Genomic DNA, 57,282 nt, shown 5'->3' on the forward strand with positions numbered 1-57,282 from the left:
AGTTCAGCAGTGCCGGCTGACTCTGCTCGGGGAAGTGCCAGCGCTGCGCGGCGGCCGCATCGTCCTCGAGCGTGCCGCCGTGCCCCTGTCCCTGCCGGGAAAGCGCGCCGGGAATATCGCTGTTGAGCTGGTGCGCGGGATCATGCCGGGTGAGATAGTCGGCCGATTCCTGGCGGGGGGCCTGGCTGTCGGCGCCATAATGCAGGGGCATCAGCGGCCGCTGATCGGTGGCGCTCGGATAGCGCAGCGTGATGTCGGTCATGACATCGGATACGATGCCGCCGCCCTCGGGGCCCGGGCGGGCGATCACGATGGCAAGCGCGCACAGCACGATGGTCAGTGTCAAAAGATCGAAGGGGCGCATCACGACTCTTCCGGCGTTTCGGCGGCAATGGAATGATTCCCATCCCTGATTGTAACAACGCCGGCAGAATTCGGCGAAACTTTACTGTGGCCGTTGGCTCACTGTCTTCAGTTTCGTGCAATCGGTGCCGTTCAGGCGGCGAGCCGCCGGGGGCCGCGCTGCATGCGCCTACTGCCGATCGAGACGTGCCAGCAGGGCCGGCAGCTCGCGCACATGGTCGAGGCGATGGACGTGTGGCGGGCAGTCATGGCGCTCGTTTCTGGCATCGATCCAGGCCACCGGCATGCCGAGATGATGCGCCGGCAGCACGTCCTCGCGCCACGAGTCGCCGACATGCATGGCCCGATGCGGGGCGCCGACGCCGAGATACGCCAGCGCGGCCAGAAAGCAGCGCGCATCGGGCTTGGGTGCCAGCCACTCGCCGGCGGGGATGATGATGTCGAAGTGCTCGGCCAGTCCCAGCCGGTGGATATCGGCATTGCCATTGGTGATGGCGGCCAGCCCCAGCCCCTGCTCGCGCAATGCTTCGAGCAGCCCCGGTACTTCATGGTAGATCTCGACCTCGTGACGCAGGCGCAGCATCTCCTCGATGGTGCTGTCGGTCCAGTGGCGGGCACGCTCGGCGCCGAGACCGAAATCGAGCAGCATGGTGTACAGGGATTCACGGCGCAGCCAGGTGAAATCGCCGCGCCGCAGCGGATAGCGTCGGGCCAGCTCGGCCCGGCGGCGCTGGTACTCCTCGAGCGGGAAGTCTCCGGCATGGCCGATGCGCGCATCCAGCCACTCGTAGTGGCGCTGCTCGACCCGGGCCATGACCGGGCGGTTGTCCCAGAAGGTGTCATCCAGATCGAAGGTGAGCGCCTCAATCATGTTCGCTCTCCTCGCGGCGCCGGCGCGCCCGGGGATGGGCGCTGTCGTAGCTGGTGGCCAGATGCTGCCAGTCGAGTCGGGTATAGACCTGGGTGGTGGACAGGTGGGCGTGACCAAGCAACTCCTGCACGGCGCGCAGATCCTGGCTGGATTCCAGCAGGTGACTGGCAAAGCTGTGACGCAGGCGGTGCGGGTGCAGATGCTCGGGCAGGCCGCGCTGGCGCGCCAGCTGCACCAGGCGTAGCTGGATCGCCCGATGGCCGGGGCGGCTGCCGCGCCGGGTGACGAACAGTGCCGGTTCGCCGGGTGCGGCCAGGCTTGCGCGCACCGTCAGCCACTCATCGAGCGCCTGCCGGGCGCGCTGCCCCACCGGCAGCTGGCGCGGCTTGTCGCCCTTGCCGCGGACCCGCAGCCGGCTGCCGTTGAGATCGGCAAGGTCGATGCCGGCAAGCTCGGCCAGTCGCAGGCCACAGGAGTAGCAGAGCTCCAGCATTGCCTGGTCGCGACGGGCCAGCGGTGAGTCGTCATGCGGAGTATCGAGAAACTGCCCCAGCAGATCGACATCCACCGGGCGCGGCAGGTGGCGCGGTGTCCTGGGCGTCTCCAGCAGTCGGGCGGGATTGTTGGCGAGATGACCGAGGTGTACCAGTTCGTCGCAGAAGCGCCGCAGGGCTGCCTGGCGCCGGGCCAGCGAACGGGCGCTCAGCCCGCGTGAGCGTTCGCTGCCCATGAAGCGGCGCAGCAGGGCCGGGGTCACTGCCGCCCAGCACGTCGGCGGCTCCTGCTGACGCTCGAGAAAGGTGGCAAAGCTCTCGAGATCGCGGCGATAGGCGTCCACGGTGGCCGGGCTGTGCGAGCGTGCCAGACGGGTGGTGAAGGCCGCAGCGAGCGTGCGCCACGCCTGGGTCGGGTCATGACTCATGCGCTCCGCCTCGGCAGCAGCCGGGTCATGATCTCACCGAGGTGCCCGGTCAGCTGGCGCAGCGGGCCGCGCCGCAGACGTTCGGGATCGGCATCGGCAATGATCAGGTAACCGTAGTGCTCGCCCAGCGCCAGCCGCACCGGCAGGGCCGCGCCTCCCTGTCCGGACCTGCGGGCATCGGGCAGCCACAGGTGCCATGCGGCTTCACTCAGCTGGACGGGGGCATCGTCGTGGCGGGCCAGAGCGCTCTCCAGCTGATCGCGGCGCATGTCGTCGAGCGGATAGAGCGGCGGATGCAGCGGTGCCGTGATCGTGGCAGGCAGCCAGAGGGCAATGGCATCGATGGCGAAGCGCTCCCCGAGCTGGATCGCCAGGGTCTGGGCGAGCGCATCGAGGCCATCGGCTTCCAGCAGGGCCAGCATCAGCGCGTGCCAGTCGCGCTCACGGCGCTGCAGCTGCTGGTGGTCGCGCTGCAGGTGGGTCAGGCGCTGTTCGTTGCGTTCGCAGCGGTGGCGCAGGGCGAGCACCTGTCGCTCGATCAGTGAAACCGTCCCCGGCGCATGCGGGTGCGGCAGGCGCAGCTGTTCCAGCAGGGCCTCCCGACCCATGAAGAAATCGGGATGGGCCGTCAGCCAGTGCGCAACCTGCGCGGCATCCAGTGATTCGAATTCGGCCTCGTCACTCATGGCTACTCCCGTTGGGCCCTGTCTGAAAAGCGCCTAGAGTTCGATCCGGCCCTCGAAGACCCGTTCGGCCGGGCCGGTCATGATGACCGGCGCCGTCCGGTGGGCGTCCGCGCCGGCCCACTCGATGGTCAGCACCCCGCCCGGCAGTGCGATATCCACCGGACTTGCAAGCAGCCCGCGCCGGATGCCGCTGACGGCTGCCGCGCAGGCGCCGGTGCCACAGGCCAGGGTCTCCCCGACGCCGCGCTCGAACACGCGCAGCCGGGCCCGGTGGCGATCGGTGACCTGCAAAAAGCCGACATTGACCCGGTTGGGAAAGCGGGGATGGGCTTCAATGGCCGGCCCGAGGGTCGCCACCGGAGCGGTCTCGACGTCCTCGACATCGAGCACGGCGTGGGGATTGCCCAGCGACAGGGCATCCAGGCTGGCCGATTGTCCGTCGAGCTCGAGTGTGTAGGCCGTAGCGGAACGTTCGGCCGTCAGCGGAATGGCGGCGGGCTCGAAGCGGGGCTGACCCATGTCGACCCGGACCCGGCCGTCGTCGGCCAGCGTCAGGGTGAGCGGGCCGGCGGCGGTCTCCACCCGGATCTCGCGCTTGCGGGTCAGCTGCTGGTCGATCACGAAGCGGGCAAAGCAGCGTGCGCCGTTGCCGCAGTTCTCCACCTCGCCGCCATCGGCGTTGTAGATGCGATAGCGGAAGTCCATCTCCGGGCCGCGGGGCGGTTCGACCGTCAGCAGCTGATCGAAGCCGATGCCGAAGCGACGATCCGCCCAGCGGCGGATCAGTTCGGGCGCAGGGCGGGCACGCTGGGTCACCAGATCGACCACCATGAAGTCGTTGCCCAGCCCGTGCATCTTGACGAAGCGCAGCATCATGAAGGTGCGGCTCCCGGCAGCAGCGACTCCCCGGCCCACAGCGCATCGAGGGGCTCGCGCTGGCGCACCACGTGAATGTCGCTGCCATCGACCATGACCTCCGGCGGCCGTGGCCGGGTGTTGTAGTTCGAGGCCATCACGAAGCCGTAGGCGCCGGCCGAGTGCACCGCCAGCAGATCGCCGGCGGCAATCGCCAGTTCCCGGTCATGACCGAGGTAGTCGCCCGATTCGCAGACCGGTCCGACGATCTCCCAGCGGTGGGGGTCGACATCATGGCGCTGCTGCACGGCCGTGATGCGCTGCCAGGCCTGGTAGAGCGAGGGCCGGATGAGATCGTTCATGGCGCCATCGACGATCGCGAAGCTGCGATGCTCGCCGGGCTTGAGATACGCCACCCGGGTCAGCATCACGCCGGCATTGGCGGCAATCGAACGGCCCGGTTCGAGGATCAGCTCGAGGGGGCGATCACCGATCCGCTGGCGCAGTGCCGCGATGTAGTCACCCGGCGAGGGCGGCGTTTCGCCCTGGTAGTCGACGCCCAGACCGCCACCGAGATCGAGATGGCGAATGGTGATGCCGTCAGTCGTCAGCCGGTCGTACAGTGCAAGCAGCCGATCGAGGGCGTCGATGAAGGGGGCGAGCTCGGTCAGCTGCGAGCCGATGTGACAGTCGATGCCGACCGGCTCGACGCCGGCCAGCTCGCGGGCATGGTGGTAGACCCGCTCGGCCTCGGCGATGGCAATGCCGAACTTGTTCTCCTTGAGCCCGGTGGAGATGTAGGGGTGCGTGCCGGCGTCGACATCGGGATTGACCCGGATCGAGACCCGGGCGACGCGGCCCATGGCGCGGGCGGTGCGGGCGAGCTGTTCGAGCTCGGCCTCGGATTCGACGTTGAAGCACTTGATATCGACGGCCAGCGCGCGGCGCATCTCGTCCTCGCGCTTGCCGACGCCGGAGAAGACCACCTGCGCAGGGTCGCCGCCGGCAGCGAGCACGCGCTCGAGTTCGCCAACGGAGACGATGTCGAAGCCGGCCCCGAGCGAGGCCAGCAGTCCCAGCACGGCAAGGTTGGAGTTCGCCTTGAGGGCGTAGCAGACCAGGTGAGGGCCGTCTGCCAGCGCCTCGGCATAGGCCTGGTAGTGTGCGGTGAATGCGGCCTTCGAATAGACATAGCAGGGCGTATCGACCTGTTCGGCGATACGGCTCAGCGCCACGTCTTCGGCGTGCAGCTCATCCCGACGATAGCTGAAATGCGATGACGCCATCAGTTCGCGCCTCCCGGTCCGCCGACCGGATTGGTGGTGGTGCCGGTGCCGCTGCCGATGTTGGGGACGCTCGACTGTTCGCCGGTATCGCGGGCACCCGGAGCGTTGCCCTCGGGCATGGTGTCACCCTCCTGCGCACGCCGGCTCCCGGAAGTGTCGGCATCGCTTGGCGGGGCCTCCTGCGGCGTTGCGGCGCCGCTGCTGCGCGGCTGTCCGCTGTCGCTATCCGACCCCTCATCATAGGCATCCTGCGGGTCGTACCTCTCCTGCGCCTGCTGATCGGAGGGCATGTAGAGCGGGCCCTTCTGACCGCAGCCGGCCAGCACCAGGGGCAGGGCGAGGGCGCACAGGGCGAGACGGTAGTACATCAGGGAGCGTCCTCTGCGGTGGGGTTCCAGTGAGCATGGGCCGGCAGTGCGGCCAGGCTGTCGCGCGCGCGCTGGGCCGCGGCGCGGACCTGATCGGGCGCCGTGCCGCCGATGTGATTGCGCGCGGCCACCGAGCCCTCCAGGGTCAGCACCTCGAAGACATCCTCGTCGATCGCCGCGGAGAACCTGCCGAGCTCCTCGAGGCTCATCTCCGCAAGATCGCGACCCTGCTCGATGCCGAAGGCCACCGCCTGGCCGACCACTTCGTGGGCATCACGAAAGGCCAGCCCGCGCCGCACCAGGTAGTCCGCCAGATCGGTGGCGGTGGCAAAGCCGCGGCGGGCGGCCTCGCGCATGTGATCGCGCCGGGCCTCGATCGCCGGCACCATGTCGGCAAAGGCGCGCAGGCAGCCGCATACCGTCTCGACGGTGTCGAACAGCGGCTCCTTGTCCTCCTGGTTGTCCTTGTTGTAGGCCAGCGGCTGCGACTTCATCAGCGTCAGCAGGCTCATCAGATGACCATAGACCCGGCCGCTCTTGCCGCGCACCAGCTCGGGAACGTCGGGGTTCTTCTTCTGCGGCATGATCGACGAGCCGGTACAGAAGCGATCGGGCAGCTCGATGAAGTCGAACTGGGCGCTGGTCCACAGCACCAGCTCCTCGCTCATGCGCGACAGGTGCATCAGCAGCAGGCTGGCAAAGGCGGTGAACTCGATGGCGAAGTCGCGATCGCTGACCGCATCCAGCGAGTTCTCCGCCGGCCGGTCAAAGCCCAGCAGCTCGGCAGTGACATGGCGGTCGATGGGGTAGCTGGTGCCGGCCAGCGCGGCGGCGCCGAGCGGCAGCACGTTGACCCGGCTGCGGCAGTCCAGCAGCCGTTGCTGATCGCGGGCGATCATCTCCTGCCAGGCGAGCAGGTGATGGCCGAAGGTGACCGGCTGGGCGCTCTGCAGGTGGGTGAAGCCGGGCATGATGGTATCGGCTTCACGATCGGCCAGCTCGATCAGGCCCTCGCGCAGCCGGGTCAGCTCGGCGGCGATGGTGTCGATGGCATCGCGCAGGTAGAGCCGGATATCGGTGGCAATCTGATCGTTGCGCGAGCGGCCGGTGTGCAGCTTCTTGCCGACCGGGCCGATGCGCTCGGTCAGGCGCGCCTCGATATTCATGTGAATGTCTTCCAGCGCCACCGACCACTCGATGTCACCGCGCTCGATGTCGGCCTCGATGGCGCGCAGACCGTCGATGATGGCATCGCGCTCGTGGGTCTCGAGCACGCCTACCCGGGCCAGCATGGTGGCGTGGGCGATCGAGCCACGAATGTCGTGGTGATAGAGCCGGTGATCAAAGCCGATCGAGGCCGTGAACTCGGCGACGAAGGCGTCGGTGGGCTCGCTGAAGCGTCCGCCCCAGGATTGGTTGGTCTGCTGCGTCATCGGGCCTGGTCGTCCTGACATCGGATCGGAGCGGGCATGGCAGTCGCGTCATGCCTGTCGGGAGTTCGAGTGTATCAGACTCCGGTGGCGGAAGGTCGAGGCCGGCAGCGGTTTTGCCGGGCGCGGCACTGCTTTATCATGCTGCACAGACCGAATATGCGTGCAGCGCCCGGCAGCGGGCGGCTGCACGCCCCCGTTTTGATCCGGCTGGAGCCCCCGTGAGCCAACGTACCCGGTTGAGAATCGCTACCCGCAAGAGTCCGCTGGCGCTGTGGCAGGCGGAGCATGTCAGGGCGCGTCTGGCAGCGCTCTATCCCGAGCTGACCGTTGAGCTGGTGGGACTCTCCACCCGTGGCGACAGGATCCTCGATACGCCGCTGGCCAAGGTCGGCGGCAAGGGCCTGTTCGTCAAGGAACTGGAAGAGGCGATGCTGGCCGATATCGCCGACATTGCCGTGCATTCGATGAAGGATGTGCCGATGGGCTTCCCCGAGGGTCTGGGGCTGGAGGTCATCCTCGATCGCGGCGCACCCACCGATGCGTTCGTCTCCAATCATCACGCAGGGGTCGATGCGCTGCCCGAGGGGGCCACCGTGGGCACCTCGAGCCTGCGCCGGGCGCTGCAACTGCGGGCGCATCGGCCCGATCTGGTGGTGGTCAACCTGCGCGGCAGTGTGCAGACCCGGCTGGGCAAGCTCGATGACGGCCAGTTCGATGCCATCATTCTGGCAACCTCCGGACTCGAGCGGCTCGACATGAGCGAGCGCATCACCCAGCGCATTCCGGTGGAGATCATGCTGCCGGCCTGCGGCCAGGGGGCACTGGGCATCGAGTGCCGGGTCGAGGACGATGAGGTGCGCGCACTGATGGCGCCGCTGGCCGATCACGAGACCACGCTGCGGGTACTGGCCGAGCGGGCCATGAACACCCGTCTCGAGGGCGGCTGTCAGGTGCCGATCGGCGGCCATGCGGTACTCGAGAACAACAATCAGACACTGTGGCTGCGGGGGCTGGTTGGCGAACCGGATGGCTCGGAGGTGCTGCGTGCCGAAGCGCGTGGCCCTGCCGAGGACCCGCAGGCACTGGGGGTACGGGTCGCCGAGGACCTGCTCTCCCGCGGTGCCGGTCGCATTCTCGAGGCGGTCTATGGCGACGAGCGACCCCCGCGCTGAGCCGCAGGTGAGCGATGCCCCGGTGCTGATCGCCCGTCCCGGAGCGCGGGCGCAGGCACTGGTCGAGGCGCTCGAGCAGCGCGCCTGCCGGGTGCGCTCGCTGGATATCATGCAGCTCGAACCCTGTACGCCGACCCCTGCCGAACGCACCCTGCTGTATGATCTCGATCAGTTTGCGGTGGTCATCTGCACCAGCCCGTTTGCGGCCGATTGTCTGAGCGAGGCGATCGAGGCCCGCTGGCCACAGCTGCCAACGGGCGTACGCTTTCTGGCGACAGGGGCGAGTACCGCCGAGGTGCTGGGCGAGCGGCTCGGGGTGGATGTGGCCGCACCGTCACGCGGCAGTGGCAGTGCCAGCGAAGCACTGCTGGCCATGCCCGAGCTTGAGGAGCTGACCCATCAGCGGGTGCTGATCGCGGCCGGCGAGGGCGGCCGCGAGCTGCTCGAGCGGACGCTCGGTGAACGCGGTGGCCGGGTGGCCCGGCTGGCGCTCTATCGCCGCACCCTGCACCCACCACGGGATGAGGATCGCCGCTGTCTGGCAGCTGGCGCCTATCGGGCGCTGCTGGTCACCAGTGCCGAGCAGCTCGAGCATCTGCAGCAGTGGTGCAGTGATGCCAGCCGCGCCCGACCGCTGGTCGTTTCCAGTGCGCGTTTGGCTACACTGGCGCATACATACCGATTCAGCTGTGTCAGCATTGCCGGTGATGCGACACCGGCGAGCCTCGCTGCCACGGTGGCCGGCGCCCAGGGCGGGACGCCCGCTTCTCATCATGACAAAAGGGCTAGCGATACATGAGCAGTCAGGAACACGACAACGACGGGAACAGGGCCCCGAACGGCGGGCATGATGCGCAGGGCGGCGGCACGTCGGGCAGCAGCGGTGCGACCGGCAGTGCGGCTTCCCGCCATCCCGGTGCCGCACCGGAGAGTAACGCCACGCAGGCTGCCGCGGGCACTTCCGGTACCGACAGCAGCAGTACGGAGCGCGCCGGTGCCGCCGCGGACCGGGGAGCCGGAGCGAAGCAGGGCGCGGGCACGCAGCGTACCGCTGCCGGTGGCGGCGGCTCGGGTGGCTCCGGCTCGGGTCGCCAGCGCCCGAACGGCGGCCGGCCGGTGATGATCGGACTGCTGGTGGTGATCCTGATCGTGCTGATCGGCGCGATCGTCTGGGGCGTGTCGGCGATGAACAGCCAGCGCAAGACCGTCAGTCAGCTGCAGGATCGGGTGGCAACGCTGGCACAGACCGCCCAGCAGGCGCAGCAGCAGGTGGACAGCCGTCAGCAGCGCATCGGTCAGCTGCAGAGTCGGCTGTCGGAGACCGATGACACCCTGCAGCGGGTGCTCAGGGAGCTCTCCAGCCGACAGCAACAGCAGCAGGACAGTCGCCAGTGGGTCTATGCCGAGATCGAATATCTGCTGCGCATGGCCAATCAGCGGCTGCAGCTGGAGCGTGACGTGGCCGGGGCGACCTCGCTGCTGTCGACCGCCGACGAGCGCCTGCGCGAGATCGACAACCCGGCCCTGACCCCGGTGCGGCGCGCCCTCAGCAGCGAGCTCTCGGCGCTCGACGGGGTGCCCGATATCGACCGCACCGGCCTCTTTCTGCGCTTCGGTGCGCTGCAGGAGCGGCTGGCCGGAATGCCACTGTCGCAGGAAGTGCAGGCGCTCTCGGCCGAGCCTGCCGACGAGTCCACCTTCAGCGGCGACTGGCGCAGTCAGCTGGCGCGGCTGGGCAGTCAGCTCAAGGATCTGGTAACGGTACGCCGCCACGACGAGCCGCTGCAGGCGCTGATCACGCCTGATCAGGAAGGCTATCTGCGCGAAAACATCCGGCTGCTGCTGGAGCAGGCCCAGCTCGGGTTGCTCAAGCAGAACGAGGAGGTCTACCGGCAGAGCATCGCACGCGCCGAGGAGCTGATCCGCGGCTACTTCAAGACCGATGACAGCACGACCCGCAGCGTGCTGGATCAGCTTGACCGGTTCAGTGAGCGCAATATCCGCCCGCAGCTGCCGGACATCAGCGGCTCGCTCAATGCCCTGCGTCAGTTCCGTCAGCAGCGCGGGGGCGGTGAACAGGGGGATTCGGCATGAGAAAGCTGATCCTGTTCATCATCATCGGGCTGGCGCTCGGCGCCCTGATGGGGCAGCTGATGCTGTCGGTGCCGGGGTACTGGCTGATCCGGGTGGGGGATACCTCGGTACAGACCTCGTTCTGGTTCGGCCTGCTGCTGCTGCTGGCGATGTTCCTGGTGTTTCATTTCGTGCTGCGGGCCGTCTGGCGGTTGCGTCGGCCGATCACCCGGATGCGGCGCTGGAATGCCCAGACGCGCAACAGCCAGGCCATGCGGCGTACCGTGCAGGGGCTGGTGGCGCTGGCCGAGGGTCGCTGGAAGCGTGCCGAACGCTCGCTGACCCGCTCCGCCAGGGACTCCTCGACGCCGCTGGTGAACTACCTCTCCGCTGCGCTGGCGGCCCACTACCAGGGCCGCTTCGAACAGTCCGAGGCGCTGCTGCGCCAGGCGCACGGCAGTACCGAGAACGCCGACAGCGCCGTGAGCCTGGTACAGGCCCAGCTGATGCTCGATCGCCAGCAGTACGAGCAGGCGCTGGCGACCCTGACCCGGCTCGAGCAGCAGATGCCCGAACACCCCCAGCTGCTCAAGCTGCTCAAGCAGGCCTATCTGGGCGTGGGTGACTGGGAGGGCATCCGCCGGCTGCTGCCGCGGCTCGAACGCCACCGGCTGATCGGTGAGGATGAGCGTGCCGATCTCGAGCGGCGCACCTACCGCACCCTGATGCGTCAGGCCAGCCAGAGCGACAATGAGCTCGAACGGGTGCGTTCGCTGTGGAGCGACATGCCCGATCACCTGAGCAGTGACGTCGAGCTGATCCTGCTCCATGTGGGGGCGCTGCAGCGCGCCGGCGACAGTGCCCAGGCCGAACGCCAGCTGCGCCAGGCGCTGAAATCGCACTGGGATACCCGGCTGATTCGTCACTACGGCACTCTCGAAGTCGATCCCAACCGGCAGCTGGTGACGGCCGAGAAGTGGCTGCAGGAGCGGCCCAACGACCCCGAGCTGCTGATGACGCTGGGTCGGCTGTCGCTGCGCAACGCTTACTGGGGCAAGGCTCAGGAGTACTTCGAGGCGAGCCACCGGCAGCGTCCCAGCGGCGAGGTCTGTGCCGAGCTGGCGCGCCTTTACGCCAATCTCGGCGAGCACAGCAAGAGCCAGTTCTACTATCGCAAGAGCGTGGAACTGCTCGACCGTTCGCTGCCGACCCTGCCGCAGCCCAGCGAACACACCCGCTGATGACGGCGCCGGCCCCGCGCCGGCGTCCGCCTTTACGCATGATTCTTGCGCCTGCGGGCGCTTCGGTTAACGGAAGAGTGGCATGACACGTTCGGGACGCGCCGTGTTCGGCGCCTGGCTGGTGGGCCTGGGTCTGACGCTGGCGGTGCCGGCGATGGCCGGCGACAGCCGTGATGTAGTGCGCGATACGCTGGACAACGGACTGCAGGTAGTGGTGGTCCACAGCGATCTGGCGCCGGTGGTGACCACCCAGATGAACTACCGGGTCGGCTCCAGCGAGGCGCCGGAGGGCTTTCCCGGCATGGCGCACGCCACCGAGCACATGATGTTCCGGGGCAGCCCGGGCCTGTCGAAGGATCAGCTGTCGGCCATCTCGGCCAGCATGGGTGGCGACATGAACGCCTTCACCGCCCAGGACCTGACCCAGTACCACTTCACCGTGCCGCGCAATGACCTGGATGTCGCCCTGCATATCGAGGCCGCCCGCATGAAGGGGCTGGATCTGGATGCCGACGACTGGCAGCAGGAGCGCGGCGCGATCGAGCAGGAAGTCTCCGGTGATCTCTCCAATCCGGCGTTCCGGTTCTACACTCAGCTGGTCGATGAACTCTTCCGGGGGACGCCCTACGCCCATACCCCGCTGGGTACCCGCGATTCGTTCGACAGGACCACGGTGGCGCAGCTGCGGGAGTTCTACAGCAGCTGGTATGTACCCAACAACGCCGTGCTGGTGATTGCCGGCGATGTCGATCCCGGGCAGACACTGTCGAAAGTGCGGTCACTGTTCGGCGATATTCCGCGCCAGCCGCTGCCCGAGCGCCCCGAATTCGAGTTCTCGCCGGTCAGGGGGCAGTCGCTCGAGCTCTCCACCAACAATCCCTATGGCTCGATCTACATGGCCTGGCGGCTGCCGGGGCTGCGTGATGACGATTTTGCCACGGCGAAGATCATGCTGGATGCGCTCGGCTCGCAGCGCGGTGAGCTGGCGGCCATGGGCTTCAACGGTACGGCGCTGGCCGGTGGCATGGGGGGCCGGCTGATGCCGCATGCCGGGCTGGCGATGGCCTACGGGGCTTTCCCGGCCGACGGCGATCCGGCCCCGATCCGGGCGCGCATGCGCGAGATCATCCGCCATGTGGCTCACGAGGGCGTCGATCCCGCGCTGGTGGAAGCCGCCAAGCGACGGGCGATCGCGGCCATCGAATCGCGGCGCAATTCGATCTCCGGGCTGGCCGGGGCGTGGTCGGAGGCGCTGGTCGAACAGGGGGTCGACTCGCCCGACAGGCTGGTGGCGCGCATCGAGGCCGTGACACCCGAGCAGGTCAATGCGCTCGCCGAACGCGTACTCGACCCCGATCAGGCGATCATGGCGACGCTGACCCCCAAACAGTCCGGGGAGCCGGTGTCGAAGGAGGGCTATGGTCAGCCGGAAGAGTTCGGCACTACCCCGGAGAGCTCGGTGGAGCTGCCGCAGTGGGCGCAGCAGGCCTTTGCAAAGCTGGATATTCCGGTCTCCTCGCTCGAGCCGGCCGACATGCAGCTGGCCAACGGCATCCGCCTGATCGTGCAGCCCGAGCAGGCCAGCCAGCGGCTGACCCTGATCGGCGGCATCGACACCAATCCCGATCTGCAGGTGCCGGCAGAGCACACGGGTGTCGCCGAGCTGCTCGAGGGGCTCTATCAGTACGGCAGCGCGCAGCATGACCGACTTGAACTGCAGCGCCGGCTGGATGCCATCGGCGCCGACGAGAGTGCCGGTTCGCGCTTCTCGCTGTCGGTGGCAAAGGAACACTTCGAGCAGGGCGTACAGCTGCTCGCCGAACACGAGCAGCATCCGAACTTCTCGAAGCGGGCGTTCTCGATCCTCAAGCGCCAGCACGCCTCGTCGCTGCCGGGCTATCTCAACAGCCCCGACTTTCTCGATCAGCAGGCGATGCAGCAGGCCCTGCTGCCCGACGGGGACCCGGCGCTGCGGCACATGACGCCCGAGTCGGTGCAGGGACTGACGCTGGATGACGTGCGAAACTACTTCCAGCAGGCGTATCGGCCCGACATGACCACCATCGTGGTGGTGGGCGATATCACGCCCGAGCGGGCCCGCCGGGTGGTCGAGCAGGCCTTCGGCGACTGGCAGGCCAGCGGACCGAAACCCGAGACCCGCTATCCCTCGGTGCCGCTCAACGAGGCATCGCGCTTTCACACGCCGGACAGCTCGGCCCAACAGGCCAGCGTGAGTCTGGCGGAGATGGTGGATGTCGATCGTGACAGCCCCGATCGCTTTGCGCTCTATCTGGGCAACCAGATCCTCAGCGGCGACTTCTCCTCGCGGCTGCACCGGGCGCTGCGCGAGGATCGCGGGCTGGTCTATGGCGTCGGCTCGAACTTCTCCCTGCAGGCCCGGCGCGGCCGTTTCGAGGTGAGTTACGGCAGCGATCCGGAGAAGATCGAAACGGCTCGTTCGCTGATCCTGCAGAACCTGCAGCGCATGCGAAACGAACCGGTGTCGGGGGAGGAGCTGCACCGTGCCAAGGGCACCCTGCTGCGCCAGATGCCGCTGAACGAGTCGAGCTATGGGGCGATCGGCGGCCAGCTTTTGTCGCTGTCGCTCAACGGCAAGCCGCTCGATGCCAGTACCCGCGCCGCGCAGCACTATCTCGAGCTGACGCCGCAGGCGGTGCAGGCGGCCTGGCAGGCGCATGTGCGCCCGGATGACCTGGTGACCGGCGTGCGCGGCCCGGATTCCGGGCAGTAGCCTCGGCCCGCGCGCACTTCAGGAGGTGGCATGAACCCGAGCGTCCTGCCCGTTTTCGACGGTCACAACGATCTGCTGCTGCGACTCTACCAGGGCACGGTCGATGCCGAGGCGATCCGTGATGGCTGTCCCGGGGGCCACATCGACCTGCCGCGCGCCCGCCGCGGCGGCTGGGGCGGCGGGCTGTTCGCGATCTTCGCACCCCCGGTGGGCGAATCCGGTGTCGCGGGCATGGGAGCGTTCGACGGGACGGGCTACGATCTGCCGCTGCCGCCGGCACTGCCTGCCGACCAGGCACTGCCGATGGCACTGGCGCAGGTCGAACAGTTCGAGCGGCTGGCGGCACTGGGGGTCATCACGCCCTGCACCACGGCAGGCGGGATTCGCGCGGCCCTGGGCAGTGAACGGCTGGCGGCGGTGTTGCACATGGAGGGCGCCGAGGCGATCGATGCCGACTGCGAGGCGCTGGAACGCTTTCACGGCCTGGGGCTGCGCTCGCTGGGGCCGGTGTGGAGCCGTCCCACCGTGTTCGGCCATGGTGTGCCGTTTCGCTTTCCTGCCACCGGCGATACCGGTCCGGGGCTGACCGACGCCGGCCGGCGGCTGGTGCGCGAGTGCAACCGGCTCGGCATCATGCTGGATCTCTCCCATCTCAACGAAGCCGGCTTCAATGACGTGGCGGCCCTCTCCGAGGCCCCGCTGGTGGCCAGCCACTCCAACGCCCACGCCCTCTGCCCCCATGCGCGCAACCTGACCGACTACCAGCTTGACCGGATCGCCGAGCGCGGCGGACTGGTAGGCCTCAACTTCGCCGCGGCCTTCCTGCGCCCCGACGGCCGCATGAACGGCGACTTCGGGGTGGACCTCATGCTGCGCCATCTCGACCACCTGCTGGCGCATCTGGGGGAGCAGGGCGTGGGCCTGGGCTCCGACTTCGATGGCGCCACGGTCTCCCGCGAGATCGGTGACTGCAGCGGACTGCCGGTGCTGCGCGAGGCGCTGCAGCGTCACGGCGTCGATGCGCCGCTCATGACCCGGCTCTGTCACGCCAACTGGCTGCGCGTGCTGGAGCAGACCTGGGGCGAGTGAGCCTGCACTAGCTCTTCAACAGCGCAGTCAGCACCCGACCATCGAGTGAGCCGCGCTCGGCCAGCCCGAGCCAGTGCGCAAGTGTTGCGCCGAGATCACTCATGCGTGGCAGTCCTTCACTGATCGCCAGGCCGGAGCGTTCGTCGGTGCGCACTCCCGGGCCGTGTAGCACGGCCAGCCCGTGATTGGAGGCAAAATCGGTGCGCGCGCTGGGGATCTGCGGGCCATGATTGGCCCCCGGGCTCTGCACCGGGGCAAGGGTATCGCCGTGCTGGTTGGTCCCCCAGACGAATCCCGGGCTGTAGGCAAAGAGGACATCGCCGGCATGTTCACCCCAGTAGCCCAGTACCTGGGCATCGCATTTTTTCAGCGCCACGGCGATCACGTTCTGCTCACCGTCGGGGGTGACGCAGTACCAGCTGGTGAGGGCGCGCAGAATACGGGTCTGCACTTGATCGAAATCGGCCGGCGCGACCACGCCTTCGGGGTCGCGTCCGGCCAGGTTGACGAAGATCTCCAGTCCGCCGCGCTCATCCTTGAGCAACGCTCGGCTTTGATGGCGGATTGGCTGTCCGTAGTCATCGAGCGTGCAGAGATCGAATGTTGCCAGCCGACGGTAAATATCGCAGAGATAGCGGTTGGGCACGTCGCCATGATCGGACGCCAGCACGATCAGGGTATCGTCACGGCGCTGCTGCAATAGGCGTCCTACGCCCTCGTCGAGCACCCGATAGGCACGGCGGATCACGTCCAGATAGCGTTCGCGCTGCTCGGGGCGGTAAAACGGCGAGGCGGGATCGCACTGGGCGAGACAGGTATGGTGAGTTTCGTCGTTGAGCCGGAATACCGTGGCGAACAGGTTGAAGTCGTGCTCGTTGAGCAGGGTCATGGCCGCATTGGTGAGCCAGTCGAGCTGATAGCGTCCCTCCTCGAAGCTGGTCTCGAACCAGCGCTCGTCGGGCGAAGCCGTGACCGTCCACTTCGAGATGAAGGGGCCATGCCGATCGATCAGGACACGTGCCAGCTCGGGCTGGCTGCTGTGCTCGGCCGGTACGGTAATCTGGGACTGCAGCAGCTCGACATGGTGATGGATCGGGTCGAAGGCCAGCAGTTTGAAACGTACTCGTCCCGAGTATTCATCGTCACCGATCGGCAACCACTCGCTCCACTCGCCACTGCTCAGAGTGATGGGTCGATCGTGGCAATGCAGGGTCAGGCGCTCATCATCGGCTTGCATACGCAGTGACCGGGTGGTGCCATCGTTGAGCTGAAGGGTGGCGGTGAAGCCTTCGTCATGCACTTCGATCGCCCGACGATTGTGCTTCTGGTGATGGGCGAGCGTGGCACCGGCAGGCGGCCAACCCAGCGACTCCGAGGGCTGCGCTGTCACCGGTAGATCGTCCGTGGTGTGCAGGGCGGCAGCCGCCATTTCCATGGGGGCCGGGCCGGCACCGCTCCAGAAGGGCGCCAGGCAGAAATCCTGCGCGCCACTCGGCTGGAGACTTTCGGGAAAGTGCACCAGGGCACTCCTGTATCCCTGCTCGCTCATCAGCTCCAGCAGATGCCGAGTACCGACAGGCGGCATGCGCTGGCCGATCCAGCTGGTACCCGGTGCCTGGCCGGTCAGCATGGTCACGAAGTTGGTGTCACCCCAGGTCGAGATCCAGGGCATCAGTCGGGTCGCACCGCCCTCGTCGAGCAGGCGCCGGATGTTGGGCAGCACGCCTTCATCGCAGAAGCGCTCGAGTAGTTCCGGGATCAGCCCGTCCACGCCCAGTACCACGACCTTTCTCTGTGAATCCTGCATGTTTGTCATCCTGATGAAGTGGTGCGATCAGTCGTCGAGCCGGTAGTGGTCGATGACACTGCGATCGATGTCGATTCCCAGCCCCGGGCGCTCAAGCACCTCAACACAGCCGTTGGCATTGAGTGCGAATTCGCCGCTGATCAGCTCGCGCCGGAAGGGGTGACTCGACTGGTCGTATTCGAGCATCGGCGCCTCCGGGGTCAGGGAGAGTGGCTGGGGCGGCAGAGTGGCGATGAACTGCACGGCGGCGGCCAGACCGATGCCGGTGCCCCATACGTGTGGCATGACCGGGATGTGCCAGGCCTGCGCCAGTGCGGCGATGCGGCGACATTCGGTGATCCCGCCGGCGGCGCCGATATCGGGCTGAATCACATCAAGCGCGCCCTCGCTGATGAAGTCGCGATAGCCGATGCGGGAGTATTCGTTCTCACCGGCAGCGATCCAGGTGCGTGACACGCCCTTGAGTTCGCGGTAACCGTGTCGGTTCTCCGGGCTCAACGGCTCCTCGAAGAGATGCACCCGGGTCTCTTCCAGCTCCATCAGGATTCGACGTGCGGCGGGCACGCTATAGGCGCAGTTGGCATCCATCATCAGGGCAATATCGTCCCCCACGGCTTCGCGTACGGCGCGCATGTCACGCAGGTCGGCCTCGATACCAAAGCCGGTCTTGAGTTTCATGGCCCGATAGCCATTGGCCTGGTGGCGCAGCGCCTCTTCCACCACTTCCTCGGGGTAACGACCCCCTTCACGGCGATAGAACCCGGTGGCATAGGGTCTGATTTCGCGACGAAAGGCGCCGCCCAGCAGACGATGAATCGGCTGGCCGAGTGCCTTGCCGGCGAGGTCCCAGAGCGCGATATCGATTGCCGCAATGCCGAACAGGGCGATGCCCTTCTGACCATAGGGGCGGGTATGGTTGTACATCTCTTCCCAGAGCACTTCGCGCTCGAAGATCGAGCGCCCGATGATCAGCGGTTTCAGGGCGTGCTCGACCATGGCGCGCGCCACTTGTGGTGGCTGCAGGCCGTGGTTGACGCACTCGCCCCAGCCGGTGAGACCTTCGTCGGTGACAATCTCGACCAGCATGGCGGTGCGGCGCTGTACCCAGCCCTGGGAGAAAGCGAACGGTTGCTCGAGTGGGGCGGCGAGCACATGGGTTTTCAGCTCGGTGATGATCATTTCCGGCTCCTGGGTGATAGCGAAAGCGCGGGGTGGGTCAGTCGAAACGGATGCGTTCGATCCGGCCGACGATGAAGAGATAACTGAAGACGGCTGTCAGGGCGTGGGCGATCACGAAAATCAGCGCACCATTGAAGGAGCCGGTGTCGTTGACGATGTAGCCGATCGCGATCGGCGTCACGATGCCCGAACAGTTACCGAACATGTTGAACAGACCGCCGCTCAGGCCGCTGGCCTCTTTCGGCGCGACGTCGGACATGATTGCCCAGCCCAGGCCGCCAAAGCCCTTGCCGAAGAAGGCCAGTGCCATGATGGCCACGATCAGCCAGTCGATATCGATGTAGTTGCAGATCAGCATGCTGGTCGACAGCGTCATGCCCAGCACGATGGGGGTCTTTCGAGCCGCCGTCAGCGAATGCCCGCGGCGCAGCATCATGTCGGAAAAGACCCCGCTGAGAATGCCGCCGGCAAAGCCGCACACGGCCGGGATCGAGGCCACGAAACCGGCCTCGAGGATATTCATGCCGCGGGCATCGACGAGATAGACCGGAAACCAGGTGAGGAAGAACCAGGTCAGCGCATTGAAGCAGTACTGGCTGATATAGATGCCCACCAGCATGCGCGAGGAGAGCAGGCGCCGCAGGGTGCGCCCGGTATGACCACGCTGACTGGTCTGCGTCCGGCTGTCGTGATCCATGTCGACCAGCGCACCGCCCTCGGCGATATAGGCCACTTCGGCCTCGTTGGCGCGTTGATGATCGCGCGGGGCGTGCACCACGACCAGCCAGATAAAGAAACACACCACGCCCAGCGCGCCCATGACGAAGAAGGTGGCCTCCCAGCCGAAATGGTAGGTCAGTGCCCCCATGATCGGTGCGAACAGCACGGTGGCGAAATACTGTGCGGAATTGAAGATGGTGGCGGCCCGGCCGCGCTCCTGCAGCGGAAACCAGCTGGCGACAATGCGACTGTTGCCCGGAAAGGAGGGAGACTCCGCCAGCCCCACCAGAAAGCGCAGGACGAACAGCACGATCACGGCAGCCCCGGCGGTAAAGGCGCCCGCGGTGCCCTGAAAGAAGGTAAAGGTCGACCACAGCAGAATGCCGGCGGCATAAACCCGACGGGAGCCGAAGCGATCCAGCAGCCAGCCGCCGGGGAGCTGGGCAATGACATAGGCCCATGAGAAAGCGGAGAAGATATACCCCATGGTGACGCTGTTGATCCCCAGGTCGTCGCGCAGTGCCGGTCCGACAATCGAAATCGCGGAGCGGTCGGCGTAATTGATCAGGGTAATGCCGAACAGCATGGCAAGAATCAGATAGCGCACATGGGTCTGGCGTGGCTGGTCGGTCGTGGCGCTGGCACGGCTGCGGAACATCTCATTCATGAGTCGTCTCTTTCGTAGCGCTGCAAAAAAGGTTGTGTGGCTCGAGACGAAAGGTGTTTCTCGGAATGCGTTTGATGAAACGCTGCACCCGTCGCCATGGGACACGATTTCGACATCTATTTCGTAGCGCTACGATAGCGGTACGATTATTACGATCCCATCCCACCTTGGTCGCAGCTGACAGCCGGTCCGGCAGCCCCTCACGCGCCGGCAAGGTTGCGCTGTCTTCGGCCAGCAGAGAAGATGACTCGCCCGTCCGGAACTGCTTCGCAGCTCGGCATCATCGCTTGCAGAGGAAGTCGAACAGCCTTGGCCACATCCAGACAGCGACGAGGTTCCCAGCGTGTCACCATGGGTGATGTGGCACGTATTGCAGGTGTCTCCCCCAGTACCGTATCCCTCTATCTGCGCCGGCCCGATGAGGTCTCCGAACAGCGCGGCCAGCGTATTCGGGCGGCGGTGGATCGGCTGGGCTATCTGCCCAACACCATGGCCGGTGGGCTGGCGTCGTCCCGCTCCCGCATCATCGGCGTGCTGGTGCCCACCATCAGCAACTCCTTCTTTGCGGCGACGCTCGATACGCTGGAGAAACGGCTGCGGGAGGCGGGTTATCAACTGCTGATCGGCAACACCGAATTCGACGAGGCGCGCGAGGAAGAGCTGGTCCGCTCGATGATGAGCTGGTCACCCGCGGGGCTGGTAATGACAGGTTTCCGTCACGGCCGTCGCACGGTATCGATGCTGCTCGACAGTGATATTCCGCTGGTGGAGATGTGGGACTACGGGCAACCGGCGCTGGATATGGTGGCAGGCTTTTCGCACTATGCGACCGGTCAGCTGATCGCCCGCCATCTGCTCGAGCGCGGCTACCGTGATACCGCCTTCATCAGCCCTCGCTTCAGCCGGGATGTGCGAGCCGGTGAGCGTTATCGGGGGTTCCGGGAGGGCATCGAGCAGGGCCGTGGTCGGGTCACCATGCGTGAACTGAGCGGAGCAACCGATACCGCGGAAGCCGGGACGCTGCTGAGCGAACTGATGGCCGAGCGGCCATCGATCAGTGCCGTTTTCTGTGCCAACGACATGGTGGCGCTGGGCGTGATGTTCGAGTGCCAGCGTCGTGGCTGGGAGATTCCGGAGCGGCTGGCGGTGGCCGGGTTCGGCAATCTGGAATTCACCCCCAATACGGTGCCGCCGCTGACGACTGTCGAGCCGCCCAAATATGAGATCGGCCAGCAGGTCGCCGAACTGCTGCTCGCCCGACTCGGCAAGTCGGGGGAAGCAGAGGCTCATCAGGTAGATCTCGGCGTGCACCTGATCACCCGTGAGAGTACCTGAGCAGATTCAGCGCTGCCGCCACGGTTCGCGCGCCACGCAGTGCAGCCGGGCGTGGCGATCGGCCAGTGCGGCCAGGTCACGGTCGTAGCCGCCGCCGATGACCGCGGCGGTCGGGATGCCCGCTGCCCGACACTGCCCGAGCACGAACGCATCGCGCCGGGTCAGGCCGTCATGGCTGAGCTCGAAGTGCCCCAGCCGGTCGCCGGCATGCACGTCGGCACCGGCGTCATACAGCACCAGTTCCGGCTGCAGTCGTTCGAGCAGCGCCGGCACGTGGCGCTCGAGCACCGCCAGATAGTCGTCATCAGCGGTGCCCCGCGGCAGTGCCACGTCAAGATCGCTCTCGCGCTTGGTAAAGGGGAAGTTGCGCTCGCCGTGGATGGAGAAGGTGAACACCCTGGGATCGTGGCGGAAGGTCCAGGCGGTGCCATCGCCCTGGTGGACATCGCAGTCGATGATCAGGATCTTCCGCAGACCGTGGACCGCCATGGCCTCGCAGGCGGTCACCGCCAGATCGTTGAGCAGACAGTAGCCGCTGGCGGCATCGGGATAGGCGTGGTGGGTGCCGCCGGCGGTATTGCAGGCCAGCCCGGTGCGCAGCGCCGCCTCCAGCGTGGCGAGCGTGCCGCCGACTTCCAGCAGGGTGCGCCGTACCAGCGCGGGCGACCAGGGGAAGCCGCTGCGCTTGCGGGCGAGCGGATCGGCATCGCCGAGATGGAAGGTCTGCAGATAGGCCGGGGTATGCACCCGCAGCAGCTGGCGATCGCTGGCCGGTTGCGGCGTGAGCCACTCGATGGCGGGGTCGTCATCGAAGCCGAGCTCGCCCAGGCGCGCACGCAGGGCGCGGAACTTGGCCATCGGGAAGGGATGGCGCGCCGGCCACTCGAAGCTGTAGCCGGGGTGATGAATCAGCGGCAGGCGGGGCTCAGTCATGTTCGGCCGACTGCCGGGCGACCCAGCGGTAAACATCGCCGTAGGGATACTGCTCGAGCCGGGCAAACCCGGTCAGCTGGCGGGCCTTCAGCGGCGTGAAGATCGGCATCGACAGCCCGCAGAGAAAGCGCGTGATGCGCATCACCCCGGGGGCGGTGGCGAACTGCTCGCGGTGGCGCTCGATGAAGGGGCGGGCGAGGTGGTCGAAGTCCGCCGGCGTCAGCGCCGGCCGGGGCGCCGGTGCCGGCAGGCGGGCGACCCGGCCGTGGCAGACCGAGCAGTGGCCGCAGCGATCCGCTGTATCGGCGCGGGCGAAGTAGTCATCACCGAAGTACTCGGTCAGCCGCCGCGTCAGGCAGTACTCGCTCTCCAGCAGCGCGACCATGGCGTTCAGCCGCTCGATCTCGGCGCGCTCCTTCGCCTGAAAGTGCTCGCTCAGCGCCGCGGTCCGGGCCTCGATATCGAAATCGGGTGCCTGCACCTCGAACACATCGGTCAGACGCTTGCCCTCCAGCAGCAGCCAGCCCTGCTGCTGGAAGTACTCCAGCGCGCTGATCACCCGTGCGCGCGAGGCGTCGATGCCGGCCTGCTGTCCGGCCCGGTAGAGGCGCTCGAAATCCACCGTGCCCCAGCGCCGTGCCACCGGAATCTCTTCCACCAGCAGGGCCACGAAGCGCGCGCGCTCGCCTTCGAAACGGGCGATCAGCTCGCCGGGGTCGATCAGATACTGCAGCCGGTACTCGGCCAGATAGGCCAGCTGCGGCGTGATCAGTCCGCGCATCTCCAGCTGTACCAGCAGCGTCTTGAGCGGCAGCGGCCGGATGTTGCTCTCCCGCGAGAGCGTGTTGAGCACCACCGGCCACTGACGCGTCTCGCTTTGTCCGGCCTGCCGGATCGCCTCGAGCACCTGCCGGATGCCCTCGGGCTCCGGGGTATCGCCGTAGACGAAGTTCTCCAGCACGCCGAGCGCATCGCGCCCGGCCAGCACCAGACAGCGCGACGGGGCACCATCGCGGCCGGCGCGGCCGATCTCCTGACTGTAGTTCTCGATCGACTTGGGCAGATCGAAGTGCACCACGTTGCGGATGTCGCGCTTGTCGATACCCATGCCGAAGGCGATGGTGGCGACGATGCAGGGCACCTCGCCGCTCATGAACTGCTGCTGGAGGGCGTCGCGGGTCTCGCCGTCGAGCCCGGCGTGATAGGCACGCACCCGCAGCCCCTGCTGCGTCAGCCGGCGGGCGAGTGTTTCGGCGGTCTGCTGCAGGGTGACATAGATGATGGTGGGCTCTTCCGCCCCCGGCGGCTGGCGGGGGGCGAGCCAGCGGGCGAGGGCGTCCGGCCGCTCGTCGCCGGCCACCGGCTCGACCAGCAGTTCGAGATTGCGGCGGTAAAAGCCGGTCGTCACCACGTCGTCGGAGGCGATGGCAAAACGCTCCTGCATGTCCCGGATGACCGCCGGCGTGGCGGTGGCGGTCAGCAGCAGCGCCTGGGGGATGCCGAATTCGCGCTGATAATCCGGCAGACGCAGATAGTCGGGGCGGAAGTTGTGCCCCCACTCGGAGATGCAGTGCGCCTCGTCGATCACCAGCAGCGAGATGGCTACCTGTTCGAGAAAGCGGCGAAAGCGCTCGTTGCGCAGCCGCTCCACCGACACCATCAGGATTTTCAGCTCGCCCGAGCGGGCGCGTTGCATGACCTCGCGCACCTCATCGCGTGTCAGGGTGGAGTCGATGGTGGCCGCCGCCACGCCGTGGCGCTCGAGAAACGCCAGCTGGTCCTGCATCAGCGCCAGCAGCGGCGAGACCACCAGCGTCAGGTGGGGCAGGTGCAGCGCCGGCAGCTGATAGCAGAGCGACTTGCCGGCGCCGGTGGCGAAGATCGCCGCCGTCGAACGCCCGCCGACCACCCGCTCGACCACGGCCTGCTGGCCGCCGCGAAAGTCATCGAAGCCGAAGACGCGCTTGAGCGTGTGGTGCAGTTCGGGGCTGGCGGCGGGAGAGGATGACATGGTGGCGGTCCGACAGGGTGGCAATGGTATCGCGCCAGCGTAATCCCTTGCCGGGTGTCCTGTCAGGCGCCGGGATCGTCCCGGTCGCGCTGCGGGGAGGCCTGGAGTACCGGATCGCCCGGCGCCAGTGCCGGGGCCTCGGTGGCCTGGCGTGCCGAACGATAGCTGACGCCATGGCGCACCCGCGGAGGCTCGCCGCCGGCGTGCAGGGTCATGACGCGCTCGATGATGGCGCGATCGGCGACCGTCAGCCGGTCGAGCATGCGCAGATGCTGCAGCCAGTTGGGCACCAGGAAGACCTCCTGCCAGAGCTCGCGATCCGCGATGTCGCGATAGAGCGACCAGCGCCGGGCGCCGTTGCGCAGCCGCAGCCGGCGCAGGGGCCGCACCGCGCGGGCGAATTCGCGGGTGGCCTCGCCGGGAATGCGGTACTCGATGGTCACCATCACCGAGCCGCGCCGGGGGTTGAAGGCAAACCCGGGGCGCGCGGTAAAGGGCGCCGGCGCCCCGGTCAGCTCATCGGCATTGAGCTCGGGCAGGCGCGAAGGCAGCGCCAGCAGCGCCGAGCCGGCCAGGGCCAGCCCGGCGATCAGCAGCGTGCCCGGGACGGTGAGGCCGTCCGCCAGCTGCCCCCACAGCAGGGAGCCCAGACTCAGGCCGGCGTAGAGCGCAGTCTGATAGAGCGCCAGGGCCCGCGCCTTGACCCAGTCCGGCACCAGCACCTGCACCGAGGCGTTGTAGGAGGCCACCGCCGCGATCCAGCAGCTGCCGCCGACCACCAGCACCGGCAGCAGTACCCAGAGTGTCTCGACGCTGCCCAGGGTCACCATCACGCCGCCGAGCAGCAGGGCCGCGAGGCTGATCAGCCGGCTGCTGCCGAGGGCCCGGCGGGCACGGGTAACCAGGGTGCTGCCGGCGATGGCGCCCAGCCCCAGTGCGCCCAGCAGGTAGCCGTAGAGCAAGGCACTGCCGTTCGGATGCTGGTGCGCCAGCAGCGGCAGCAGCGCCCAGATGGCGCTGGCCGAGAGCCCGAAGATGAACGAGCGCAGCATGATCAGTCGGGTGACGCTGGAGTACTGGGTAAAGTGCAGCGCCGCCTTGATGCCCTCGACGATCCGCTCCGGCGGCAGGCTTTTCTCCGGTACCGCCCGGTGCCAGCGCCACAGCGTCCACAGCAGGCCAGCGAAGCAGAGGCAGTTGAGCAGGAAGATCCACGCCGGCTGTACCAGCGCCAGCAGCGCACCGCCCAGTGCCGGGCCGACGGCGCGCGCGGCGTTGAAGTTGACGCTGTTGAGCAGCACCGCGCTGCTGACCAGGTTGCGCGGCACCTGCTCGCTGACGGCCGCCTGCCACGCCGGCGAGGTGATCGCCGCACCGATCGACACGCAGAGGATGGCGACCAGCAGCAGGTTCGGGGCCAGCCAGCCGAGAAAGGCCAGTGCGGTCAGCCCCAGCCCGCCGAGGATCTCGATCGACATCCCGAACAGCATGATGCGCCGGCGATCGTAGTTGTCGGCCACCACGCCGGTGACGATCGCCAGCAGCACCAGCGGCAGGGCGGTGACGACCTGGATCATCGCCACCTGCAGCGCACTGCCGTGCGCAGCGGTGACCACCCAGGCGGCGGCGACCGACTGCGCCCAGACGCCCAGATTGGCGAACAGGTTGGCGATCCAGATGGCGCGAAAGGCGGGAATGGTCAGCGGCGTGAAGGTTCCCACATCGGCCGGGCGGGGCGGTGGGGTAGCCGACTCGACGGTCAGATCGCTCTGGCGGGAAACAGGCTGCAGCATGAGACCATCCGAAAACCATGAAAACCGGCAACCTGTACTACTACAGCGGCCGCGCCGGGAAAGCAAGACGGCGGGCACTGCCGCCCGGCGGCCGGGGCGGTGACAATCCGTCGCTTCCGGCGCCTCGTGCGTCATGGCAGGCTGAAGGCTACTTACCCGTTGGAGTCAGCCATGCGTGTCACGGTCTTCAGTGCCCAGTCCTTCGATCAGCGCTTTCTGGATGCGGCGCTGGCCGAGACGCCCTTCGAGCCGGTCTATCACCCGGTGGCGCTGTCGCTGCAGACCGTGGCGCTCGCCGAGCATGCCCGGGCGGTCTGCGTGTTCGTCAACGATGTGCTCGACGCGCCGGTGCTGGAAGCGCTGCATGGCTTCGGGGTGCAGATCGTGGTGCTGCGCTGTGCCGGCTACAACCAGGTCGATCTCGACGCCGCCCGCCGCCTCGGGCTGGCCGTGGCGCGGGTGCCGGGCTATTCGCCGCAGGCGGTGGCCGAGCACACCCTGGCGCTGGTGATGACCCTCAACCGCCATACCCACCGCGCCTTCAACCGGGTGCGCGAAGGCAACTTCAACCTCGATGGCCTGCTGGGTGTCACCCTGCACGGGCGCACCGTGGGGGTGGTGGGCACCGGCCGGATCGGGCTGGCCACGGCGCGGATATTCGCCGGCATGGGCTGCCGGGTACTCGGCTACGATCCCGCTCCGGCACCGGCGTTCGAGGCGGTCGGCGAGCTGGTCGACTTCGATACCCTGCTGGCCCGCGCCGACATCGTCTCGCTGCACTGTCCGCTGGCGGATGCCACCCACCACCTGATCAATGCCGCCACGCTGGCCCGCATGAAGCCCGGCGCGATGCTGGTGAATACCTCACGCGGCGGGCTGATCGATACCCGCGCGGTGATCGAGGCGCTGCGCACCCACCGGCTGGGGGCGCTGGCGATCGATGTCTACGAGCAGGAGAGCGAGCTGTTCTTTCGCGACCACTCTCAGGAGATCATCAACGATGACATGTTCGCTCGGCTGGCGATGTTCCCCAACGTGCTGATGACCGGCCATCAGGGCTTTTTCACCGAGGAGGCGCTGGACGAGATCGCCCGCACCACCCGCGACAATCTGCTGGCGCTGAGCCAGGGCCATGACTGCGCCAATGCGCTGGTCCGGCCCGGCGACCGGGCGTGACGGCATCAGGCTTCATCGCGGCGCTGGCGCCGAATCAGCAGCCCCCGTGCGGTCAGCGCCAGTGCCGCGACGATGAGGGCGAAGGCGATGCCTGCGGCGGTCAGCCCGATCAGCGCCGAGGTGACGCCCAGCCCCACCACCGGCAGCGAGATGGCGATGTAGATGATCACGAAGTAGGTCGAGGTGACCTCGCTCCTGCGCTGCTGTGGTGAGTGGGCCACCACTTCTCCCAGCCCGGCCCGCAGCGTGATCCCCTGGCCCAGCCCGGAGACGGTGGCGCCCAGCAGCATCAGCCAGAGCGAGGCCAGGCCGATACTGCCGCCCACCAGCAGCACGCCCAGCGCCAGCACCAGACAGCCGCCGGTCAGTCGCATGGCTTCCGGAATCCGGCTCAGCAGCGCCTGGCCGATGGCCGAAGCGATGAAGAGCGTGATCACCACCACGCCGATCATGGCGAGATTGTCGATTTTCAGGATCTGCTGCACGAACGAGGGGGCGGCGGCGGTAAACAGTCCCAGCACGGCGGTACCGGCAAAGCCGGCGATGCCGGCAGGGATAAATACGCCGCGCACCTCTTCGGGGACCGACAGGCGCTGGCGGTGCAGGCGGACCCGTTCGGGTGGCGTGACGGTTTCCGGCGCCCGGGCGACCCCCGCCATGGCGACCAGCGACAAAAGCAGATGCAGCAGATAGGGCAGGGTCAGCGGCCAGCCGGCGTACTGGGCGAGCACGCCGCCCACCAGCGGTCCCAGCCCCAGCCCCAGCACATTGGTGGCGGTGGCCACCAGCGTGGCATTGCGCTGCCACTGTGGTGGCGCCTGCTCGATGATTGCCACCGTGGCGGTGCCGGTGAAGATGCCGGCCGAGAGTCCCGAGAACAGCCGGGCGATCAGCAGCGGCGTCAGGCTCGCGCTGAACAAAAAGATGACATCGCTGATCAGGGCCAGAACCAGCCCGCCCAGCAGCAGCCGCTTGCGGCCCAGCTGATCCGACCAGCTGCCGAAGCCGATCAGCGCGGCGATCACCCCCACGGCATAGGCGGCAAAGATCACCGTGATCATGATCTGCGAAAAGCCCATCCGCGCCTGATAGAGGGGATAGAGCGGGGTGGGCAGGCTGGTCCCCAGCATGGTCACCAGAAACGCGAAGGTGACCAGGCAGAAGGAGAGGCGGCCGGGCCGGTCGGACATGGGAACCTCGAAGAGCGATGAACGGTGGGCCCAGCCTGGTAGATTGTGAGCGGCTTGACCCGGCGCAAAGCGAAACCGAGGCGCCGGATACCGTTGGTAACTGCAGGAACCGGGGCGGCGTGGCACTGTCCGACACGCTGTGCATGCAGCTTCAACACGCGCAACCGGAGGTTCGATGAAAAAGCGGATTGTAGCAGTCGCGACCGCGCTCACTGCGCTGGGCACTACGCCGACGATGGCCTTTACGCTCAACGATGTCGGCAACGCCATGCAGGCGCTCGACCAGCCGTCGTCGAATCAGCAGCAGGCCCGCTCGACTGCGCGCGATTCCAGCGGCAGCGGTCTGTCGCAGCAGGTGCTGGATGCCTTCGGCAGTCGCCAGGCCGATCAGTCGCTGTCGAACCGGCAGCAGGCCACGGTTGCGGGGACCACACCGAACAATCTCGACCAGGCCTCGGAGCTGATCTCGACCCTGACCAGCCAGCTGGGCGTGACCCGTCAGCAGGCCATCGGCGGCTCGGCGGCCCTGCTGGCCTCGGCGAAGAATCAGCTCGGCAGCGATCAGTTCAATCAGCTGAGCAATCAGGCGCCGGGCATCGACGGCCTGCTCTCCAGTGCCCGCGCGGCGACCTCGGCCTCCGGCGGCTCGGGATCGCTGCTGTCGACCCTTTCCGGGCTCGGCGGGGGCGGTAACGAGGCCGGTAGCGGCTCGCTGACCGGGGCGGCCTTCAGTGCGCTGGGTATCGACTCCTCGGTGGCAAGCCGGTTCGCGCCGACCATGCTGCAGTACTTCAGCGGCCAGGGCGTGGGCAGCAGCCTGCTGGGTCAGCTGGCCGGCATCTGGGGCACCTCCCTGCCGGGCAGCGGCTAGATCCGGACGCGACGGCCGGGCTCCTGCCGGTCGGCATCGACCGGCAGGGGCGGGCCAGGGTAGGCTGAAGCCTTTCATCGGCCTGCCGGACTGCCGTCATGACCACTGCCGCGACTCCTGCCGAGACCACCCCTGCCGCCCCCGTTACCGAGACCCTGAGCTGGCAGTGGCAGGGCCGGCAGCTCGATGTCGGCCTGACCCGCCAGGGCAGCGGGCCGACCCTGCTGATGCTGCCGGCGCTCTCCACCATCTCCACCCGCGCCGAGTTCGCAGCCCTTCAGGCGGCGCTGGCCGATCGCTTCACCACCGTTGCCATCGACTGGCCGGGCTTCGGCGATCGCCCGCGACCCTTCATCGACTGGAGTGTCGAGACGCTGCTGGCGTTCGTCGATCATTTGTTCACGGCAATCGATCCACGCCCGGCCGGGGTGGTCGCAGCGGGCCATGCCGGGGGGCTGATGATGCGCTATCTGCGCGATCATCCCGGCGCCGTCGAGCGCCTGATCCTAGTCGCGCCGACCTGGCGCGGGCCGCTGCCGACCATGACCCGGGGCGACTACCGGCCCTGGTTTGCGCGCCTGCGGCGCTGGTTCGATCAACCCTTCGGACGCACCCTCTACTGGCTCAATACCCGCGAGTGGTGCATTCACCGGATGGCCGATGAGCACGTCTATGAGACGCCGCGCTATCTGAATGCCGAGCGCATGGCGATCAAGCGGCGGGTGCCGGCCTCGCCCGGTGCCCGTCACGCCTCGATCCGCTTCGTGACCGGCGCGCTGGACGCCTTTCGCACCCGGGATGCCGCGCTGGCGGCGATGCGCGGTATCACTTCACGCACCCTGATGATGACCACGCCCCACATGCCGCGCCGGTCGGGCGAGAACATGGAGGCGCTGGCGACGCTGGAGGGCGTCGAGACCCACCGGCTGCCGCACGGCCGGCTGCTGGTGCACGAGGAGTATCCCGCCGACGTGGCCGAGGCGATCCGCCGCTGGTGGCCCTGAACGGGCCCCGGCGGCGCCGCGACCGACCCCCTCATCCTGCTTTCCCCCGATCGCCCGCCCGGCTGATGCCGTGATTCTGCAGGGCATCCGATGCCCGCATGAGCTGTGCCCATGCTTAACGATGGTTCACAGCGTTGCTGCCCGGTGCTATTGATATAACCATGTTAATCTCAGTTAACCGGGGTGAAAATGCGTGCCGCTGTCTTCCTGCTGCTGGCCGGACTGATGCTGGCCAGCACTGCCCGCGCCGAGGCGCCCTCGCCGCCGCTCAGGGTGGTTGCCACCATCGGCATGATCGGTGATATCGCCGAACGGGTGGGCGGCGAGTGTGTCGAGGTCACCACCCTGATGGGGCCGGGCGTCGATCCGCATCTCTATCAGGCGAGTGCCGGGGATGTGCGCACCTTCCGTCAGGCGGACACGATCCTCCATGCCGGCTATTCGCTGGAGGGCCGGCTGGGCGAGGTGCTGACGCGCTTCGGGCGCATGAAGCCGACGCTGGCGGTGGCGCCCGAGTCGATTGCCCGCGAGCGGCTGATCACGGTGCAGGATCGCTATGGCGTCGACCCGCACCTGTGGATGGATGTGGGGCTCTGGTCGAACATCGTACCGACGCTGGTGACGCACTTCAGCGAGCAGCGCCCCGGGTGCGCCGGGACCTTCCGGGCCAACGGCGCGGCGTACCGCCGCGAGCTCCAGGCGCTGGATGGCTGGATCAGCGCGAGTATCGCAACCATTCCCGCACGCCAGCGCATTCTGGTCACCGCCCATGATGCCTTCGGTTACTACGGCCGCGCCTACGCCATCGAGGTGGTCGGCATCCAGGGCATCAGTACCGAGACCGAAACCGGTGTGGCCGACATTCGCCGCATGGCGCGCATCGTCAGCGAGTGGAACGTGCCAGCGCTCTTCATCGAGAGCACCATCAATCCGCGCACGGTGCAGGCCGTCATCAATGCCGTCCGCCAGCAGGGGCACGAGGTCGGCATCGGCGGCGAGCTCTACTCCGATGCGATGGGCGAGGCCGGCACCCCGGGCGGCACCTATATCGGCATGCTCCATGCCAATACCACACGCATCGTGAGCGCCCTGGGAGGCGAGGTGCCGGCGCTGCCCGCGGCGCTCGAGGGGTGGGCACGCCGGTGGCTGCCCGCCAGCGAACAGGAGGGAGAGTGATGTCGAACAGGCTCCACGAACCCGGGCTGGCACTGCATGTCGAGGACCTGACCGTCAGCTATCACGGCAAGCCGGTGCTGTGGGATATCGACTTCGATATTCCGCCCGGCGTGATGGCGGCGATCGTCGGCCCCAACGGCGCCGGCAAGAGCACGCTGATCAAGAGCGTGCTGGGGCTGATCCCGCCGATGGCCGGTCACGTGACGCTGTTCGGCCGTCCCTACCGGGCGCAGCGCAAGCGGGTGGGCTATGTGCCGCAGCGCTCCAGCGTCGACTGGGATTTTCCCACCACCGCGCTGGATGTGGTCACCATGGGGCTCTATGGCCAGCTCGGCTGGCTGCGCTGGCCGGGGCGCCGCGAACGCCGCCGCGCCATGGAGGCGCTGGCGATGGTGGGCATGCAGGATTTTGCCGGCCGCCAGATCAGCCAGCTCTCCGGCGGTCAGCAGCAGCGTGTCTTCCTCGCCCGGGCGCTGGTGCAGCAGGCCGACATCTACCTGCTCGATGAGCCGATGGCGGGCGTGGATGCCACCACCGAACGCGCCATCGTCGAGCTGCTGCAGCGCCTGCGCGACGAGGGCCGGACCGTGATCGTGGTCCACCACGATCTGCAGACGGTACGCTGCTGGTTCGACTGGCTGCTGATGCTCAATGTGCGCGTGGTGGCCCAGGGGCCGGTCGAGCAGGTCTGGACTGCCGAAAACCTGCGCCGCACCTACGGCGGTCAGATCGCCCTGCTGGATGGCGATACGTCGATTACCGCTCCGGCCGGACCCGCGGCGCGAGCGTCGGGCGCATCATGAGCGCGGCGGCGATGCTCGGCGACTACACCCTGCAGAACGTGGTCATGGGCGCGCTGCTGCTCGGCGCCATCAGCGGGGTGCTGGGCAGCTTCGCGATGCTGCGCCGGCAGAGTCTGCTCGGCGATACCCTCTCGCATGCCGCGCTGCCGGGCGTCTGTCTCGGGTTCATCATGGCCGGGTCGCGGGAGATGGGCAGCCTCATGGCGGGGGCGCTGGGCACCGGCGCGGTGGCGGCACTGATGGTGGTGCTGCTGACCCGCTACAGCCGGCTCAAGACCGATGCGGCACTGGGGATCGTGCTGAGTACCAGCTTTGCCCTCGGGGTGGTCCTGCTGACCTTTATTCAGGGCATGAACAATGCCGCCCAGGGGGGGCTGAATGCCTTCCTGTTCGGCCAGGCGGCGGCCACCCTGCGCAGCGATCTGCTGCTCATGGCCGGGATCACGGCGCTGGCGCTGATACTGGTGCTGGGGCTGTGGAAGGAGTTCAAGCTGATCTGCTTCGATCCCGGCTTTGCCCGGGCACAGGGGCTGCCGGTGCTGCTGCTGGAGGTCGTGCTCACCGTGATGATTGCGCTGGCGGTGGTGGTCGGTCTGCAGATGGTGGGCGTGGTCCTGATGGCGGCGATGGTGATCGCGCCGGCAGTGGCGGCGCGCCAGTGGAGCCCGCGGCTGGAGGTGATGGTGCCGCTGGCGGCGCTGTTCGGCATGGCGGCCGGGGTCAGCGGCGCGCTGATCAGTACGCTCGGACGGGGGCTGGCCACCGGCCCTCTGATCATCATCTGTGTCTCCGGGTTCGTGCTGGTCTCGCTGCTGCTGGCCCCGCGCCGGGGCCTGCTGTGGGAGGCGGCATTCCGCCTGCGTCAGCGCCGCCGGCTGCGTCAGCAGCAGTTGCTGACCCGGCTGTATCGGCAGGCGTCGTGGCATGGCGAGCCCCGCCGGGGCAGCGGCCGAAAGCTTGCGGATGATGACTGCGATCCCCGCACGCGCCGCGTCGTGCGGCAGCTCGAACAGCGTGGACTGGTCGGGTGCCACGATCGCCACTGGATGCTGACGGCCGAAGGTCACGAGGCAGCGGCGCGCATTCTGGCGCAGCTGGAAGGGAGGGCGACCTGATGCTGGCCGCGCTGCTCGACAATCCCGGTGTCATGATCGTCACCGTCGGGGCGCTGGTCGGCATCGCCGCCACCCTGGTGGGCACCTTCCTGGTGCTGCGGGGGACCAGCATGCTGGCGGATGCGATCAGCCACTCGATCGTCTTCGGCATCGTCATCGTCTGGCTGCTGACGCATCAGCAGAGCGGCCCGCTGCAGCTCATCGGTGCGGCGCTGACCGGTCTTCTGACGGTGGTGCTCACCGAGCTTCTGATCAACTCGAAGCGGGTCCGGCAGGATGCCGCGATCGGGCTGGTATTTCCGCTGCTGTTCTCGATCGGCGTGCTGCTGCTCAATCTCCATGCCGGCAATATCCACGTCGACACCCATACCGTGCTGCTCGGCGAGATCGGCTTCGTGTGGCTGGATACCGTCTCGCTGGGCGGTTACGAGGTGCCCCGCGCGCTGCTGTCGATGGGCGCGATGACGCTGCTCAATGCGCTGTTCGTGGGGCTGCTGTTCAAGGAGCTGAAGCTCGCCACCTTCGATGCGGCGCTGGCCCGGGCGCTGGGCCTGGCGCCGGGCGTGCTGTTTCATGCGCTGCTGCTCACCAGCGGCACCGCGGTGGCAGCCTTCGATGCGGTGGGGGCGATTTTGTTCGTGGCCTTCGTGATCGTCATCCCCGCCACTGCCTATCTGCTCACCGACCGGCTGACGCTGATGCTGGCGATCGGCGTGGCGGTGTCGATCGGCGCGAGCCTGGCCGGCTACGGCCTGGCGATCCTCTGGGACGTCTCCATCGGCAGCATGATGGCGGTGATGACCGGGGTCTGCCTGCTGCTGGCCTTCCTGTTCGGGCCGCGCCATGGGCTGGTGGCACAGGCGCACGAGCGTCGCCGGCAGCGCCGGCTCAACGAGAGCCGCACGCTGGCGGTGCATCTCTACAACCACGAGGGCACTCCCGAGCAGGGCGAGGAGAATGTCGCCCGGGCACTGCGCGAGCATCTGCTGTGGCCCTCCGAGCGGGCGCAGCAGGCGATTCTGAAGGGGCTCGACGAGGGCTACATCGAGCGCCACGGCGAACTTCTGCAGCTGACCGCCACCGGTCGGGCGATGGCGCGGGAGATCCTGGCGCCGGGGCGGGAGTGACCGGGACGCCGGCATGCGTCGCGCGCCGGAGGGCGAGCAGCCCGGAGCGGGCGCGAAACGCTGCTGCAACGGTTGCCGGGTCCGTTGCTTTTTTAATGACAGATGTCGGCAGGCGCTGGCTCATGGCGTGATATCGCGCCACGAGCAGCACCAACAGTCGTCCCCGCCGGGCGCCCGTGCCCGCCGCCCCCCCCATTCCCTGCTGTGCTTATCCGCTGCCTTCGCCCTTGGTTGAATTGTGGGCCGACCGGCACTGCGCAATATTCGGCAGAAGCCTGAACAAAGGTCAACAAGCCACAGGCTTTCCATTCAGAACAAACTGATTCGGGCCTGATCGGATCAGATCACAGGGAATGCACGCCATGATTGCAAGACGTCTTATCGGTGGAATCGGTTGTACGCTGCTGCCGCTCGCGCTGGCCATGCCGGCATCGTCGTGGGCCGGCGATCAGCAGGGTGACAAGCAGGTCGAGGTGCTCAACTGGTGGACCTCGGGCAGCGAGGCCCAGGCACTGGGCGTGCTCAAGAGTGATCTGGCCGAGCAGGGCATCGGCTGGAAGAACATGCCGGTGGCCGGCGGCGCGGGCACCAATGCCATGGCGGTGCTGCGCTCGCGGGTTACCTCCGGCAACCCGCCAACGGCCGCCCAGGTGCTGGGCTTCGATGCCCGCGACTGGGCGCAGCGCGGGGCGCTGACCTATCTCGATGACGTGGCCCAGTCACAGAGCTGGGGCGAGGTGTTCCCGGCGGCAATCAAGAACTTTGCCCAGCACGAGGGGCACTGGATCGGCGCGCCGTTCGAAGTCCACTCCACCAACTGGGTGTGGGCCAACAAGTCGCTGATGGACGAGCTGGGCATCGAGCAGCCCGAAAGCTGGGATGACTTCATCGCCTCGATGCAAAAGGCGCAGGAGGCCGGCTATCTCGGTCTGGCCTACGGCGGTCAGCCGTGGCAGGACGCCACCGTGTTCGAGAACGTGGTGCTGGCGACCGGCGGGGCGGACTTCTATCGACAGGCCTTCATTGAGCTGGACGAGTCGGCGCTGAACTCGGACACCATGGTGCAGGCGTTCGATCGCATGCGCGAGCTGCTGCAGTACAAGGATGACAACTCGCCGGGGCGCGACTGGAACCTGGCCACCGCCATGGTGATCAACGGCAAGGCGCTCTATCAGATCATGGGCGACTGGGCGAAGGGCGAGTTCATCAACGGTGATCTTCAGCCGGGCCAGGATTTCATGTGCTTCCGCACGCCGGGCACCCAGGAGGCGGTCACCTTCAACAGCGATCTGATGATCATGTTCCAGACCGACAACGAGCAGCAGCGTGAACTGCAGAGCACCATGGCGCGCGCCATTGCCTCGCCCGAGTTCCAGATCGCCTTCAGCCAGGCCAAGGGCTCGGTGCCGGCGCGCATGGATCTCGCCGCCGACCAGCTCGATGCCTGCGCCGCGAAGGGCTATCAGCAGGTCAAGGCCGCAGCCGACCACAATACCCTGATGGGCAGCATGGCCCACGGTTATGCCGCTCAGGCCTCGGTCAAGAACGCGGTATTCGACATCGTCTCTTCCTTCGTCAACAGCAGCATGCCCAGTGATACGGCTGCCGAGCAGCTGGCGATGGCAGTGCAGGGCGCGCAGTCCTGATGCGTCCGGGCCCCGGGCTGCCGGGGCCTCACTGTTCAATCGGAGATCAATGCAATGCCGAATTCGCCCTCCCCCCAGGGTGGCGGGGCACGGGCCCGCATGCAGCGCTGGCTGCCGAAGCTGGTGCTCTCGCCCTCGTTCGTTCTGATCCTGTTCTTCGTCTACGGCTTCATCCTGTGGACGACCTATATCTCCTTCAGCAACTCCGGGATGCTGCCCGACTACAGCTGGGCCGGGCTGCGCCAGTGGTCGCGGCTGTGGAACTCCTGGACCTGGGGGATTGCGCTGCACAACATCTGGATCTTCGGGCTGCTGTATATCGTCAGCTGTATCGTGCTCGGTCTGCTGCTGGCGATCCTGCTTGATCAGCGCATTCGTGCCGAGGGCGCGCTGCGTACCATCTATCTCTACCCCATGGCGCTCTCGTTCATCGTCACCGGTACGGCCTGGCAGTGGTTCCTCAACCCCGGGCTGGGGCTGGAGAAGACGATGCACGAGCTGGGCTGGCAGAGCTTCAGCTTCAACTGGCTGATCGATTCCGGGATGGCGATCTACACCATCGTGATTGCGGCAGTGTGGCAGGCCACCGGCTTCATCATGGCGATGTTCCTGGCGGGACTGCGCGGCATTGACGGCGAGATGATCAAGGCCGCCCAGATCGATGGCGCGCCCGCCTGGAAGATCTATCTGCGCATCATCATTCCGCAGCTGCGCCCGGTATTCTTGAGCGCGGTGGTGGTGCTGGCACACCTGGCGATCAAGAGCTTCGATCTGATCGTGGCGATGACCGGCGGCGGACCCGGCAACTCCACCGCGGTGCCGGCGACCTTCATGTACTCCTACGCCTTCTCGCGCAACGAGATGGGCATTGCCGCTGCCAGTGCGGTGTTCATGCTGGCGGTGATCGCGGCGCTGATCATCCCCTATCTGTATTCCGAGCTGAGGGAGTCCCGTTCATGAGTACCGCACCTCCCACAGCGCGGGCCGGGGTCCTCTCGCGCGCGATTCTCTATGCGATTCTGGCGGTCTTCGCGATCGCCTATCTGATGCCGCTGTACGTCATGCTGACGACCTCGTTCAAGACACTGGACGAGATCCATCAGGGCAACATGCTGGCGCTGCCCGACAACTGGACCATCCAGCCCTGGCTCGAGGCCTGGGGCAGTGCCTGCATCGGGCTCGAATGCAACGGCGTGCACGGCTATTTCTTCAACAGCATCCGGATCGTGGTGCCGGCGGTACTGATCTCGGGGCTGCTAGGCGCGTTCAACGGCTACGTGCTGACCAAGTGGCGCTTTCGCGGTCACCGGATCGTCTTCGGGCTGATCCTGTTCAGCTGTTTCATTCCCTTCCAGATCATCCTGCTGCCGATGGCGCGGGTCCTGGGCATCCTGAACATCGCCAACAGCGTGACCGGGCTGGTACTGGTGCACATCGTCTACGGCATCGGCTTTACCACGCTGTTCTTTCGCAACTACTACGAGACCTTTCCCAACGAACTGATCCGTGCCGCGCAGCTCGACGGCGCCGGCTTCTTCACCATCTTCTTCCGCATCCTGCTGCCGGCGTCCACGCCGATCATCGTGGTCACCATCATCTGGCAGTTCACCAACGTGTGGAACGACTTCCTGTTCGGGGTTTCCTTTGCATCGGGTGACAGCGCGCCGATCACGGTGGCGCTCAACAATCTGGTCAACAGCTCCACCGGCGTGAAGGCCTACAACGTCAACATGGCAGCCGCCATGGTGGCGGCGGTGCCCACGCTGATTGTCTACATCCTGGCGGGCAAGTACTTCCTCCGGGGCCTGATGTCGGGTTCGGTCAAGGGTTGAGAATTACATGAGTTTTCTACACATCAACAACATCCGTAAGCACTTTGGCGAGACGACCGTGCTCAAGGGCATCGATATCGCCATCGAGCAGGGGGATTTTCTGGTGCTGGTGGGGCCGTCGGGCTGTGGCAAGTCGACCCTGCTCAACATGATCGCCGGGCTGGATTCGATCAGCGACGGTGAGCTGCTGCTTAATGGCCGGCGCATCAACGAGGTGCATCCCGCCCAGCGCGATATCGCCATGGTGTTCCAGTCCTATGCGCTCTATCCCAGCATGACGGTGGCAGGCAATATCGGCTTCGGCCTGGAGATGCGCAAGGTACCGAAGCACGAGCGCCGCGAGGCGATCGAGCGGGTAGCGAAGATGCTGCAGATCGAGAACCTGCTCGATCGCAAGCCCGGACAGCTCTCCGGCGGCCAGCGTCAGCGCGTGGCGATGGGGCGGGCGCTGGTGCGCGAACCGCAGCTGTTTCTGTTCGACGAACCGCTCTCCAACCTGGATGCCAAGCTGCGCGTCGACATGCGTACCGAGATCAAGCAGCTCCATCAGCGTCTCGGCGCCACCATCGTCTATGTGACCCACGACCAGATCGAGGCGATGACACTGGCGACCCGGATTGCCGTGATGCGGGCCGGTGAGCTGCAGCAGCTGGGCACCCCCCAGCAGGTGTACGACGATCCCGGCAATCTGTTCGTGGCCGGCTTCATGGGCTCACCGTCGATGAATCTGCTCAATGCCCGCATCGTGATGGTGGATGATGAACCGGTGGCACGGATCGCCGCCGGCGAGGGCACGCTGGAGCTGCCGATCGTACGCGATCGCGAGGCGCTGCGTGGCTGGCAGGATCGGGAGGTGATCATCGGCCTGCGGCCGGAGGCGATCACCGACCCTGCCAGCGCCAACCGGCAGGATGGCGTGATCCACGAGACCTCGCTGACGGTCAGCCTGGTCGAACCGACCGGCGCCGATGTCTATGCCGTCACCCACCTCGGCGGCCGCGACATCAATGCCCGCATGCGCCCCGGCACCCAGCTCTCGCCGGGCGAGCAGACCCGCTTTGCCTTCGACGTCTCGCGCATGGTGGCCTTCGACCCCCAGAGCGAAGAGCGCATTCGCTGAAGTCGCATGACGCCGGCCGGCCGTGAAGCTGCCGGCCGGTCGCTTCTCCCGGCGTCGGGCGTGCTGGCCGCTGCCGATCATGATCGCTCCACTGCTGCTCAAGAAGTCCGGCGCGCTGCCGATACCCGGTCTATTACCTTCTGTTACAAAATCGCCACGGCCGCCGGTGCCGAAGCGGAGAGGGAAACGACATGGATGGTCGAAGAGTGCGTCCGGTGGGAGCATGGCGTTATCTGCTGAGCCTGCTGTTGAGCCTGCTGCCTGTCTCGGCCGGGGCGCAGGCCCTGGCCGGCAATGAGCCCCTGACCGTCAGCGGCTTCGGTACGCTGGGGGTGATCCACAACAGCAGCAGCGAGGCCGCCTTCGTCCGTGACCTCGGCCAGCCGAAGGGGGCAGGGGAGGGCTGGAGTGCGCGAGTGGATACCCTGCTCGGCGGCCAGGTCGACCTGAAGCTGAATGACCGCTTCGATGTCACCCTGCAGGGTATCAGCCGCTATCATCACGAGGGTGATTTCAGCCCCGAACTGACCTGGGCCTTTCTCCGCTATACCCCATCCCCCGGCTGGCAGCTGCGTGCCGGTCGGCTGGGCTGGGATTCCTATCTGTTCTCCGAATCCCGTTATGTCGGCTATGCCTATCCGTGGGTGCGCCCGCCGGTGGATCACTACGGCATCCTGCAGCTGGATTACATCGAGGGTGTCGATGTCACCTACCGCCGGCCGCTGGGCAGCGGACTGGCCTGGGCCAAGCTGTTTGCCGGCCGCTCCACCAGTCATCTCGTGCTGTCGGAAGCGCTGTCCGCCGAAATGGACATCAGCAACCTCTACGGCGGCCATCTCAACTATGCCCTCGGGCCCTGGCAGTTCCGGGCAAGCTATGCGCGCGCGGACAGTGACGCCGACTTTTCCGTGGATCGTGAAGCGTTCGCCCGCAACCCGCGCACGCTGGTGCTCAATACCCTGATCGGCCGGGCCTTCGACTATGGCGCCATCGAGCTCTATTCGCTGGGCATGACTTACGAACAGGGTCGCTGGCAGGTGCAGGCCATGCAGAATCGCAGCACCACCGACAGCGAGGGCGTCATCGATTCGGGCTTTGTCTCGCTCGGCTATCGCACGGGGCAGGCCACGCCCTATGTAATGTTCTCCCGGGTGCGCACCAGCTTTCCCGAGATTCCGGCGGGAGAAAGCTTCCGACAGCGGACCTGGTCGCTCGGCATGCGTTACGACGTGGCCACCAACCTGGCCCTCAAGACCCAGCTCGATCGCGTGCATGTTATCAGGCCCGGGCTGCTCTGGCGGGAGACCGATGCCGACTGGGAGGGCGACCGGATCACCCTGGTCAGTCTCGGGCTGGACTTCATCTTCTAGGGAGAGACAGATGAGCCGGGTACGCCTGCCTGCCATCATGGCGCTGCTTTTGGGCAGCGCCATGGTGCGCGCCGATATTGCCGTGGTGACCCATGACGCCAGCCACGCGGTTCACCTGAGTCGCCACCAGGTCATCAACATCTTCATGGGCCGCTATCGCCAGCTGCCCGATGGCGGGCTGGCACTGCCGATCGATCTTGTCGGTCTCAAGGATCGCTTCTATCGCGCGCTGGTCGATCGGGATCTGGCCGAGATCAACGCCCTGCGGGCGCGCCAGGTCTTTTCCGGTCAGGGGTCGCCCCCCTATCAGGCGGACGCCCCCGAGGAGGTGGCCGCCCTGGTCCTGCAGAACCCGGGGGCGCTGGGGTATGTCGATGCCGCCGGGGTCACCCCGGATCAGCAGATCGTGTTCATGCTGCACGAATAGGTGCCGAGTGCTGTGCTGTTCTTCCTCTCCCGGTTGGGTGGCCGGACGCGGCGCCCCCGTCACGAATCACAACGCCGAAAAGCCAGGTTTACTTAAAGGGGAACGACCCTCCGGCCGAAATTAACGCTGTTACGTTCGATTACATCCAGCCAGGGAGCCGGCTGGAGATCGAAGGGTAATCCACGTGAATGGATAAGGATGGCCGAGGCACGCCCGATGATGACATGCCGATATCTGCTGATCGTTCTGCTGGCCCTGCTGTCCGGGCCGGCGCAGGCGCTGTCCGGCGGTGATCGTTTCAGCGTCAGCGGTTTCGGTACGCTCGCCCTGGCACACAGCAATCTGGACGAGGCCGATTTCGTGCGCGATATCGGTCAGCCGAAGGGCGCCGGCAAGGGCTGGAGTGCCCGCCCCGACTCCCTGCTGGGTGCCCAGCTCGGCATTGAGCTGCAGGAGACGCTGGATGTCGTGGTTCAGGGCATCAGCCGCTACCACGACAGCGGCGATTTCAGCCCCGAGCTGAGCTGGGCCTTTGCGCGCTGGACACCGCAGCCCGGTATCCAGCTGCGCGCCGGCCGACTGGGCTGGGATGTCTACCTGCTCTCCGATTCCCGCTACGTGGGCTACGCCTATCCCTGGGTACGGCCACCGGTGGATCACTTCGGCACCCTGCAGCTGACCCATGTCGACGGCGCTGATATTACCTTCCGGCGGCCGATCGGCAGTGATCTGGTAGCCCTCAAGCTCTATGCCGGCCGTTCCAGCGGTCGCATCTTCATGGGCGAAGGGTTTGCTGCCGATTTCGAGGTGGACCGGGTCTATGGTGGTCACGTCGATTACGAAACCGGCGCCTGGCGCTTTCGTCTCGGTTATACGCAGATGGAAGCCGACGTGGATTTCCGGGGCGCAGTGCCCGACATGATCGCGCATTATTTTCATGTCGATGCCGATCGGCTACTGACCGAGGCGTTCGGTTTCGACCGGTTTCGACGCTACTCGGCCGCGACCGGTTTCGACGCTACTCGGCCGCGGCCGGTTTCCGTCAGGGCCCGATCCAGCTGCAGGCGATGTGGAACACCAGCACCACCAGTGCCGATGGCAGGATCGATTCGGGATTCGTCTCGGCAGGCTATCGCATCGACCGGACCATGCCCTTTGTCATGTTCTCCGGGGTGGATACCTCCGCGCGGGAGGAAGCCGATCCCAGCGGCTTCCGACAGTACACCTGGTCACTGGGGGCCCGCCATGACGTGACCAACCGCATGGCACTCAAGGCGCAGGTTGATCGCATCAATGTTCAGCAGCCGGGCTTTCTGTGGCGGGATATCGACCCCGACTGGCAGGGCGGCTGGGCCACCATGGTCAGCCTCGGGCTGGACTTTGTCTTCTAGGAGCACGGCGATGACCCGGTTTCGTCACTTCATTGCTGCTGCCCTGCTGGTGACCGGTGGCCTGGCGCACGCCGATATTGCCGTGGTGACCAATGCCAACAGCGGCATCGCGCAGATGAGCCGCAGCGATGTGATCAATATCTTCATGGGGCGCTATCGCAAGCTGCCCAACGGTGAGCTGGCCCTGCCGATCGATCTGGCCCCCGTGAAGGCACGCTTCTATCAGGCCCTGGTCGACAAGAACCTGGCCGAGATCAACTCCTGGTGGGCACGACTGGTGTTCTCCGGTCAGGCGTCGCCACCCCATCAGGCCGAAACGACCGCCCAGGCCATTTCGCTGGTCGTGCACAATCCCAGTGCGCTGGGGTATGTCGATACCCATCACCTGACCTCCGAGCTGCATGTCGTGCTCGTCCTGCACGAGTAGCCCGCCATGGCACATCTGATCGAACTCTTCCGAACCCGACTGGCACTGCGTACCGCGGCCATCATCCTGCTGATGGTCGCTCTGCTGGGGGCCGGCTTTCTGGTGCTGGCGGTCGAGATACGCGCCGACAGTGAACAGCGGGCCCAGTACACCCGGATCGAGGAACTGCTCTCCACGGTCGAGCGCACCACCCAGATTGCCTGCTTTCTGGGCGATCGTGAACTGGCCGGCGAGGTGGCCGATGGGCTGCTGGTCAATCGCATCGTGCGCGAGGTGCGCATCATCCGCCAGACGGGCGATGTGCTGGCCGATGCCCGTTCCGAGCAGGGGCGCACCGGGCCGGCGATCAGCCGTGCCGTGTACTCCCCCTTCGAGCAGGCTCAGCCGCTGTGCCGGATCGCGCTGATACCCGATCAGCAGCGCATTGATGACGCGGTGTTCGAGGCCTCGCGCTTTCTCGCCGTGGCGCTGCTGCTGCAGCTGGCCGGCGTGGGCCTCTGCGTGGTGCTGGTGGTGGTGCATTTCGTGACCCGGCCGATCACCGGCATTTCGCACCGCCTGAGCAGGCTGGAGGCCGAAACCGGCCACAAGCTGCAGGCGCCGCGCGGCAATCAGCATGACGAGATCGGGCAGCTGGTCGCCAGCGTCAACGCCATGATCGACCACCTGGTCAGCAGCCTGAGCGAAGAGCGTCGGCTGCGGCTGGAGCGCGAGGTCGAGGAGCGCCGTTATCGCACCATCTTCGATAGCGTGGAAGCCGGCATCTTCGAGCTCGATGGCGAGGGCCGGATCGTGGTGGCCAACCCGGCCTTCCGGCGGCTGTTCCGGCTGGCCGAGGAGTGCGATCCGGTGCGGCGTCGGGTGGCCCTGACCGAGCTGGCCGGCGACGGGGGGCCCAGCATCGAGGAACTGGTCCATCACAGTGAGCCGGGCCGGGCACGGCAGTGGGAGCTGGCGCTGGGCAGCGGAACGCTCAGGCGCTGGATCAGCATCCTGCTGAATCGCCTCGAGGAGGGGCGGCTGCAGGGGGTGGCGCACGATATTACCGAGCGCAAGATGGCGACCGATGCCGCCGAGCGGCTGGCGATAACCGATCCGCTGACCGGGCTGGGCAACCGGCTCGGCATGGAGCGCCGGCTGGCCGTCATTGCGCGTCATCACAGGCTCTATCCCGAGCGACCGCATGCCCTGGTGGTGCTCGACTTCGATCACTTCAAGCACGTCAATGATACCTGGGGGCATCAGGCCGGGGATCGGGTGCTCGAACATGTCGCTGCCCTGCTGACCACACTGGTCGGTCAGCGGGACTATCTGGCCCGGCAGGGTGGCGACGAGTTCGTGATGGTACTCGAGGGGCAGGGGCAGCGTGACCAGGTCGCGGCACTGCTGGCGCGCTTCATCGAACTGCTGGCCGACCCCATCGAGCTGGACGAGGAGGTGCGAATCCGCATGGGCGCGAGTATCGGCGTGGCCATCCTGGGCCTGGACACCGAGGATGTGCAGGAAGCCCTGCACTTCGCGGATCAGGCGATGTACCGTGCCAAGCGCGCCGGACGCAACAACTGGCGGTTTCATCAGACGACCTCCGAGCTGTCCGGCTGACCCTCGGAGGTCGGCTCGCTCAGCTCGAGGGAGCCGGCTTCCGCGACGCTTCGGCGGGGCGCCGGCGACGCTGCAGCAGCACGATCAGCCCCAGTACCAGCAGCGCCGGCAGCCACAGCCACTCCTTGGCGAAGCGTTCGGCAGGCAGGCGCACGGCGGTAATGGTCTGATCGAGATCGAACCCGAGCTCCTTCGCCTGACTGCCCCAGGTGACCATGTCGACCAGGGTGTCGCCATCCTCCTCGCGCAGCATCAGCCCGAGGTTTTCAAGCCGGGCCTGACCGGTATCGCCTGCCACCACCGGCACTTCCACCACGAAGTGGGTCGGCTCGCCGTAGTCATCCATGCCATTCACCGCGATGCGCAGCTGCTGGTTCTCTTCCAGCTGGCCATAGGCCTGGGCCAGCTGGGCCGGCGGCACCTCGTTGTAGGGCGGCACGATCATGTCCTGCCAGAAGCCGGGGCGGAACAGGGTGAAGGCCACCAGCAGCAGCATGATTGTCTCGTACCAGCGGTTGCGGGTGATGAACCAGCCCTGGGTGGCGGCGGCAAAGATCAGCATCGCCAGGGTCGCTACCACGAAGATCAGTATGCCGTGCCAGAGATCGACATTGATCAGCAGCAGATCGGTGTTGAAGATGAACAGAAACGGCAGTGCCGCGGTGCGCAGGCTGTACCAGAACGCCTGGGCGCCGGTCCGGATGGGATCGGCGCCGGAGATGGCGGCGGCCGCGAACGAGGCCAGTCCCACCGGTGGGGTGACATCCGCCATGATGCCGAAATAGAACACGAACAGATGCACGGCAATCAGCGGTACCAGCAGCCCCTGCTGCTGGCCGAGCTGGACGATGACCGGCGCCAGCAGCGCCGAGACCACAATATAGTTGGCCGTGGTGGGCAGCCCCATGCCGAGGATCAGGCTGAGCACCGCGGTCAGCAGCAGCATCAGCAGCAGGCTGCCCATCGAGAGCTGCTCGACCAGATCGGCCAGCACCAGCCCCACGCCGGTCTGGGAGACTGCACCGACGATGATGCCGGCGGTAGCGGTGGCAATGCCGATGCCGACCATGTTGCGGGCCCCGTCGGTCAGGCCCGCCCACAGATCCCGCAGGCCCTCGGCCAGATCGGCGCGCAGGTCGAGGCGGCCGCGGAACAGCGCATCCAGCGGGCGCTGGGTGATCATGATCACCATCATCAGCACGGTCGCCCAGAAGGCCGACAGCCCCGGCGAGAGCCGCTCGACCATCAGACACCACACCAGCACCACCACCGGCAGCAGGAAGTGCAGGCCGACCATTACGGTCGGCCTGGTGCGCGGCAGCACGGTGATGTCGCTGTCCGGGGTGTCATGCTCGAGTTCGGGATACTGCGCGCCCAGCCGGAGCAGGGCGACATAGACCACGGCCAGCACGCCGGCGACCACCCAGGGGGTGGCCCCGCCCAGCGCCGGCTTGAGCCAGCCCAGGCCGTAATAGACCGCCGCACTCAGCGCCATCAGCCCGATCAGGCCGGTCAGGAAACCGGTGATCCGGATCAGCCAGGGGCGCACCGGGTTGCTGCTCTCCAGCCCCTTCATGCCGGCCTTCATGGCCTCCAGGTGGACGATGTAGAGCAGGGCGATGTAGGAGATGACCGCCGGCAGGAAGGCGTGCTTGATGACCTCGACATAGGGAATGCCGACGTACTCCACCATCAAGAAGGCGGCCGCGCCCATTACCGGCGGCATGATCTGACCGTTGACCGAGGAGGCCACCTCCACGGCGCCGGCCTTGGTCGAGGAGAATCCTACCCGCTTCATCAGCGGAATGGTAAAGGTGCCGGTGGTCACGGTGTTGGCGATTGAGGAGCCCGAGATCAGGCCGGTGAGCCCCGAGGCGACCACCGCGGCCTTGGCCGGGCCGCCGCGGTAGTGGCCCAGCAGCGAGAAGGCGACCTTGATGAAATAGTTGCCGGCGCCGGCCTTGTCGAGCAGCGCGCCGAACAGCACGAACAGGAACACGAAGCTGGTGGAGACGCCCAGCGCAATGCCGAACACCCCCTGGGTGGTCAGCCACTGGTGATTGACCAGCGCCTCCGGCCCGACCCCGCGGTGCGCCAGCATGCCCGGCATGTACGGCCCGGCCAGCGAGTAGCCGAGAAAGACCAGCGCCACGATGGTCAGCGGCGGCCCCAGCGAGCGCCGGGTGCCCTCGAGCAGCAGCAGCAGTCCGGCAATCCCGACCACCACATCCTGGGTGATGGGATTGCCCGGGCGGCCGGCCAGCTGATCGTAGAAGAGGTAGATATAGAGTGCGCAGAAGGCGCCGACCAGCGCCATTGCCCAGTCGGTCAGGGGAATGCGGGTCGAGGGCGAGCGTTTGAAGGCCGGATAGGAGAGAAAGGCCAGAAACAGCGCAAACGCCAGATGGACCGAACGCGCCTCGGTGGCGCTGAACACGCCGAAGCCGAGCTGATAGGGCAGTGGCGAGGTGATCCACAGCTGAAACAGCGACCACGCCAGGGCCACGCCCAGCAGCAGGCGGCCACTGAAGCCCTGCAGCTTGCGGCCACCGGTGTCGGCTGCTGCCGCCATCTCCCGGGCGTCGGAACCGGACTCGTCATGACGAGACGCGGGGTTGTTCATGTTCGAACCCTCGATGCTGGTAAAGGGCCCGGCAAGAAAGGGCCCTCATGACGACGTAACGCCCCCGAGGTCATCGGAGGCGTCATGAGGATCATGCGGATGACCGGCCCGGCGGCCGGTCATCCGGGGCTCACCGGGACTGCTGCTCGTCGAGCCAGCCCTGCTCCTGGAAGTAGCGCTTCGCGCCTTCGTGCAGGGGCGCCGACAGCCCTTCGCTGATCATTGTCTGCGGCTTTAGATTGCCGAAGGCCGGATGCAGCTTCCTGAAGCGATCGAAGTTGTCGAACACGGCGCTGGTGGCGGCGTAGACCAGCTCCGGGCTGACCTTTTCGGAGCTGACCAGGGTAGCCCCGACCCCGAAGGTCTTCACGTCATCCGGATTGCCCTTGTACATGCCGCCGGGCACGGTATAAAAGCTGTAATAGGGATTGCTCTCGACCAGTTTCTGGATCGCCGGCCCATCCAGCGGAATGATGCGGGCGTTGGTGGTGGTCGCCGCTTCCTGGATCGAGCCGTTGGGATGGCCCGCCACGAAGATCATGGCATCGATGTTGTTGTCGGCCAGCGCGGAAGCCTGTTCGGCACTGTCGAGCTCGGAGGCCAGCGCGAAGTCGTCGGTGCTCCAGCCCTTGGCCTCCATGATCACTTCCATGGTGGCACGGTTGCCGGAGCCGGGGTTGCCGATGTTGACGCGCTTGCCCTTGAGGTCATCCAGCGTCTCGATGCCGGAATCGGCGCGTGCCACCAGGGTGGCCGGCTCGCCATGCAGGGCGAACACCGAGCGCAGATCCTGGTGGGCATTGCCCTTGAACTGGCCTTCGCCGTTATAGGCGTTGTACTGCACGTCGGACTGGGCCACGCCCAGATCCAGATCGCCGTTCTCGATGCCGTTGACGTTGGCCACCGAGGCGCCGGTGGAGGGGGCGTTGCACTTGTAGCCGCTGTCGCCCTGGTTGACGAAGCGACAGATCGACTGACCGACCACGTAGTAGACGCCGGTCTGGCCGCCGGTGCCGATGGTCATGAACTGGTTGTCGGCGGCCCGGGCAGCGCCCGAGGAGGCCGCGAGCGCGCCCAGTGTCATGACGGTCGCCGACAGCAGCGCGGTAAGGGTCTGGCGTTTGATCATGTGAGGATCCCTTGTTGTCCCTTGTAATAAGCAGCTGGCGACAAGTTACTGCCCCCGGGGTGATGCTGCAAAACGACCCTGGTCGCATATTAAGTTTCACAAAAGCCTGTTGCCGGCAGCCGGCTACACCAGATCGCGCGGGATCCGCTCGTCCCAGCTCTGGGCATGTAGCCGGGTCTCGCCCTCATAGGCATCCAGGGTGGCGCGTATCCTGAAGTGCTCCGGATCGGAGGTCATCAGGGTGCGGGCGATCGTGGTCACGCGCCAGTCGCCCCGCTGAAAGTGACGGACCCACTCGGTCCAGCCCTCGACACTGTCGTAGTCGCCGTAGGCGTAGCCGTAGCGTTCGGTGACCCGGGCGGCAATCTCCATGCCGGTATCATCGAAGCGGTAGCGCCCCTCGTCATTGATGATCTCCAGGGTGGTGCGGTCGTTGGCCAGATCGCGCAGTACCTGCCAGGCCTCGTGGCCGGACTGCAGCACCGTGGTCGGCAGCGGAGGCGCGGCTTCCGGCGCTTCGAACGCGGGCAGGGCTGCCTCCTCCGCCGGGCGGGGCTCGCGAAACGGCAGCAGCAGCCGGCACTGGTCCGGATAAAGCGTCAGCCGTACCGGCCGGGGTGCCGGCCAGGCGAGCGGCCAGTAGCTGGTGGAGACCGACACCCGGATACAGTGGCCGATCGGGAACTGCTGGGCGATGTGCTTGAGCGGCACCCGCACCCGGTAGCGCTGGCCGGGCACCAGCGGCTCGGGGTGCTCGTCGCTGTCGCGATGGGTGAGGTTGAGCAGCCCGTAGGAGACCCGCGTGGCCTTGTCGTCGGGATTGATGTCGACCAGGCGTACCGCCACCATCGCGATCGGCTCATCGGCGGCCAGTTCGAGTTCGAGTACCGGCTGCCCGCAGATCTCGATGGTCCGGCTCAGCGCGGCCGTCTGGAAGACCAGCGAGCCGCCATCCTCCTCGCGCTGATCGTGGGGCAGATCGGGCGGCGCATTGTAGGAGCACCACTTGCCGGCGTAGAGGCCGACCGACAGCGAGGAGCGGATCGTCAGCGGAATCGAGCCCTCGTCGCGACCGAGATGCCGGCCGCTGGCATCGACCTCGACCGACTCGGGGATCAGGTCATGTCCGCTGGTCAGCCGGAAGCTCTGCAGCTCGATATGGGGCGACGGCCAGCTCGGCTCCGCTACCCAGCGGCCGGGACGGACATCGTAGCGGGTCGAGGGCGGCACCGATTCCTGCATCCAGACCCGCAGCATGGGCTCGTCCATGATGCCGGTATCGATCCCCTTGAGCCAGTAGTCCCACCAGCGCAACGACTCCTGCAGAAAGCCGATCGCCGGACCGGGAATGCCGAGATGAGGGTACTTGTGCGCCCACGGGCCCACCAGCCCCCTGCGCGGGCCTTGCAGTCCTGCCAGCAGGCGGAAGACGGCATTGCAGTAGCCGTCGGCCCAGCCGCTGATGGCGTAGACCGGACAGCGGATGCGCGAGTAATCCTCGCCGACCGAACCGTGCTTCCAGTAGTCGTCGCGGCGCTGGTGACGCAGCCACTTCGCCAGCCACAGCCCGCTGCCTTGCAGCCGCTCCTGCCACATCTCGCGCCAGCGGCTGCCGACCAGCGCCGGGTCCGGCGGGCAGGCATTGCCATCGAACATGGTCGAGGCCCAGGAGAGGTTGTCGCCCAGCAGGCAGCCGCCCATGTGATGCACGTCGTCGGCATAGCGGTCATCGGTGGAGCACAGCGTGATCACCGCCTTGAGCTCGGGCGGCTGCAGGGCCGCAATCTGCAGGCCATTGAAGCCGCCCCAGGAGATGCCCACCATGCCGACATCGCCGCTGCACCAGGGCTGCTCGCCCAGCCAGCGCAGGATCTCCACGCCGTCATCGAGCTCCTGCTGCAGGTACTCGTCAAGCAGCACGCCGTCGGATTCACCGGTGCCGCGAATGTCCACGCGCACCCCGGCATAGCCGTGGCCGGCCCACCAGCGGTGTGTCCCGGCATCGCGCTGGGCGGTCAGGTCGCGCTTGCGATAGGGGAGATATTCCAGGATCGCCGGTACCGGCTGCGTTTCGGCATCCACCGGCCGCCAGATGCGAATGGCCAGCCGGCAGCCATCGGCCAGTTCGACCCAGCTCTCTTCTTCCAGTACCCGACAGGGCAGATCGTGCGCGATGCGCATGCGGCAGTGCTCCCGTGATTCGGCGTGGCCCGCGGAGTGACATCCGATTCAGCCGATGATGTCGGTGAATTCGAACGTCAGGCGTTCGGCAAGCTGCGCATAGTTGTTTTCCAGTGCTTCATCGCTGTCGGCGCCCATCCAGATATAGGCCAGTGCATAGCTGTAGCTGTCCTGCTCCGGCAGCGTCGAGAGCTGCTGGCCGGGCTCGACCTGCAGTTCGATGAAGGTGCCGGGGAACGTCTGCTCGAGCGCCTTGAGCTCCTGATCGGTGGGCACCCGGGTCACCCGGGCATCGACGAAGAATACCCGGTAGAAGAACTTGCCGGCCACCCTGAATCCGCCCTCGCGATGCGGCATGTCGGGTCGGCGTCCGAGGGCAAGATCGACGGTGACCTGCTGATGACTGACGCCATCGACCTTGGCGAACAGATCGCAGTGCGACTGGGAGATGCGGGTATTGATCTCCAGCAGCCAGACGCGGTTCTGGATCTCGTCCCAGAAGAACTCGATGTTGAAGGCGGCATTGTCATAGCCGATGTGCGTCATGATCGTCTGCGTCAGGTCGCGCATGCGCGCCTGGATGTGCTCCGGCAGGCGCGAGGGATAGTGATAGCGGAAAAAGCTCAGTACCTGCGGGTAGCGGATCGAGTCGACAATGCCGTAGGGCACCACCTCGCCTTCGAAGACATAGCCCTCCACCGTGCACTGCCAGCCACCGATGATCTCCTCGGCCATGCAGTAGCCGCCATCCACGGCGCGCACCTCTTCGGGCAGCCTGGCCTGCTCGAGGATGAAGTTGAACGGTTCGGAGATCAGCCCGATCTCGTTACGCAGCCGGCCGATGGCCAGCTGGAAATCCTCGGGGCTGTCGATGCGAAACCCCAGCCGCGAGCCGGAGGACTTGATCGGCTTGACGAAGAAGGGGAAGTAGAGCCCGGCTGCGCCGATCTTCGCCAGGGCGTCGTCATCGAACGGGTCGAAGGCGGTGAAGCGCGGGATGTAGTTGCCGATCACCTCGCGCTGCACCAGCCGGCTCCAGTACTTGTGCTCGCAGCGCAGCAGGCTCTCCAGGCTGGTGGTGCGGGTACCGAAGCGCTGGCAGAGAATCGGCAGCATGGTGGACACCGGGAAATCCATGTAGCCGATGATGGCATCGATCGGTTCGTCGAATGCGCTCAGCGTCTCGCCGGCGCGGCGGACCATGTCCTCCAGGGGAAAGACCTCGGTGTCATAGATCTCTTCGGGGGCAATGAGCCCATGGATGCGGTGCGCTTCGGCACCCCGCAGCTGCTGCAGTCGCTGCCGGTTCAGGTCGTTGAGACCGACGACGAAGATGTTGTTCCGGGACATGAAAGGTCTCCGACTCACTGACTGAGTGGATGACCTCCGGCCGGCCAGGGGCACCGGACCTCGGGTCGCAGGGGCACTGCATGAGCTGAAGCATAGCCGACCCGGACGTGTCGGGAGCCGGCAGGCAGCAGAACTTTGGTGGCAGGTCCGGCGGGGGTCGCCTGAAACCATGGTTTCCATTACGATTGCAGGGAAACAAAAGTAACAGGTCCGCTGATCATGTCCGCTGATGCCTTCAACCCGCCCTCCCGTCTGCTGATGGGGCCCGGGCCGATCAATGCCGACCCGCGTGTGCTGCGTGCCATGTCGGCGCCCCTGATCGGCCAGTTCGACCCTGCCATGACCGCCTGCATGAACGACACCCAGGCGCTCTATCGCCGGGTCTTCGAGACCGCCAACGAGGCCACCCTGCTGATCGATGGCACCTCGCGTGCCGGCATCGAGGCCGTGCTGGTCTCGCTGATCGAACCCGGCGACCGGGTGCTGGTGCCGAGCTTCGGCCGCTTCGGCCAGCTGCTGCGTGAAATCGCCGAGCGTGCCGGCGGCGAGGTGCACGTGATCGAGGCCGAGTGGGGCGAGGTGTTCACGCCCGAGCGGATCGAGGCCGCCATTCGCGAGGTGCGCCCGAAGCTGCTGGCACTGGTGCAGGGCGACACCTCGACCACCATGTGTCAGCCGCTGGCCGACATCGGCGCCATCTGCCGCGCCCATGACGTGCTGTTCTACAGCGATGCCACGGCCTCGCTGGCGGGCAATCCGCTGCCGGTGGACGAGTGGCAGCTCGATGCCGTCACGGCCGGGCTGCAGAAGTGCCTGGCCGGGCCCTCCGGCAGTGCGCCGACCACGCTCTCGAAGCGCGCCGTGGACTGCATCCGGGGGCGCGCTCATGTCGAGGCCGGCCTGCAGGGCGCCACCCATGCGGCCGGTGGCGGCAGCCGCATCCGCTCCAACTACTTCGATCTGGCGATGATTCTCGACTACTGGGGCGAGGCCCGCCTCAACCACCATACCGAGGCTACCAGCATGCTATACGCGGCCCGCGAGTGTGCCCGGCTGCTGGTCGAGGAGGGCATGCCGCAGGCGGTGGCCCGTCACGCCCTGCACGGTCGGGCGTTGGTCGAGGGGGTCAGGGCGCTGGGCCTGCAGCCCTTCGGCGATCAGCGTCACCGCATGCACAACGTGGTCGGGGTGTACATTCCCGAAGGGGTCGATGGTGAAGCGCTGCGCCGCACCCTGCTTGAAGACTACGCCATCGAGATCGGCACCTCGTTCGGACCGCTGCACGGTCGCATCTGGCGCATCGGTACCATGGGCTACAATGCCCGCCGTGATACCGTGATGACGACCCTGGCGGCACTGGAGCAGACACTGCACCAGGCCGGTGTCCGCCCGGTGGCCGGCAGTGGCGTGGGCGCTGCCCGGGAAGTCTATGCAGACCAACAGGATCGGACGGGAGAGAGCTGATGCATGACGGGGCGGCGATCATGGCGGCCTGCGAGGCGCTGGCGGAGATTTCGGCCGATGACGAGCGGCTGGTGCGCTGCTATCTGACAGCCGAGCACGCCCGTGCCAATGCGCTGGTTGCGCAGTGGATGCAGGCGGCCGGCATGCGCACCTGGCAGGACAGTGTCGGCAGCCAGTGGGGGCGTTACGAGGGCCGGGACCCGGACGCGCCGGCACTGGTACTGGGCTCTCATCTGGATACCGTGATCGATGCCGGCCGCTTTGACGGCATGCTGGGCGTGCTGCTGGGTATCGCGACAGTAGCGCGGTTGCACGCTGCGGGGGAGCGGCTCAACCGGCCGATCGAGGTGGTGGCCTTCGGCGACGAGGAGGGCACCCGCTTCGGCACGGCGCTGTTCGGCAGTCGGGCGATGGCCGGGCACTGGGACGAGCGCTGGTGGCAGCTTGCCGACAGTGACGGCATCACGCTCGAACAGGCCTTTCGCGAGTTCGGCCTCGATCCGGCCCGGGTCCACGAGGCGGCCCGCGATCCGGCCACGCTGGCCGGCTATCTCGAGGTGCACATCGAACAGGGGCCGGTGCTCGAGGCCGAGCGTCGGCCGCTGGGCGTGGTGACCGGCATCGCCGGGGCGCGCCGTTTCGACATCACCCTCCAGGGCCAGGCCGGTCACGCCGGGACCACACCGTTCGAGCTGCGTCGCGATGCGCTGGCGGGCGCCGCGGAAGCGATCCTCGCGATCGAGACGCTGGCCCGTGCCGCCGGCGTGGTGGCCACCGTGGGGCAGCTGGAAACCCGCCCCGGTGCCGTCAACGTGATTCCCGGCGCGGTTCACATGAGCCTCGATATTCGTGCCGAACACGACGAGGATCGTGATCGCACCCTGGAGGCGATCCGCAATACCTGTGACAGCATCGGCGAAACGCGCGGTCTCGCCTGGCAGTGGCAGGAGACCCACGCTGCCCCGGCGGTGGCCTGCTCCGAGCACCTGACCGAAGCGCTGGCCGAGGCGATCGCCACCGCGGACGAACCGGCCATCCGGCTGCCCAGTGGCGCCGGTCATGATGGCATGGCGGTGGCGGGTGTCACCGGTATCGGCATGCTGTTCGTGCGCTGTCGCGGTGGCGTCAGTCACCATCCCGATGAGTCGGTGCAGGTCGGCGATGTCGATGCCGCGCTGGATGCCCTGAGCGATGCCGTGCGCCGCCTGGACAGCACCCCCGTGCCGACGGCCTGACATTCCCGTGAACCACCACCGGGGCGATGAACGTTGCCATCACCCCGGTGGCCCTGAAGATCCGCCAGCTCATGACCCAGCATCTCGGCCAGCGACTGCGTCAGCAGTTCGATCAGCTCACCCCGCACGAGCGCAGGGTGGCAGGTTTCATTCTCGATCATTTCGATGACTTCGCCGTCTACAGCGCGGCCGAACTGGCACGTCTTTCCGGCGTCTCGAAGGCCACCGTCAGCCGGCTGTTCCGCCGGCTCGGCTTTGCCAGCTTCCAGGAAGTGCGCCAGCACGCCCGTGAACTGAGACATCATGGCGTGCCGCTGGTCACCGATCGCAGCGCACTGGGCAACGGGCTGGAACGCTTCCAGCGTCACTTCGAGCGGGAGCGCGACAACCTGCACCGGCTGCTGGAAGCGATCGATGCCGACACCTTCGACGCCATCGTGGCCCGGCTGGATGAGGCGCCCGAGGTGGTGATCGTCGGTTATCGCAACGGCTACCCGGTGGCGCTGCATCTGCGTCAGCAGCTCATTCAGGCGCGCGACCGGGTGCGCCTGGCGCCCCAGCCCGGCCAGCCGCTGAGCGAGGAGATTACCGATCTGGCCCCCGGTACGCTGGTGATCGTGATGGGCTTCCGGCGCCGCGCCCGGGGTTTCGAGGCCCTGATGGCGCGGCTCGCCGAACAGGACGCGGCCTGCCTGCTGATCGGCGATCCCACGCTGGCGGCCAGTGCGGTCAAACCGACCTGGCAGCTCGAATGTCCGCTGGACAGCATCTCGGCATTCGACAGCTATACCGCGGCCATGAGTCTGGTCAACCTGCTCGCCAATCATCTGCTGCACCGCCGCCTGCAGAGCGGCCGCGCCCGCATCGACGAGATCAGCGCCGGCTACACCGTGCTCGACGAGCTGGACTGACAGCGGGTCGTTTCACTGTCCGTTCCACCTTCAGATAACAAGGACAAATTCATGAGTACACAGCCATTTCCCGATCGGAGCGTCTGGGTCGAGGGAGCACCGGAGCCGGTGGCCACGGCAGGTGCGAGCGGTCCGCTGGCCGGCCTGCGGCTGGCGGTCAAGGATCTGTTCGACGTGAAGGGCCGGGTGACCGGTGCCGGCAACCCCGACTGGCGCGGCGAGCAGACCCCGGCCGGGCAGGATGCCTCGGCGGTGGCGGTGCTGCGCGCGGCGGGGGCGTGCTTCGTCGGCAAGACCCAGACCGATGAGCTGGCCTACAGTCTCAACGGCGCCAACATGCACTACGGGACACCGCTCAATCCGGCAGCGCCCGATCGCCTGCCGGGCGGTTCGAGTTCCGGGTCGGCGGTGGCCGTAGCGCAGGGTGAAGCCGATATCGGGCTGGGGACCGACACCGGGGGCTCGATCCGGGTGCCGGCGAGCTACAACGGGCTCTTCGGGCTGCGGCCGTCACATGGGGTGATGGCCACCGAGGGGCTGGTGCCGCTGGCACCGCCCTTCGATACGGTGGGCTGGCTCTGCCGTGATCTCGCCACCCTGGGCGCGGTGGCGGAAACACTGCTGCCCGGAGCCCCGGTCGAAGCCGACAGCGATCTGCAGCTGCTGCTGCCGGAAGGGGCGCCTGCTGAACTGGCGCACCGCATGACCCGGTACCTGCCGGAGCGCCCCACAGGCTCGATCGGACTGACCCAGGCGTGGCTGTCGCATGTCAGCCAGACCTTTCGGGTGCTGCAGGGGCGCGCCATCTGGCGTACGCATGGCGACTGGATCACCCGCTGCCAGCCCCGGGCCAGGATCGGCGGCTGCTCGCATGCGCCGGCCAGGAGGGCCGGCGCTGAGGCGATACGCCGCTCAGGCCGGCGGGTGTTCGCGCTGCCAGTGGCGGGCGATATCCACCCGTCGGGTTATCCACACCCGGTCGTGGGCTTCCAGGTGGTCGAGAAAGCGCTGTAGTGCCCGAAAGCGCCCCGGGCGCCCGATCAGCCGGCAGTGCAGGCCGATCGACATCATCTTCGGTGTCTCGCTGCCCTCGGCATAGAGCACATCGAAGGCATCCCGCAGGTAGCTGAAAAACGGCTCACCGTAGTTGAAGCCGCCCGGCGAGGCGAAGCGCATGTCGTTGTTGTCCAGTGTGTAGGGGACGATCAGGTGATCATGTTCCCGGCCCTCGCTGTCCTCGGCACGGGTCCAGAAGGGCAGGTCATCGCCGTAGTAGTCGCTGTCGTAGAGCAGTCCGCCCTCATCGAGCAGCAGCCGGCGGGTATTGGGGCTGTCGCGACCCGTATACCAGCCTGCGGGCAGCTCGCCGTAGAGCTGCCGGAAGCTCGCCAGGGCACGCTGCATGTGTTCGCGCTCGATCGCTTCGGGCACCTCCTGATAGTGGATCCAGCGCCAGCCGTGGCAGGCGATCTCGTGGCCCAGCTCGTGAAAGGCCCGGGCCGCCTCGGGATGACGCTCGAGCGCCATCGCCACGCCGAACACGGTCAGGGGCAGATTGCGTCGCTCGAATTCGCGCAGCACCCGCCAGACCCCGGCGCGGCTGCCGTATTCGTAGAGCGACTCCATGCTCAGATGGCGATCCTCAAAGGCCGGGGCGCCGATCATGTCGGAGAGGAAGGTCTCGCTGTGGCTGTCGCCGTGCAGCACGCTGTGCTCGCCGCCCTCCTCGTAGTTGAGCACGAACTGCACCGCGACGCGGGCGTTGCCCGGCCAGTTCGGCTGCGGCGGTTGGCGGCCGTAGCCTTTCAGATCACGGGGATAACCGGTGTGCCGAGCCATGGGGGAGTCCGTCATGCGTCGCTCCGGGTGAGGTGGGCAAAGGCGCCGGCGATCGGCTTGGCGAGCGGCAGGGCGCGGTCGTGGTGCTTGGCGGGGGTCAGGCCGAGCCGTTCGAGACTCTCCAGCAGGGTGACGCCGGCGGTAACGCCATCGATCACCGGCACGCCCAGGGTATCCCCCAGGCGCGTGGCAAGATCGGTCATGCCGGCGCAGCCCAGCAGCAGGCCATCACTGGCATCGCTGTCCAGCGCCTGCCGGCAGGCCTCGAGCAGGGTGCGATAGATCGCGTCACTCTCCTCCTCCAGCGCGGCCACCGGCAGTTCGCAGGCGTGCAGGCCGGCGCAGTGCTCGCGCTGACCATACTCCCCCAGCAGGCGCTCGGCGATCGGCAGGGTGCGTGCCAGGGTGGTCACGATCGAGTAGCGCGCGCTCACCAGCGAGGCCATGTGCATGCCGGCTTCGGCCATGCCGAGTACCGGTACCGAAGCCAGTTCGCGCGCGGCGGCCAGTCCGGGGTCGCCGAAGCAGGCGATCAGGTAGCCGCTCACCGCGAGCGAGTCATCCTGCTCGCATTCGTGAATGCGTTCGAGCAGCCCCGGTACTGCCAGCGCTTCGTCCATGTGGCCTTCCAGGCTGGCCGGGCCGTGGCGTGAGGTCAGCATGTGCACGTCGCCATGGGCGGCGCGGCGTGCGCTGGCACCGATGCGCTCGCTCATC

Annotated in this window: 49 protein-coding genes (2 of these 49 cut by a window edge); 28 read left to right on the forward strand and 21 right to left on the reverse strand. The window is 66.9% G+C overall.

From position 1 onward, the window contains the following. The 8 genes from C7446_RS01325 to argH all read right to left on the reverse strand — a co-directional run. Window positions 1-364: the 5' portion of a hypothetical protein gene (locus C7446_RS01325; RefSeq protein WP_121170531.1), read on the reverse strand. The gene continues 32 nt to the left of window position 1, outside the view; only the first 364 of its 396 coding nucleotides appear in the window; it begins with the start codon at window positions 362-364; its stop codon lies off the left edge, out of view. A 168-nt stretch (window positions 365-532) separates the two neighbouring features. Continuing rightward, on the reverse strand, window positions 533-1,234 hold the full coding sequence (locus C7446_RS01330; RefSeq protein WP_121170541.1) for an HAD family hydrolase: 702 nt from the start codon (window positions 1,232-1,234) through the stop codon (window positions 533-535). Then, window positions 1,227-2,156 carry a tyrosine recombinase XerC gene (locus tag C7446_RS01335; protein WP_121170543.1) on the reverse strand — a complete coding sequence of 310 codons (930 nt, stop codon included), beginning with the start codon at window positions 2,154-2,156 and terminating at the stop codon, window positions 1,227-1,229. The genes C7446_RS01330 and C7446_RS01335 overlap by 8 nt, the downstream gene beginning before the upstream one ends. Continuing rightward, a complete protein-coding gene (locus C7446_RS01340; RefSeq protein ID WP_121170545.1) occupies window positions 2,153-2,842 on the reverse strand; it encodes a DUF484 family protein in 690 nt (229 codons plus the stop codon). Before C7446_RS01340 ends, C7446_RS01335 begins: the two co-directional genes overlap by 4 nt. A gap of 33 nt (window positions 2,843-2,875) precedes the next feature. Next, window positions 2,876-3,718 carry a diaminopimelate epimerase gene (gene dapF, locus C7446_RS01345; protein ID WP_147408710.1) on the reverse strand — a complete coding sequence of 281 codons (843 nt, stop codon included), beginning with the start codon at window positions 3,716-3,718 and terminating at the stop codon, window positions 2,876-2,878. Then, a complete protein-coding gene (gene lysA, locus C7446_RS01350) occupies window positions 3,715-4,983 on the reverse strand; it encodes a diaminopimelate decarboxylase (protein ID WP_121170547.1) in 1,269 nt (422 codons plus the stop codon). Before lysA ends, dapF begins: the two co-directional genes overlap by 4 nt. Then, the gene (gene lptM / locus C7446_RS01355; protein ID WP_121170548.1) at window positions 4,983-5,351 is read right to left on the reverse strand and encodes an LPS translocon maturation chaperone LptM; all 369 of its coding nucleotides are present in this window, start codon (window positions 5,349-5,351) and stop codon (window positions 4,983-4,985) included. Before lptM ends, lysA begins: the two co-directional genes overlap by 1 nt. Beyond that, window positions 5,351-6,784 carry an argininosuccinate lyase gene (argH, locus tag C7446_RS01360; RefSeq protein WP_121170550.1) on the reverse strand — a complete coding sequence of 478 codons (1,434 nt, stop codon included), beginning with the start codon at window positions 6,782-6,784 and terminating at the stop codon, window positions 5,351-5,353. The genes lptM and argH overlap by 1 nt, the downstream gene beginning before the upstream one ends. Before the next feature lie 218 nt (window positions 6,785-7,002). On the opposite strand from argH, the gene hemC reads away from it, so the two are divergent. From hemC to C7446_RS01390, 6 genes are all read left to right on the forward strand, one after another. Continuing rightward, window positions 7,003-7,956, forward strand: coding sequence for a hydroxymethylbilane synthase (gene hemC / locus C7446_RS01365; protein WP_121170552.1), 954 nt, complete (start codon window positions 7,003-7,005; stop codon window positions 7,954-7,956). A 7-nt stretch (window positions 7,957-7,963) separates the two neighbouring features. Next, complete coding sequence (locus C7446_RS01370) at window positions 7,964-8,755, forward strand: uroporphyrinogen-III synthase (protein ID WP_245977593.1); 792 nt, start codon at window positions 7,964-7,966, stop codon at window positions 8,753-8,755. Further along, entirely contained in the window at window positions 8,752-10,050 is a 1,299-nt protein-coding gene (locus C7446_RS01375; RefSeq protein ID WP_121170556.1) for a uroporphyrinogen-III C-methyltransferase, read from the forward strand. Before C7446_RS01370 ends, C7446_RS01375 begins: the two co-directional genes overlap by 4 nt. Beyond that, a complete protein-coding gene (locus tag C7446_RS01380; RefSeq protein WP_121170558.1) occupies window positions 10,047-11,270 on the forward strand; it encodes a heme biosynthesis HemY N-terminal domain-containing protein in 1,224 nt (407 codons plus the stop codon). Before C7446_RS01375 ends, C7446_RS01380 begins: the two co-directional genes overlap by 4 nt. A gap of 82 nt (window positions 11,271-11,352) precedes the next feature. Further along, complete coding sequence (locus C7446_RS01385; protein ID WP_121170560.1) at window positions 11,353-14,022, forward strand: M16 family metallopeptidase; 2,670 nt, start codon at window positions 11,353-11,355, stop codon at window positions 14,020-14,022. Between the two features lie 30 nt (window positions 14,023-14,052). Beyond that, window positions 14,053-15,111 (forward strand): dipeptidase, encoded by a 1,059-nt coding sequence (locus C7446_RS01390; protein WP_121170562.1) that lies wholly within the window; start codon window positions 14,053-14,055, stop codon window positions 15,109-15,111. 7 nt (window positions 15,112-15,118) lie between these two features. Here the strand turns inward: C7446_RS01390 and C7446_RS01395 are convergent, their stop codons facing one another. From C7446_RS01395 to C7446_RS01405, 3 genes are read right to left on the reverse strand one after another with little or no spacing between them, the layout of a single operon-like run. Beyond that, window positions 15,119-16,918 (reverse strand): alkaline phosphatase family protein, encoded by a 1,800-nt coding sequence (locus tag C7446_RS01395; protein WP_170149964.1) that lies wholly within the window; start codon window positions 16,916-16,918, stop codon window positions 15,119-15,121. Between the two features lie 27 nt (window positions 16,919-16,945). Then, entirely contained in the window at window positions 16,946-18,097 is a 1,152-nt protein-coding gene (locus C7446_RS01400; protein ID WP_121170566.1) for a mandelate racemase/muconate lactonizing enzyme family protein, read from the reverse strand. A 37-nt stretch (window positions 18,098-18,134) separates the two neighbouring features. After that, entirely contained in the window at window positions 18,135-19,484 is a 1,350-nt protein-coding gene (locus C7446_RS01405; protein ID WP_281272316.1) for an MFS transporter, read from the reverse strand. 309 nt (window positions 19,485-19,793) lie between these two features. Here C7446_RS01405 and C7446_RS01410 point away from each other — a divergent pair, with 309 nt between their 5' ends. Then, window positions 19,794-20,819, forward strand: a complete 1,026-nt coding sequence (locus tag C7446_RS01410; protein ID WP_170149965.1) for a LacI family DNA-binding transcriptional regulator — start codon at window positions 19,794-19,796, stop codon at window positions 20,817-20,819. 6 nt (window positions 20,820-20,825) lie between these two features. On the opposite strand, the gene C7446_RS01415 is transcribed toward C7446_RS01410, so the two are convergent. The 3 genes from C7446_RS01415 to C7446_RS01425 form a co-directional block, all read right to left on the reverse strand. Further along, on the reverse strand, window positions 20,826-21,752 hold the full coding sequence (locus C7446_RS01415) for a histone deacetylase family protein (RefSeq protein ID WP_121170570.1): 927 nt from the start codon (window positions 21,750-21,752) through the stop codon (window positions 20,826-20,828). Further along, window positions 21,745-23,763 (reverse strand): RecQ family ATP-dependent DNA helicase, encoded by a 2,019-nt coding sequence (locus tag C7446_RS01420; RefSeq protein WP_211327818.1) that lies wholly within the window; start codon window positions 23,761-23,763, stop codon window positions 21,745-21,747. The genes C7446_RS01415 and C7446_RS01420 overlap by 8 nt, the downstream gene beginning before the upstream one ends. 62 nt (window positions 23,764-23,825) lie before the next feature. Then, window positions 23,826-25,556: an MFS transporter gene (locus C7446_RS01425; protein ID WP_121170572.1), complete on the reverse strand. Its 1,731-nt coding sequence runs from the start codon at window positions 25,554-25,556 to the stop codon at window positions 23,826-23,828. 171 nt (window positions 25,557-25,727) lie between these two features. Between C7446_RS01425 and C7446_RS01430 the strand changes: the two genes are divergently transcribed. Beyond that, a complete protein-coding gene (locus C7446_RS01430; protein ID WP_121170574.1) occupies window positions 25,728-26,732 on the forward strand; it encodes a 2-hydroxyacid dehydrogenase in 1,005 nt (334 codons plus the stop codon). Between the two features lie 5 nt (window positions 26,733-26,737). Here C7446_RS01430 and C7446_RS01435 read toward each other — a convergent pair whose 3' ends face one another. Next, window positions 26,738-27,922, reverse strand: a complete 1,185-nt coding sequence (locus tag C7446_RS01435) for an MFS transporter (protein WP_121170576.1) — start codon at window positions 27,920-27,922, stop codon at window positions 26,738-26,740. Between the two features lie 175 nt (window positions 27,923-28,097). On the opposite strand from C7446_RS01435, the gene C7446_RS01440 reads away from it, so the two are divergent. The 16 genes from C7446_RS01440 (at window position 28,098) to C7446_RS01510 (ending at window position 43,833) form a co-directional block, all read left to right on the forward strand. Continuing rightward, window positions 28,098-28,793, forward strand: a complete 696-nt coding sequence (locus C7446_RS01440; protein ID WP_121170578.1) for a DUF2780 domain-containing protein — start codon at window positions 28,098-28,100, stop codon at window positions 28,791-28,793. Between the two features lie 98 nt (window positions 28,794-28,891). Next, on the forward strand, window positions 28,892-29,797 hold the full coding sequence (locus tag C7446_RS01445; RefSeq protein ID WP_121170580.1) for an alpha/beta hydrolase: 906 nt from the start codon (window positions 28,892-28,894) through the stop codon (window positions 29,795-29,797). Between the two features lie 189 nt (window positions 29,798-29,986). Beyond that, entirely contained in the window at window positions 29,987-30,973 is a 987-nt protein-coding gene (locus C7446_RS01450; RefSeq protein WP_121170582.1) for a metal ABC transporter solute-binding protein, Zn/Mn family, read from the forward strand. Then, a complete protein-coding gene (locus tag C7446_RS01455; protein ID WP_121170584.1) occupies window positions 30,973-31,776 on the forward strand; it encodes a metal ABC transporter ATP-binding protein in 804 nt (267 codons plus the stop codon). The genes C7446_RS01450 and C7446_RS01455 overlap by 1 nt, the downstream gene beginning before the upstream one ends. Next, complete coding sequence (locus tag C7446_RS01460; protein WP_121170586.1) at window positions 31,773-32,891, forward strand: metal ABC transporter permease; 1,119 nt, start codon at window positions 31,773-31,775, stop codon at window positions 32,889-32,891. The genes C7446_RS01455 and C7446_RS01460 overlap by 4 nt, the downstream gene beginning before the upstream one ends. Further along, window positions 32,891-34,018 carry a metal ABC transporter permease gene (locus C7446_RS01465; protein ID WP_121170588.1) on the forward strand — a complete coding sequence of 376 codons (1,128 nt, stop codon included), beginning with the start codon at window positions 32,891-32,893 and terminating at the stop codon, window positions 34,016-34,018. The genes C7446_RS01460 and C7446_RS01465 overlap by 1 nt, the downstream gene beginning before the upstream one ends. 362 nt (window positions 34,019-34,380) lie before the next feature. Then, window positions 34,381-35,664: an ABC transporter substrate-binding protein gene (locus C7446_RS01470; RefSeq protein ID WP_170149966.1), complete on the forward strand. Its 1,284-nt coding sequence runs from the start codon at window positions 34,381-34,383 to the stop codon at window positions 35,662-35,664. Window positions 35,665-35,718: 54 nt separating this feature from the next. Further along, window positions 35,719-36,624 carry a carbohydrate ABC transporter permease gene (locus C7446_RS01475; RefSeq protein WP_121170590.1) on the forward strand — a complete coding sequence of 302 codons (906 nt, stop codon included), beginning with the start codon at window positions 35,719-35,721 and terminating at the stop codon, window positions 36,622-36,624. Further along, window positions 36,621-37,496: a carbohydrate ABC transporter permease gene (locus C7446_RS01480; RefSeq protein ID WP_121170592.1), complete on the forward strand. Its 876-nt coding sequence runs from the start codon at window positions 36,621-36,623 to the stop codon at window positions 37,494-37,496. Before C7446_RS01475 ends, C7446_RS01480 begins: the two co-directional genes overlap by 4 nt. 7 nt (window positions 37,497-37,503) lie before the next feature. Next, the gene (locus tag C7446_RS01485) at window positions 37,504-38,616 is read left to right on the forward strand and encodes an ABC transporter ATP-binding protein (protein ID WP_121170594.1); all 1,113 of its coding nucleotides are present in this window, start codon (window positions 37,504-37,506) and stop codon (window positions 38,614-38,616) included. Window positions 38,617-38,807: 191 nt separating this feature from the next. Continuing rightward, on the forward strand, window positions 38,808-39,986 hold the full coding sequence (locus tag C7446_RS01490) for a porin (RefSeq protein WP_121170596.1): 1,179 nt from the start codon (window positions 38,808-38,810) through the stop codon (window positions 39,984-39,986). Between the two features lie 10 nt (window positions 39,987-39,996). Further along, a complete protein-coding gene (locus C7446_RS01495; RefSeq protein ID WP_121170598.1) occupies window positions 39,997-40,413 on the forward strand; it encodes a type 2 periplasmic-binding domain-containing protein in 417 nt (138 codons plus the stop codon). A 216-nt stretch (window positions 40,414-40,629) separates the two neighbouring features. Beyond that, window positions 40,630-41,667: a hypothetical protein gene (locus C7446_RS01500; RefSeq protein WP_147408711.1), complete on the forward strand. Its 1,038-nt coding sequence runs from the start codon at window positions 40,630-40,632 to the stop codon at window positions 41,665-41,667. Between the two features lie 8 nt (window positions 41,668-41,675). Beyond that, window positions 41,676-41,804 (forward strand): hypothetical protein, encoded by a 129-nt coding sequence (locus tag C7446_RS16750; RefSeq protein WP_281272317.1) that lies wholly within the window; start codon window positions 41,676-41,678, stop codon window positions 41,802-41,804. A 10-nt stretch (window positions 41,805-41,814) separates the two neighbouring features. Then, window positions 41,815-42,231, forward strand: coding sequence for a hypothetical protein (locus C7446_RS01505; protein ID WP_121170602.1), 417 nt, complete (start codon window positions 41,815-41,817; stop codon window positions 42,229-42,231). A 6-nt stretch (window positions 42,232-42,237) separates the two neighbouring features. After that, window positions 42,238-43,833 (forward strand): diguanylate cyclase domain-containing protein, encoded by a 1,596-nt coding sequence (locus C7446_RS01510; RefSeq protein ID WP_121170604.1) that lies wholly within the window; start codon window positions 42,238-42,240, stop codon window positions 43,831-43,833. 19 nt (window positions 43,834-43,852) lie between these two features. On the opposite strand, the gene C7446_RS01515 is transcribed toward C7446_RS01510, so the two are convergent. The 4 genes from C7446_RS01515 to C7446_RS01530 all read right to left on the reverse strand — a co-directional run bounded on the left by C7446_RS01515 (window position 43,853) and on the right by C7446_RS01530 (window position 51,116). After that, window positions 43,853-46,456: a TRAP transporter permease gene (locus tag C7446_RS01515; protein WP_121170606.1), complete on the reverse strand. Its 2,604-nt coding sequence runs from the start codon at window positions 46,454-46,456 to the stop codon at window positions 43,853-43,855. A 130-nt stretch (window positions 46,457-46,586) separates the two neighbouring features. Continuing rightward, a complete protein-coding gene (locus tag C7446_RS01520; RefSeq protein ID WP_121170608.1) occupies window positions 46,587-47,585 on the reverse strand; it encodes a TAXI family TRAP transporter solute-binding subunit in 999 nt (332 codons plus the stop codon). A 123-nt stretch (window positions 47,586-47,708) separates the two neighbouring features. After that, complete coding sequence (locus C7446_RS01525; protein ID WP_121170609.1) at window positions 47,709-49,766, reverse strand: CocE/NonD family hydrolase; 2,058 nt, start codon at window positions 49,764-49,766, stop codon at window positions 47,709-47,711. A gap of 48 nt (window positions 49,767-49,814) precedes the next feature. Next, the gene (locus C7446_RS01530) at window positions 49,815-51,116 is read right to left on the reverse strand and encodes an ATP-grasp domain-containing protein (protein WP_121170610.1); all 1,302 of its coding nucleotides are present in this window, start codon (window positions 51,114-51,116) and stop codon (window positions 49,815-49,817) included. 219 nt (window positions 51,117-51,335) lie between these two features. Here C7446_RS01530 and C7446_RS01535 point away from each other — a divergent pair, with 219 nt between their 5' ends. From C7446_RS01535 to C7446_RS01550, 4 genes are read left to right on the forward strand one after another with little or no spacing between them, the layout of a single operon-like run. Further along, window positions 51,336-52,580 carry a pyridoxal-phosphate-dependent aminotransferase family protein gene (locus C7446_RS01535; protein ID WP_121170611.1) on the forward strand — a complete coding sequence of 415 codons (1,245 nt, stop codon included), beginning with the start codon at window positions 51,336-51,338 and terminating at the stop codon, window positions 52,578-52,580. Beyond that, the gene (locus tag C7446_RS01540; RefSeq protein ID WP_121170612.1) at window positions 52,580-53,815 is read left to right on the forward strand and encodes an allantoate amidohydrolase; all 1,236 of its coding nucleotides are present in this window, start codon (window positions 52,580-52,582) and stop codon (window positions 53,813-53,815) included. Before C7446_RS01535 ends, C7446_RS01540 begins: the two co-directional genes overlap by 1 nt. Window positions 53,816-53,841: 26 nt before the next feature. Then, the gene (locus C7446_RS01545) at window positions 53,842-54,726 is read left to right on the forward strand and encodes a MurR/RpiR family transcriptional regulator (RefSeq protein WP_245977595.1); all 885 of its coding nucleotides are present in this window, start codon (window positions 53,842-53,844) and stop codon (window positions 54,724-54,726) included. A gap of 51 nt (window positions 54,727-54,777) precedes the next feature. Further along, window positions 54,778-55,740: an amidase family protein gene (locus C7446_RS01550; protein WP_121170613.1), complete on the forward strand. Its 963-nt coding sequence runs from the start codon at window positions 54,778-54,780 to the stop codon at window positions 55,738-55,740. Here the strand turns inward: C7446_RS01550 and puuE are convergent. Together puuE and C7446_RS01560 are read right to left on the reverse strand one after the other, a co-directional pair. After that, window positions 55,639-56,580 (reverse strand): allantoinase PuuE, encoded by a 942-nt coding sequence (puuE, locus tag C7446_RS01555; protein WP_245977596.1) that lies wholly within the window; start codon window positions 56,578-56,580, stop codon window positions 55,639-55,641. The genes C7446_RS01550 and puuE overlap by 102 nt on opposite strands. Next, on the reverse strand, window positions 56,577-57,282 hold the 3' portion of the coding sequence (locus tag C7446_RS01560; protein ID WP_121170615.1) for an aspartate/glutamate racemase family protein. 38 nt of this gene lie beyond the right edge of the window; 706 of the gene's 744 nt are visible here — the last part of the coding sequence; its start codon lies beyond the right edge, outside the window — the gene reads right to left on this strand; it ends in the stop codon at window positions 56,577-56,579. The genes puuE and C7446_RS01560 overlap by 4 nt, the downstream gene beginning before the upstream one ends.

Source organism: Kushneria sinocarnis (assembly GCF_003633775.1).
Lineage (GTDB): Bacteria > Pseudomonadota > Gammaproteobacteria > Pseudomonadales > Halomonadaceae > Kushneria > Kushneria sinocarnis.

Excerpts from the sequence above, each read along its gene's own strand:
- C7446_RS01520 (WP_121170608.1), bottom strand. The coding sequence starts at position 47,585 with ATGATCAAACGCCAGACCCTTACCGCGCTGCTGTCGGCGACCGTCATG.
- C7446_RS01435 (WP_121170576.1), bottom strand. The coding sequence starts at position 27,922 with ATGTCCGACCGGCCCGGCCGCCTCTCCTTCTGCCTGGTCACCTTCGCG.
- lysA (WP_121170547.1), bottom strand. The coding sequence starts at position 4,983 with ATGGCGTCATCGCATTTCAGCTATCGTCGGGATGAGCTGCACGCCGAA.
- C7446_RS01340 (WP_121170545.1), bottom strand. The coding sequence starts at position 2,842 with ATGAGTGACGAGGCCGAATTCGAATCACTGGATGCCGCGCAGGTTGCG.
- C7446_RS01390 (WP_121170562.1), top strand. The coding sequence starts at position 14,053 with ATGAACCCGAGCGTCCTGCCCGTTTTCGACGGTCACAACGATCTGCTG.
- C7446_RS01460 (WP_121170586.1), top strand. The coding sequence starts at position 31,773 with ATGAGCGCGGCGGCGATGCTCGGCGACTACACCCTGCAGAACGTGGTC.
- dapF (WP_147408710.1), bottom strand. The coding sequence starts at position 3,718 with ATGATGCTGCGCTTCGTCAAGATGCACGGGCTGGGCAACGACTTCATG.
- C7446_RS01455 (WP_121170584.1), top strand. The coding sequence starts at position 30,973 with ATGTCGAACAGGCTCCACGAACCCGGGCTGGCACTGCATGTCGAGGAC.
- C7446_RS01335 (WP_121170543.1), bottom strand. The coding sequence starts at position 2,156 with ATGAGTCATGACCCGACCCAGGCGTGGCGCACGCTCGCTGCGGCCTTC.
- C7446_RS01380 (WP_121170558.1), top strand. The coding sequence starts at position 10,047 with ATGAGAAAGCTGATCCTGTTCATCATCATCGGGCTGGCGCTCGGCGCC.
- C7446_RS01425 (WP_121170572.1), bottom strand. The coding sequence starts at position 25,556 with ATGCTGCAGCCTGTTTCCCGCCAGAGCGATCTGACCGTCGAGTCGGCT.
- C7446_RS01515 (WP_121170606.1), bottom strand. The coding sequence starts at position 46,456 with ATGAACAACCCCGCGTCTCGTCATGACGAGTCCGGTTCCGACGCCCGG.
- C7446_RS01475 (WP_121170590.1), top strand. The coding sequence starts at position 35,719 with ATGCCGAATTCGCCCTCCCCCCAGGGTGGCGGGGCACGGGCCCGCATG.
- C7446_RS01330 (WP_121170541.1), bottom strand. The coding sequence starts at position 1,234 with ATGATTGAGGCGCTCACCTTCGATCTGGATGACACCTTCTGGGACAAC.
- C7446_RS01535 (WP_121170611.1), top strand. The coding sequence starts at position 51,336 with ATGTCCGCTGATGCCTTCAACCCGCCCTCCCGTCTGCTGATGGGGCCC.
- C7446_RS01550 (WP_121170613.1), top strand. The coding sequence starts at position 54,778 with ATGAGTACACAGCCATTTCCCGATCGGAGCGTCTGGGTCGAGGGAGCA.
- C7446_RS01480 (WP_121170592.1), top strand. The coding sequence starts at position 36,621 with ATGAGTACCGCACCTCCCACAGCGCGGGCCGGGGTCCTCTCGCGCGCG.
- C7446_RS01395 (WP_170149964.1), bottom strand. The coding sequence starts at position 16,918 with ATGCAGGATTCACAGAGAAAGGTCGTGGTACTGGGCGTGGACGGGCTG.
- C7446_RS01430 (WP_121170574.1), top strand. The coding sequence starts at position 25,728 with ATGCGTGTCACGGTCTTCAGTGCCCAGTCCTTCGATCAGCGCTTTCTG.
- C7446_RS01525 (WP_121170609.1), bottom strand. The coding sequence starts at position 49,766 with ATGCGCATCGCGCACGATCTGCCCTGTCGGGTACTGGAAGAAGAGAGC.
- C7446_RS01445 (WP_121170580.1), top strand. The coding sequence starts at position 28,892 with ATGACCACTGCCGCGACTCCTGCCGAGACCACCCCTGCCGCCCCCGTT.
- C7446_RS01530 (WP_121170610.1), bottom strand. The coding sequence starts at position 51,116 with ATGTCCCGGAACAACATCTTCGTCGTCGGTCTCAACGACCTGAACCGG.
- C7446_RS01545 (WP_245977595.1), top strand. The coding sequence starts at position 53,842 with ATGAACGTTGCCATCACCCCGGTGGCCCTGAAGATCCGCCAGCTCATG.
- C7446_RS01440 (WP_121170578.1), top strand. The coding sequence starts at position 28,098 with ATGAAAAAGCGGATTGTAGCAGTCGCGACCGCGCTCACTGCGCTGGGC.
- C7446_RS01505 (WP_121170602.1), top strand. The coding sequence starts at position 41,815 with ATGACCCGGTTTCGTCACTTCATTGCTGCTGCCCTGCTGGTGACCGGT.
- C7446_RS01450 (WP_121170582.1), top strand. The coding sequence starts at position 29,987 with ATGCGTGCCGCTGTCTTCCTGCTGCTGGCCGGACTGATGCTGGCCAGC.
- C7446_RS01405 (WP_281272316.1), bottom strand. The coding sequence starts at position 19,484 with ATGAATGAGATGTTCCGCAGCCGTGCCAGCGCCACGACCGACCAGCCA.
- C7446_RS01400 (WP_121170566.1), bottom strand. The coding sequence starts at position 18,097 with ATGATCATCACCGAGCTGAAAACCCATGTGCTCGCCGCCCCACTCGAG.
- C7446_RS01500 (WP_147408711.1), top strand. The coding sequence starts at position 40,630 with ATGATGACATGCCGATATCTGCTGATCGTTCTGCTGGCCCTGCTGTCC.
- C7446_RS01420 (WP_211327818.1), bottom strand. The coding sequence starts at position 23,763 with ATGTCATCCTCTCCCGCCGCCAGCCCCGAACTGCACCACACGCTCAAG.
- puuE (WP_245977596.1), bottom strand. The coding sequence starts at position 56,580 with ATGACGGACTCCCCCATGGCTCGGCACACCGGTTATCCCCGTGATCTG.
- C7446_RS16750 (WP_281272317.1), top strand. The coding sequence starts at position 41,676 with ATGGCACTCAAGGCGCAGGTTGATCGCATCAATGTTCAGCAGCCGGGC.
- lptM (WP_121170548.1), bottom strand. The coding sequence starts at position 5,351 with ATGTACTACCGTCTCGCCCTGTGCGCCCTCGCCCTGCCCCTGGTGCTG.
- C7446_RS01490 (WP_121170596.1), top strand. The coding sequence starts at position 38,808 with ATGGATGGTCGAAGAGTGCGTCCGGTGGGAGCATGGCGTTATCTGCTG.
- C7446_RS01540 (WP_121170612.1), top strand. The coding sequence starts at position 52,580 with ATGCATGACGGGGCGGCGATCATGGCGGCCTGCGAGGCGCTGGCGGAG.
- argH (WP_121170550.1), bottom strand. The coding sequence starts at position 6,784 with ATGACGCAGCAGACCAACCAATCCTGGGGCGGACGCTTCAGCGAGCCC.
- C7446_RS01415 (WP_121170570.1), bottom strand. The coding sequence starts at position 21,752 with ATGACTGAGCCCCGCCTGCCGCTGATTCATCACCCCGGCTACAGCTTC.
- C7446_RS01485 (WP_121170594.1), top strand. The coding sequence starts at position 37,504 with ATGAGTTTTCTACACATCAACAACATCCGTAAGCACTTTGGCGAGACG.
- C7446_RS01495 (WP_121170598.1), top strand. The coding sequence starts at position 39,997 with ATGAGCCGGGTACGCCTGCCTGCCATCATGGCGCTGCTTTTGGGCAGC.
- C7446_RS01470 (WP_170149966.1), top strand. The coding sequence starts at position 34,381 with ATGATTGCAAGACGTCTTATCGGTGGAATCGGTTGTACGCTGCTGCCG.
- C7446_RS01510 (WP_121170604.1), top strand. The coding sequence starts at position 42,238 with ATGGCACATCTGATCGAACTCTTCCGAACCCGACTGGCACTGCGTACC.
- C7446_RS01465 (WP_121170588.1), top strand. The coding sequence starts at position 32,891 with ATGCTGGCCGCGCTGCTCGACAATCCCGGTGTCATGATCGTCACCGTC.
- C7446_RS01385 (WP_121170560.1), top strand. The coding sequence starts at position 11,353 with ATGACACGTTCGGGACGCGCCGTGTTCGGCGCCTGGCTGGTGGGCCTG.
- C7446_RS01375 (WP_121170556.1), top strand. The coding sequence starts at position 8,752 with ATGAGCAGTCAGGAACACGACAACGACGGGAACAGGGCCCCGAACGGC.